Here is a 56964-nt window from a genome sequence, read left to right on the forward strand (position 1 = left end):
TCGCGGCGCATACTTGCGCCCGTAATGGAGTCGACGCTTTCACCACAGATCGGTGAAACACGTTGGCGCACATAACCACAAGGAGAACCGCCATGAACAGCGAGACCCTTACCCTGTCCGAGTTGTCGAGCGTCGAGCTCGAAAACCTGCTGGAGAACGCAACACCGGCACTGCGCAGGGCCGTGCTAAGGGGGCAGGGGGCCGGTGACGGCAACGACGTCGGCAGCTTCTGCTCTTTCATCGATGCCGATCTGGCCGAATAGTCGACGCACGGGAGAACGCCATGAACAACGAGACCCTTACCCTGTCCGAGTTGTCGAGCGTCGAGCTCGAAAACCTGCTGGAGAACGCAACACCGGCACTGCGCAGGGCCGTGCTAAGGGGGCAGGGCGCCGGTGACGGCAACGACGTCGGCAGCTTCTGCTCTTTCATCGATGCCGAGCTAGCCGAATAGTCGACGCCCACACCGATCGCGAAGGGATGGTTACCAATTGTCGAACTCCGCCTCATGGCCCGTCGGCACTCTTGATGTGCAAGCCCTTCGCGATCGCGGCTGGCAACCGCTGCCGTTTACCGAATTCGTCCTGAAAATACACAGTCGCTGTAATCTGGCGTGCGATTACTGCTACATGTACGAGATGGCCGACCAGAGCTGGCGCGAACAGCCGAAAGTCATCTCTCCGGACGTGATCGAAGCTACCTGCCACAACATCGCGGAGCACGTCGACGAGCACGCCATTCCACAGGTAAGTGTCGTGCTGCACGGTGGAGAACCATTACTCGCCGGGCATCGGGTGGTCGAGTCGGTGGCACGCCGACTGCATGAGCACCTGGCCGACAGCACAACATTGCGACTCGGCATCCAGACCAACGGCCTGCTCCTGGATCAGGAATTTCTGGATATCTTCCGGCGCTGGGGCATCCGGGTGGGCGTGAGCCTGGACGGGTCCGAAGCCGGGCACGACCGCCACCGCAGATATCGCAGTGGCGAGGGCAGCCACGCGCAGGTAGTCGAGAAGCTGAAGCTGCTCACCGAGCCGGAGAACCGAAGTCTCTACAGCGGCCTGCTCTGTGTGATCGATCTGGAGAACGACCCGATGGAGACTTATGCCGGGCTCACGGCCTGCGAGCCGCCCGCGATCGATTTCTTGATGCCGCACGGAAATTGGGATAAGCCGCCGCCCGGTCGGACAGCGAATCGCGACGACACCCCGTACGCGGATTGGCTCATTCCCCTCTTCGACCACTGGTACGAATCGATGCGGAACGAGCCGAGTGTTCGGATCTTCGAGGACATCATCGATATTTCCCTAGGTATCGGCCGCGCATCGGAAACCGTGGGATTAGCGCCAATGCAAGTAGTCGTCATTGAAACCGACGGGCAGATCGAGCAGGTCGACACGCTGAAATCAGCCTTCCCGGACGCGACGAAACTGGGCGAACATGTTTCGCGGAGCCCGCTGTCGAACGCCCTGTGGAACCCATCGATAGTGGCGCGACAGCTCGGCTTGGACGCGCTGAGCCCGGCATGCCTGAAGTGCCCGATACACAACATCTGCGGTGGCGGCCATTTCACACACCGGTATCAGTCGGGAACCGGATTCCTCAACCCCTCGGTGTACTGCCCGGATCTTTTCGCGTTGATCAGTCATGTCACCCAGCGCCTTCGCTCGGACCTCGGCGTATCCCGACGAAACGGCTCCGCGCGGTGAGCCGGGTCGACCTTCGTGGCCGTGCCGCCGAGTTGGGCTCGGGCTACGGTGGCGCGGACCTGATCGTCTCGTTGCGTGCCGGGCAGCTGGCGAAGCGGCTCGCGATGCTCGGCTTGCTCGTCCGAGAAAGTGGTCGATTGTGTCCCGCCGATGTCGAAAGGTCCGGCTTCGACGAAGCCTATAGCGCGCTGTCCGCACTGTATCGCACACAGCGAACGACGGTCGAGGGCCTACTGGCGTACCCGAACACCGGAGTATGGCTGGCATATTGCCTGCGACGCATCCGATCTGCGTCGGCCGAGCGCGCCGACATCTGGCCCGACCTCGGCTATCTGGGCTGGCTGACAGCCTCGGCACTGGTCGAACTGGGAACTCCGGCCGATCGGCCCGTGGTGGTGCGCGAGGGCCAAGTCATGCTGCCGGCCGTGGGCTCGGCACAGATCGCCGCGGCCGATGTGGACGGTGTGGGGCGACTGTACGTACGCGGGCTGGGCGCGATCACGATCGAATTCGACGGAACGAAGGTGGACATCCCGGACCTCACACGCCGAGACCAACCCGGCTGGCGGCCACTACAGCGGCTACGGGCGGGCGGCGGCAGCGATTTCGAGATCGTCATCGACGACCTCGACCCGTTCCGGGAATTCAACAACCTGTCCCGGTCCGCCCCGGCCGACAGCCGTCTGCCATCGCTCTCCGAAAACCAATTGAGCGACTGGCGTACGGCATTCTCGGCTGCATGGGTGTTGCTGGAACGAGATCATCCCGGTTACGCGCGGCCCATTTCGGTCGGTTTGCGCTGCTTCGTGCCACTCACCGCGGGACCGGTCTCGCCGAGTTCGAGCCGTACCTCCTACAACTCGTTCGGCTGCATCGCCGCGTCCTCGACGCGCAGTGCCAGTCAGCTGGCGCTCACCTTGATCCACGAATTCCAGCATGCCAAGTTGGGGGCATTGACCGATGTGGTCGAGCTATACGAAGACGACCCTCGGGAACGTTTCTATGCACCATGGCGGGATGATCCGCGTCCCATCGAATGGCTGATCCAAGGCATGTATGCGCATCTCGGCGTCACCGATTTCTGGCGTGCCGAGCGCCTACGCACGGAATCCGAGCTCGCGCACGTGGAATTCGCCCGCTGGCGGGCGCAGGTGCATCGGTCGATCGCCGAAATTCTCGGTTCCGGGGTACTGACCGCGGCAGGCGAGGAGTTCGTTCGCGCGGCGGCCGAGACGCTGCGGCCGTGGCTCGACGACCAGGTTACTGATTCGGCAGCCCGCGCCGCCGACGAAGCAGCCACCGGTCACTGGGTGGCGTGGTGTGTGCGAAACCTGCAGCTCGCCGATGATGCACTGGAGGATCTGTTCTCAGTCTGGAAGTCGGCCGGAACCCCAGCGCTGGAGCGGGTTGCGCCCGGCCTGCCCACGCGCCCGGACCGGAAGCGGCCGGAACTGCGAAGCCGGTTGCTACCGAGCTACCTTCGGCTACTGGAACAGACGACGCGGGGGAGTTTCGACAGCACACGAGACCTTGCGCCGGGTGATATCGCATACGGATCCGGCAACTACGCGGCGGCGGTAACGCACTACACGCGCGAGATCGAAGCGGGCCCACTGCGTCCCCAACCCTGGGCCGGTTTGGCACTCGCTCTGCAGCAGTCGTTACCCCGGCATGAGGTGTCGGCTCTGTTGGCACGAGCCGAAATCGTCGCGCAACTCTACGCCCACATCAGGACGTCCGGGCTCAACTGTGCCCCAACGGATCTGGTCCGTTGGTTGTCGCGCGAAAACACCGCAGCATGAACGACCGCGCCGCCACCACGCGTGCCGGTGAACTCCTGGCCGCCTATTCCGATCTCCGCAGCGCAGCCGGGCCGATCCATGCGCGAATCGTCGCCGACCTCGGCACTCGGCTGCTGTCCGGAACTCCATTGCCCTCCTATCAAGGAGTGACTCCGGGCTTGCTGCGGGCGCTGATTTCGCTCGACGCGCCGCACGTCCCCTACCTGGAGGATCCGCGACAGCTGGCCCCGCACAACCGCTCCGAACCGTGGAACTTCGTGTGCAACCAGCTGGACAGCTGGGACGATCTGTCCGGCCCGCAGCGCCTGCGCGTGGCCCAGGTCCTGACGAAACTGGGATTCTGGCAGCTCGTTATAGATCTCGTCTCCGCCCAACAGACCGGCACCGATCGGCCGCAGTCACGGCCGCTGGCCTTCCTGCATGCCACGGCGCTCTTCCGACTCAACGAGCGGGACCGGACCGGTGTCACCCGCATGCGCGACCTGTCCATCGCCAAGGCGATGGACGAGAGGCTGGCCACGTCGGCTCGCATCTCAGCCGCGCTGAATGTCGCTGTCCATTACGCGAGGACATCCGGAGGTATCGGTGACGCCAAGCACTGGCAGGGGATTGCCGAGTCATTCGTGTCGTCCCCATCGCTGGAGCGCCTGAACCCGCTGCTGCGCAGCGCATACTGGCGCGGCTTCGCCCTCATCCAGTTCGTGGAGGGCAACCATGCCGAGGTCACCCGGATGATGTTGCGCTCCGAAGACTGTGCGCGCCAGGCCATCGCCGAGGCTAGCGATTCCGAGTCACTGGCCGCGCTCGAGAACATGAACGCAGTGCTCGAGACGCGTGCCCGGGCGGCATGGACCTCCGGTGATCTGGACACCGCCGAGCGCCACTTCCGACACCACCTCGACCACGATCCGTGGGACCCGAAACCACATGTGCGCCTCGCAGATTTCCTGTTCGCAACGGGACGAATCGACGATGCGCGAGATCGATATCACCGCGCCGCCGCGCTGGGCGCGCCCTACTCGATATATGCCAGAGCCCGACTAGCACGATGCACCTCGATTCCGACGGCATCGACGGGCAATGGATAGTCGCGCCGCGAACCGGAACTTCCTGCTGCTGCGATCCGGGGATGTGGTTTCCGAAACCATCGCCGCCGCAACGGTCACCCAAGGCACTCCGGCCGGCCGATACCCGCCGGCCGCGGTCGGCACATGGGCCACCGGAGGGATTGTCGTCGTGGCGATGTCCGCTCCGGCGGTGGCCGATTCCCACCTGTCCCTATCCGTTCGCACGTAAGGAAAACGATATGGCCATCGAGGCAGGGCAACTGCGCGATCACATCGATTTGATGACTTCGGCACAGATCCTGGCGGATCCCACGTGCGCCCCGAAAGCGCTCGATGCATTTGAGAGTTTCCTGACGGACTATCACGGTGTCGACGGTGTCAACCAGTTGGATCGACGCCCGGAGACCGCAGCGATGCTTGTCCGCCAGGACCTGCGGCGCAGCATACAGCGTGTGGTGACGCATCGCGTCGCCGCAGTGCTGCTTCCCCTCGCGCTGGACCTGCTGGGCGATGATTCGGAGGCAATGGATCGCCTGGTGCGAGAACGGATCACCGAGGTCGACGAGTGGGAAGGCGCCCGGTATCGAGTATTCCGCGGTGACGAGGCGAAAATTGGTGCCGCATATGAGTATCTGTTCGTGGCGGCGGCCGAACAAGACTTGTTCTCATGTTTCACCCCGGAGCAGGCCGAGGCGCTGCGCCGGATCAACTACGACGCGACGGTCGCGGTGCGCGATGCGGCGTCCGCGACACGCGACGAAGAGTATGCGGAATCACCCGCGATCGATGTGCTCGCGGTCGAGCCCTATGTCACAGCCGGCGACGCCGCGCGGGCAACCATGCGCATGCGGACGGTCTCCTTCCTGAGTAACAACGCCGACCCGGTTAGGGCCAACAACGGCTTGCGGCCCGACATCCTCAGCCAACTGCAAACCAACGCGGTCGGTTTCGGTGAGTTCTACGGCTCCGCGGTCGGCAGGATCCTGCCGCATACCTTCAAATTGGATGGTTGCCCACGGAATGCCTGGTTGGAGACCGAGCTCGGCAGTATCGCACCGATCTCCGCGGTGGCGGCCCTCAAGGACGGGCCGGCCGGCACGTTGCTCTTTTCGGACCGCGGCAAGCGCGTCTACCGAGCCGCAGACAGCGACGGACGCTGGACCATTCGGGCGGTCAGGCAACCGCTCACCTCGATCGCTGAACGCGTGACCCGCGCGGAAGCCAAAGACCTGGGCCGAAAAGGTTTCCTGGGGCAGTGGGGACGCTGCCCCTCCAACCAGGGACTCGCGCCGAATCGAGCGGAAGCGGACCAACACGCCGAAATGGTGGATCGAATCGACCAGATCACCGGCGGGTATGCCCCCGAGCACCTACATGCGATCATCACCCCCGCCGACGTGTGCGCCATCGTGGCGGTGGGATTGGTAGCCGCGCTCGAACAGCACGGCATAGTTCAGCTCGATCCCGCATCCGTCGAACCCGTGCTGCGTCGCGAACCGATCGAACTCTAGAGTTGTTCGAGCACGCACCGTTGCCCGACCGAGGGCCCCGGCCACGCACCAGCCGAGGCCTCGCTGCTGCCCAGCGCGGACAGATCGCCTCAGCGCAGCAAGTCCAACAGGCGGATCACCGTTTCCATGGTGCTGTCATAGGAATCGGCGACGTACATCAGATCGACGAAGAAATCATCGAACGCAGTGTCATCGGCGACGCGGCGGATCGTCTCGGCGATCTGCTCGGTCGGCGTGCCCGCTCGAACATTGACCCGGAGGATCGTCTCGATGGTGGCCGGATCACGATCGGCCTGCTCCGCAGCCGTGTCGACGACTGTGCGCAGCTCACGCAGTCGCGAGCCCCACTCCGGTGGGCCCGGTACCGGCACGACCGGCAACCAGCCGTCGGCGCGGCGACCGACACGCTCCAGACTGGCCGGCGTGAAGCCTGCGAGATGAATCGGCGGCCGCGGACGCTGCACCGGCTTCAGTTCGGCGCGATGCTCCGGCACCGAGACCAGGCTGCCGGTGTAGCTCGCGGGATCGGTGGTCCAGATCGCCTCGAGCGCGTCGAGGGTCTCCTCGAGCCGAATTCCACGCTTGGTGAACGGCACACCGGCGGCGTCGTACTCCTCCGGTGACCACCCGATTCCGAAACCGGCCACCAGCCTGCCCCTGCTCGCCACGTCGATCGTGGTCAGCGAACGAGCAAGCAGCGCAGGGCGATACAGCGGCGCGATCAGCACATTGGTGCCCAACCGCACCCGCTCGGTCGTGGTGGCCGCCATGCCGAGCAGCAGGAACGGATCGAGCACCGAGTTGAACTCGTCCGGAATCGTGGGACCTCCGCCATAGCCGACCTTCGGATTCGTCGCCGCGATCAGCCGCTCACCGACCCACAGACTGTCCGCGCCGGCTCTCTCCATCTCCGCCGCGAACTCCGCCACCCGATAGCCCTCATGCGCATGCACGCCATGCTGCGGTATCGAAACACCAACCTTCATCCCTCCGTCCTACCAAATAACCCGCACCACTCGATCACCCCGCCATCAAAACCCGATCATCACGACGAACGGGACATGGCGGGGGCATCGGCCGAGAAGCCACTCCGTCATGTCCCGTTCGTGGTGCCTGCGGGTTATTCAGCTGGGATTGCCTGAAGTGGTGGTCGAGGCGGGAGGCCGTGTGCTTGTCAGGTTGCGGTCGCGGCTGTAGCGACGATGGGTAGTTCGCCGCTGTCGGCATCGGGGACTTCGGTGCCACGCAACGAGGTTCCTGCGGTTTCGCGCAGGTATGTCCAGGCCAACAGGCCGATCAGCGAGGCGCCGACCATGTATGCGGCGGGGAACAGCGACCAGCCGGTGGCCTCTATGGCAGCTTCGTTGACCAGCGGGGCAGTGCCGCCGAATACCGCGGTGGAGACGTTGTAGCCCAAGGCGAATCCCGCGTAGCGGACGTGGGTGGGGAAGATCGCGGGGAAGGTCGAGCTGATGGTCGAGAGCTGCGGCACGTACAGCAGACCGAGAACAATGAATCCCGCGATGGCCCAACCGGTTCCCTGTCCCATGAGCCAGTACATCGGGAGGGCGAACACGGCGAGACCGACCAACGAGAACAGCCACATCGGGCGACGGCCGACGCTGTCGGACAATCGGCCGAAGAACGGCAACACCGCCATCATCACGAGCTGACCGATCAGCATCATCGCCGTAGTGGCCGACTCCCCCATGCCGATGGTGTGCTGCAGATAGGTGGGCTGGTAGGTCAGCAGCGTGTAATTCACCACGTTGAGGGCGACGACGAGTCCCGCCAGGGTGAGCACCTCGCGCCGATAGGTGGTCACCAACTCGCGCAGGCCGCCCTTGGGGTGCGACTGCTCGGCGACCTCGGTGAACACCGGGGATTCGTCCAGGTGCGAGCGCAGATACCAGCCGATCAGGCCGAGCGGCACCGCGAGCAGGAACGGCACGCGCCAGCCCCAGTCGTGCATCGCATCCGAGCCGAGCACGAGCTGACAGGCCAGCACCACCGCGGAGCCGCCGACGAACCCGCCGAGGGTACCGAACTCCAGGAAGCTACCGAAGAAGCCCCGCCTCTTGTCGGTGCACGTTTCGGCCAGATACGTTGCCGCGCCGCCGTATTCGCCGCCGGTGGAGAAGCCCTGCACGACGCGCAGCGCGATGAGCAGGACCGGCGCAAACCAACCGACCTGCGCGTGCGTCGGCAGCAGGCCGATGGCGCCGGTCGCGGCAGCCATCAACAGAATGGTGGTGGCCAGCACCGCTTTTCGGCCGAGCCGGTCACCGAGCGGGCCCCAGACCATACCGCCCAGCGGACGCAGCACGAACGACACGGCGAATCCGAGCATGGTTCCCAGCGTGCCGAGGTCGCCGGGGAAGAACGCGTCGGTGAGATAGGTGGCCGTCGCGGCGTACACGCCGTAGTCGAACCATTCGGTGGCATTGCCCATGGCAGAGGCGGCGACGGAACGCCGTAACGGTACCGCCTCCGTTGCGCGATCGGTCATGTACGCCTCCTCTCCCGCCATCCCAGCGGACATCATTTCGTGACAGCCCACTCCGAATTTCAGAGTTTCAGCACGAAACCAACCGATACCCGCGTTTCCCGGAGGGCAAACCCGACCCCGCCGTGACCACCCGCCGACATGGCCGTTGCGACCTGCGCAAACAACGCCCATTGTGAGCGTCGTCACTATGACATGAATCGGGTCTCAGCTGCGCGGACACCTGATGGCAATCGAGACCGGCCACCGAGGGGCCGGGCCGGGGCCGCCACGCGGGCTACCGCGATCGCGAACGCCAGCACCGACAACCACCCGAACCAGTCGCCGAACCGCACGTAGATCGTGGAGCCGGAGTCCAGCGGAATCGACGCCGCCACCGAGCGCGTGATCGTGACATCCGTTTCCGCTGACGCGAGAACGTGACCGCGCGAATCGCTGGCGACCAATGCACCGAGTTGCGGCGCCCGTGCGATGCCGACGCCCGATTCGATGCCGCGGATCACCGCCATCCGACTGTGCAGCCAGTGGTCGTCGGTGAAGTCGAGCGCAGGCACCAGCAGCAAGGTGGCGCCCCGCCGCCGGTTCTCACGGACAAGGGATGGTCGATCCAGGTCGAAACACACTGCAAGTGCCCATGGTTCGCCGGGCACGCGCTGCCACTGGGTGCCCGGTCGCAGCTCGTCCTCCAGTCCGCGGATCAGGTAATGCTTGGCGTAGACGACACCGGACGGATAGTCGATCGCGGCGTTGACACTGGTGCCATCGGTGGTGAGGATCAATCCCGCGACGACGTGGATATTGCGACGAATGGCGACATCCGTCAGCGGGCCGGACAGCAGCGGCAGCGTCGATTCATCAGCACGCCAAGCCTTTTCGGGGAACACCACCGCTTGCACACCTTGATCGGCGAGCCGTTCGATCTCGATGACCGCGCGCGCCACCATGTCCCGGCCGTCCGGCGAGTCCACCGCGATGTAGTCCGGCGGCTGGGACAGGGCGACAAGACCGACTCGCACCTGGTCACGCTCCGGTGCAACGGCCAGATGCCAGCACCCGAATACGGCGACCGCGACGAGCACCACGGCGCTCGCACCGGCAGCGCGGAGTCGCTGCGCGTGCGTCACCGCGGGCGCGACGAGCACCGCGATGGTCGCGGGGACGAGCAGGATCAGGAACGTGATGCCCCACGGTCCGGTCAGCGCCGCCGATTGGACCAGCGGCAGCACGTCGGCCTGGGTGTAGGCGATGCTCCACCACGCACCGAACGGCCCGGTGAGCGCGAGTAGGAACTCGAAGCTCACCCAGCCCGCGGGCAGCGCAAGCAGCGCGAGGCCAGGACGGCCGCGTAGCAGCAACGCACGCATGATGACCACCACTGCGCCGGATACACCGGCGGTGGCAACCAGGAGCAGCACCGTGACCGAAACCGGCTGCTCCAAGGTCTCGGTGAAGTAGGGCCACAGCTGCAGTCCGCCACCCAGCCATGACAGGGCACCCGCGAGAAACGCCGCGACGACCGATACTCGCGCAGCGAGCAGCAGCACCGGCAGCGGCGCGAGAAATACCAAGCCGGGCAACGGATGTAGGCCGGTGCCGTAGCGCCACAGCACCGCGGACAACAGGACCGCCGCGGCCTGGGTCAGGAAACACTTCATCGAGGAACTCCACGGATCGTTGATCGGTTGCGATCCGATGCTCCTCGCGACGACCGGACCACCGCATCGCCGAGACGAGCGGTTTCCGGCTCACTCTGGGGTGCGACCAGGGATGACCAGGCCCGCCTCATAGGCGAAAACCACGGCCTGCACGCGGTCGCGCAACCGCAACTTCGTCAGCACCGAACTGACATGGGTCTTCACCGTGTGCTCGCTGACCACAAGCGCCGCGGCGAGTTCGGCATTGGACAACCCCGTGGCGAGCCGGCGCAAAATCTCGCGTTCGCGTTCGGTCAGGTCGTCGAGCTGTCTGACCAGCCCAGGGCGGGAATGGCCGCGGTGGACGAGATCGGCGATGAGTCGGCGGGTGACGGTGGGTGCGAGCAACGCCTCTCCCGCGGCGACCACACGAACGGCTTCGACCAATTCCTCGCGGCGCACGTCCTTGAGCAGAAAGCCGCTCGCACCGGCACGCAGCGCATCGTAGACGTATTCGTCGAGGTCGAACATGGTCAGCACCAACACTTTCGCGTCGGTCTCCGCGCAGATGCGCCGGGTCGCGCCGACTCCGTCCAGGCGCGGCATCCGCACGTCCATTACCACGACGTCCGGCGCCAAAGCGATGGTCTGCTCGATTGCCTCCAGCCCGTCGGCGGCCTCACCGACCACGGTGATGTCGGGCTGGGCGTCGAGGATCAGTCGGAAGCCGGCACGGAAGAGGTCCTGATCGTCGACAACGAGCACCCGCATGCTCAACGCTCCTGTGCGATGGGTAGTTCGGCGGCCACATCGAAGCCGCTGCCCGACGGTCCGTAGTCCAGTCTTCCACCGAAGCCGGTGACGCGCTCGCGCATACCGAGCAGGCCGTGCCCGTTCGTTCCAGGGCCCTTCCCACTCGGCCCGTCCGTGTCCGCATCACCCCTGCCGTCATCGGACACCCGGACCGTCAATCGATCCTCCGACCACCGCAGCGACACCCGCACGCAGGTGGCGTGCGCGTGCTTCCTGGTGTTCGTCAACGCCTCCTGAACCACCCGATACGCGGTGACCGCGACCTCGCCGGACACCGAACGGCGTGGCCCGTATTCCTCGAAAGAGGCGGCGAGCCCACTGCGCCGCGATATCTCGACCAGGTCGGCTATCGCATCGATGCCCGGTTGATGCGGCAGGTCGACCGCCTGGCCGCGCAATGCGCCGAGACTGTGCCGAAGTTGTTGTACCGCTTCGCGGCCCGTATCGGCGATGCCGGCGAAGGTCGCGTCGGCCCGTGCCGGATCGACCCTGGTCAGCAGCGGCCCTGTCTCGGCTTGCACGATCATCAGTCCGACCGAATGCGCGACGATGTCGTGCATATCGCGCGCTATCCGCAACCGTTCCCGGTCCACCGCGGCGACCCGCTCCTCGTCGAGCCGACGCGCGCGCTCCTGCAGCATCTCGATCTGCGCGCGCCTGGCCCGCACTCCGGTGCCCAGCGCCCACGCGGTGGCAAAGGACATGGCGGCGTAGCCATAGGAGTCAGGGCTCTCATTGGGGACGACCAGCGAGAAAAGGACGCCGACGCTCACGCCGACCAGTGCCGCGCGCCGTAGCCCGGTCGGACTGTAGGCGGCAATCGTGTACGCGCAGACGATGGTGCCGTAGGGCAGCGTCGGCATGGCGTGCAGGCACGCGAGCACGGTGATGGCCGGACCGACGACGAGCAGCACCAGAATGGGCGCGCGCCGACGCCACAGGACAGGGGCGGAGGCCAGCACCGAGAAGCCGACGATCCACCATGAGGCACCGTCGACCACGGCAGGCCCCACGGAGGCGATCGTCACCGCGGCGGCGATGACGGCATCGAGCAGACCCGGCGGGAAAGCCCGGACCCACTCGGTCACCCGCCGTGCCACCGTGTCGGTGGCACCGACCGCGCTCGAGACCGCACTCCGAATATCCATAGCGATCCAGTGTCTCCCGAGCGCCCCACGAGCGCCTCGGTCGTCCGGGTGATCCGACCCTCACCGGGACGGGTGAGCGCCGAGCTAGTCCGAATCGTCGCCCGGCTTCGTTCCCCAGCCCTGGCTGGTGAAGCCATAGAAGATGGCGACGACGAGGTAGAGGATCAGTGCGGCCACCGGCTGGATGAGGCCCACGCCGATGCAGATCGCGTAGGTCACGATGCCCGGGTAGGCACGCACGCTTTCACGCCGGGCGAATGCGGAATCGAAGCCGGGTTCGAACAGTTCGGGCCTGCTCACCAGCCGCCACCACAACGGCGCCCACGGCACTGTGATCATGACGCCTGCGATGCCGTACAACGCCGCGGCGGCCTTGGCGTCGCTGCCTGCGCCGTGTACGGCATGCTCCGCGAGAACCATGGTGGGGAACGGCAACACGGAGATGCCGAGCAGCAGCATCAGATTCCACCAGCGCAGCACGTGGTCGACATGGCGCAACCTGCTGAAGAACGCATGATGGTTCATCCAGAGCACGCCGATCGTCAGGAACGACGCCAGATAGGCCACGTACGAAGGCCAGAGATGGCCGAGCGCACCGAGCAGATGCCCCGGTTCGTACTCGGGCAGTTTGATCTCCAGAATCAGCAGCGTGATCGCGATCGCCATCACGCCGTCACTGAAGGCTTCTATTCGGGTGGTACTCGACAGCTGCCCACCTGGGACCAGCTCCTCATCATCCATTGGCGCAGCGTAACCCCTTGGCAGTCACGAATTTTCAGCGTTGCGCGAACATCGCGGCAAGGCCGGTGGTGACCTCGCACGCCAAGGCGGAGTCCACCGGCGCATGCCCGCTCAGTAGCCGATACCACATTGCGCCGAAGGCGAAATCGACGACGAGGTCCAGCGGCGCCGTCGCAACGAGTTCGCCGGAATCGATGCCACGCTGCAGTACCGCGCGCAGCGCCATGCGACGCGGTCCGATCACGGTGTCCTGCAATCGTTTCGACAGCACGGGATCGCGTTGCGCGTCGGCCATCAGTCCGACGAGCGCCTGTCCGGTGGTCTTGCGCGCGAGCTCGTAGGTGGTCCTCAGCAGCCGTTCGATATCACCGAGCACATCGGTGGATTCGACCGGGACCAGCGCCGCCTCGTGCTCACGTGCGAGGTCGACCAGTGCCTCCATGAGAATCGAGGCCTTGTCGGGCCACCAGCGGTACACGGTCTGCCGCCCGGCGCCTGCGGCATCGGCGATCGCTTTGATGGTCAGCTCCTGGTAGCCGTCGCGCTCGCACAGCTCGAGTGCGGCATGCAGGATCGCGCGCCTGGCTTCCTCGCTTCGGGGGCGTCCTCGGGTTCCTGTCATGCGGATCACTTTACAAGACACCGTGCCTCGTTTATATTTCGAGACACAGAGGTTCGTAATTCAGGAGGCTGTAATGAGCAAGAAAGTCGTCATCGTCGGCGGAACTTCGGGCATCGGGCTGGCAACCGCACGCCGACTTCTGAAAGACGGCATGAACGTGGTCATCGCCGGACGAAACGAGGAACGACTCGCCGCCGCACTGACCGAACTGGGCGCCGCAGCCACCGGGCAGCGGGTCGACGCCCGCGACGAGGCCGACCTCGCGCGCCTCTTCGCCGAGGTCGGGCCCATCGATCACCTGGTGGTGACGGTGACCGGCCCGTCGGGCACCACCCCGTTCCGCGACATCGACCGAGAGCAGCTGCAAGCGCACTACACCGGCAAACTGATGGCACACACCGCGACGGTGCAGGCCGCGCTCCCCCACCTGACCACGGGCGGCTCGGTCACCCTGGTGTCCGCGGCATCGGCCGGCGGGGCAATGCCGGCCACCGCAGCACTGGCCGCCGTCAACGCGGGCGTCGAAGCCATGGTCCCGGTCCTTGCGGTCGAGCTGGCGCCGCTGCGCGTGAACGCCGTCTCACCGGGCGTCATCGATACCGACTGGTGGAGCTTCCTGCCCGAGGACGCCCGCACCGGGGTCTTCGACTCCATCGCCGCCACCACCCCCGTCGGCCGGGTCGGCAGCGCCGACGACGTCGCCGACGCGATCGAATTCCTGGTCGGCAACACCTTCACCACCGGCATCGTGATTCGCGTCGACGGCGGCGCGCGCCTCGGCACACCGCGCTAGGTCGGCCGGCGGGACATGGCTGCGGCAGATGTCGAATACGGCCCACAACCATGTCCCACTCGCGGGAAGGCTGCTCATGCGGGTAGGAATGGATGGGTGAGTGGTGACGAGATTGATCCCGAGTTGATCCAGTTGGCGACGAAGGTGTTCGATCTGGCCCGTCAGGGTGCGGTCGAAGCTCTCGGCGGGTATGTGGATGCCGGGGTGCCGGTGAATCTCACCAATGATCGGGGCGACACGCTGCTGATGCTGGCCGCATATCACGGCCATCAGGAGGCTGTTGCGGCGTTGCTTGCGCGAGGAGCCGAGCCGGATCGTGCGAACGATAAGGGGCAGACTCCGTTGGCGGGGGCCGTTTTCAAAGGTGAAACCGAGATCGTGCGGGCCCTGCTCGCGGCGGGCGCGGATCCGGATGCCGGCACGCCATCGGCGCGGGCGGCGGCCACCATGTTCGGTAACACCGAACTGCTGGAGCTGTTCGGCGCATCCTGAGCGCCGAACAGCACAGCGGGCGTTACTTCAGATCATCCGCGGGCAGATACGCGCCCGGGCCCGAACCATCGGAGCGACTGAAGACCGGGCGGAAATCCGCGCCGTCGGCCTCCGCGACGGGAGATGTCTCCGCCAGGACCGCGTCGTGACTGAACAGTCCGGGTGCTTGCCCGTCTTCCTGACTCATTCCTGGAGCCTCCTCCGATCGGCGGCAAATAGCGAATTATGCCGTCCACGAACAACGGTCGATCCACAACGACGCAGGTAGCTGCGCCGAAGGCGAACAGTACATGGCGCACTCCGCTAGAGCGGAGTCACATAGGCGCCCGAGATGCCGCCGTCCACCAGGAACTGCGACGCGGTGATGAACGAGGCATCGTCGCTGGCCAGGAAGGCCACGGCCGCGGCAATTTCCTCAGGTTCGGCAAATCGCCCCGTCGGGATGTGCACCAGGCGACGCGCGGCGCGCTCGGGGTCCTTGGCGAACAGCTCCTGCAGCAGCGGCGTGTTGACCGGGCCGGGACACAGCGCATTGACCCGAATCCCGTTGCGGGCGAACTGGACACCGAGCTCCCTGCTCATCGCCAGAACTCCGCCTTTGGAGGCGGTGTAGGAGATCTGCGAGGTCGCCGCGCCCATCACTGCGACGAACGACGCGGTGTTGATCACCGAACCCTTGCCGCGCTCCAGCATGTGGCCGATGGCGTACTTGCTGCACAGGTACACCGAGGTCAGATTCACCTCCTGCACCCGCCGCCACGCCTCGATGCCGGTGGTGAGGATGGAGTCGTCCTCCGGCGGTGAAATTCCCGCATTGTTGAAGGCGATATCGAGGCCGCCGTAGGTGTCGAACGCGGTCTGGAACAACGACTCGACCTGGGCCTCGTCGGTGACGTCGGCCTTCACGTAGAGTCCGTCGACCGCCGCGGCCGCGGCCTCACCCGCGGTGGCGTCGATATCGGCGACGACAACCTTGGCGCCCTCCGCGGCAAAGCGGCGGACCGTGGCGAGGCCGATCCCGCTACCGCCGCCCGTAACGACGGCGACTCGATCTTGTAAGCGCTGCAACGTGTCTCCTCTTCGACGTGTGCTGACTCAGGTGGTTGCGATGAAGACGTTCTTGGTTTCGGTGAAGGCGAGCGCGGCATCGGGCCCCAGCTCACGACCGAGTCCCGATTGCTTGAAGCCGCCGAACGGGGTCCAGTACCGCACCGAGGAATGCGAGTTCACCGAGAGGTTCCCGGCCTCGACACCACGCGAAACCCGCAACGCACGGCCGACATCGCTGGTCCAGATGGACCCGGAAAGACCGTATTCGGTGTCGTTCGCAATCCGTAGGGCGTCGGCCTCGTCCTCGAAAGCCACCACCGCGACCACCGGGCCGAACACCTCCTCGGTGAGCACCCGATCGGTCGGCGCGCCGGGCAGCACAACCGTTGGCGGATACCAGAATCCGGGCCCGTCGGGCCGGTCACCGGTGAAGGCGACCTTGGTCGAAGGCTCGACGAACGCGGCGACCCGCGCCCGGTGGGCCGCCGAGATCAGCGGGCCCATCTCGGTGGTCTCGTCGGCAGGGTCGCCGACCCGCACGCCGCGCACGGCCGGTTCCAGTAGCCCGAGGAACCGATCGAAGACACTGCGCTGCACCAGGATCCGCGATCGGGCGCAGCAGTCCTGCCCGGCGTTGTCGAAGACACCGTAGGGCGCGGTCGCGGCGGCCCGCTCCAGATCGGCATCGGCGAACACGATATTCGCGCTCTTACCGCCCAATTCCAGAGTCACCCGTTTCACCTGCCGCGCGCAGCCGACCATGATCTGCTTGCCCACCTCGGTGGAACCGGTGAACACGACCTTGCGAACCGCGGGATGCGTGACGAACCGTTGCCCGACGACCGCCCCCTTGCCGGGCAGCACCTGGAATACACCGTCGGGCAAGCCCGCTTCGATCGCGAGTTCGCCGAGACGGATCGCCGTCAGCGGGGTCAGCTCGGCGGGTTTGAGCACCACGGTGTTCCCGGCGGCGAGCGCGGGCCCGAAACCCCACGCCGCGATCGGCATCGGGAAATTCCACGGCACAATGATCCCGACCACGCCGAGCGGCTCGTGGAAGGTGATGTCCACCCCGCCTGGCACCGGAATCTGGCTGCCGAGCAATCGTTCCGGCACGCCTGCGCAATAGTGCAGCACGTCGCGGACATTGCCCGCCTCCCAGCGGGCATTGCCGATGGTGTGCCCGGCGTTGGCGACCTCGAGTTGTGCCAGCTGTTCCAGATTCGCGTCGACGACGTCGGCGAATCGGCGCAGCAGCCGGGCCCGGTCGCCGGGCGCGACCTCGCGCCATTGCGCCGCGGCCCGGTGCGCGCGCTCGATGGCGGCATCGGTCTGCGCTTCGCTCGTCGCCTCGATCGTTGCCACAACCTGCTCAGTCGCAGGGTTGACCACGGTGGCCGTCGTCATCGAATCAGCTCCCTTCGGTAGGCCGTCATACTCACGATGCCGCCGCAGGCGTGGTTGCGTCGTGCGCTACGGCGTGCGGTGTCCATGATTGTCTCGCTGAGGCCCGCTCACGAGGCGCGCTCGCCGCGGTGTGCGGCCGCGGCCTCGACCAGGGCGCGCATCAGCCTGCGGTCGGTGGCGTTGGCCTCCGGATGCCACTGCACGCCGACCAGGAACGAACCGGCCCTCGCCTCGGCCGCTTCTATCGTGCCGTCGGACGCATGCGCGACCGCGACCAGGTCGGCGGCCAGCACGTCGATGGCCTGGTGGTGATGGCAGTGTGCCTTCAGCTCCGGCCCTGCGATGGCGGCGACCCGGCTGCCCGGCACCGTCGACACCCGCACGACGTTGAACACGCCGGGAGTGCGCGAATGGTCGGTATGCCCGAGCACGTCGGGCAGGTGCTGGATCAGGGTGCCGCCCAGCGCCACATTCACCAGTTGCAGCCCGCGGCAGACCGCGAGTGTCGGTATTCCGGCGGCACGGGCCAGTGCGAACAGTCCGAACTCGAAGTCGTCGCGGTCCGGACGGGTGTCGAGGGTCTGCGGATCCGGTGGCGCACCGTAGCGAGCCGGATCGATGTCGGCCCCACCGGTCAATACCAATCCGTCCAGCCCGGCGACGACTTCCTGTCGCGCGACGCCGGCGGGCGGCAGCAGCACCGGCACCCCGCCCGCTCGCTCCACCATATCGATATAACTGCGTGGCAGAACCGCGCTTTCGACATCCCACGGCCCGTAGCGAGCCGGCTCGCTGTAGGTCGACAGCCCGATTACCGGACGTGGCCCCGGGCCGCCGGCATCCTCATAGTCGTTCGAAACCACGGATTCGCTCCCAATCGGTGACGGCGGCGTCGAAGGCATCCAGCTCGACCTGTGCCGCATTCCGATAATGGTCCACCACGTCATCACCGAACGCCGAGCGCGCGACCTTGCTGTCACCGAACAGCTGTGCCGCCTCGCGCAGCGTGCGCGGCACCCGCGGACGCTGGGACCGATAAGCGTTGCCGTGGAACTCCGGTTCGAGCGGCAGTCGCCGTTCGATGCCGTGCAGACCAGCGGCGATCGACGCGGCCACCGCGAGGTAGGGATTGACGTCGCCGCCGGGAACCCGATTCTCCATGCGCAGCGACGGTCCGGCGCCCACCACGCGCAGCGCACATGTTCGGTTGTCCCGGCCCCAGGTCAGCGCGGTTGGTGCGAAGCTGCCCGGTACGAAACGCTTGTAGGAGTTGATGTTCGGCGCGAGGAAGTAGGTGAGCTCGCGCAGGCAGTCCAGCTGTCCCGCGATGAAATGCCGCATCAGGGCGGAGGTGCCGTCCGCGCCGTCACCGGCGAACACCGGCTCGCCCGATTCGCCGCGCAAACTGATGTGGATATGACACGAGTTGCCCTCGCGCTCATCGTATTTCGCCATGAAGGAGAGGCTGCGCCCTTCCTGTGCGGCGATCTCCTTGGCGCCGGTCTTGTAGATACTGTGGTTGTCACAGGTCACCAATGCCTCGTCATAGCGGAATGCGATCTCGTGCTGCCCGCGATGGCATTCCCCCTTCGCCGACTCGACATACATGCCCGCGCCGTCCATCTCGTTGCGAAGACGCCGCAGCAGCGGCTCGATCCGCGCGGTGCCGAGCAGCGAATAGTCGACGTTGTACTGATTGGCCGGTGTGAGACCGCGATAGCCCGCGTTCCACGCGGATTCGAAGGTCTCGTCGAAGACCAGGAACTCCAGTTCGGTCCCGACGAACGCCCGCAGCCCATGTTCGGCCAGCCGAGCCAACTGTGTCCGCAGCACCTGCCGCGGCGACGGCGCGATGGGCACACCCTTGGGCTGCACATTCTCCACATCGCACAGCACCAGCGCGGTGCCCGGCAGCCACGGCACGAGCCGCAGTGTGGTCAGGTCGGGCCGCAGCACCAGATCGCCGTATCCGGTGTCCCACGACGACATCGCATACCCGTCGACGGTGTTCATCTCCACATCCGTGGCGAGCAGATAGTCACAGACCTCGGTAGCGTGCACGATCACCTCGTCCAGGAAATACTGTGCCGCGCACCGCTTTCCCTGCAGCCTGCCCTGCATGTCGGTCATTGCGACGAGCACCGTGTCGAGGGTCCCCTCCTCGACGTGCTCGCGCAGCTCCACCAGCCCCAGCATCCCCTTACGCATCCACGACCCCTCTCGGCCTCAACCGTGCCCACGCTAGAGCAAAAAGAGACCATGTGTGACGGGACACACAAAACCGGCAGCGGTGTCGCAGACAACTCGAAGAACCATCGACACCCCGCCGTCACGCACTCGTCGCCAGTGGATCGGCGCACAATACTCGAGTTGCGGCGTCGCGGGTGAGTGCGGACCCGCGGTTGTATGCCTGCGCAAATTCCTCGGCGTCGAGCAGCTCTCTGGCGCGGTCGGCCGGGCGGAGGGGGTTGTCATAGCCGCGGCGGTCCTCGATGCCGATCAGCGCCGCGCCGAGACCGATCAGATATGCCGCCCGGCCGGGCGCACCGTCGTGCACGGCGATCGCGGCGTACATGTGCGTCACGATCGCCAGGTCCTCCGGTTGCGCAGTATCGGCGCAGGCGGCGACCGCTCGATCCAGCGTTCGACGGGCGGTGGCAGTGTCGCCGGCCTGCACCGCGACCAAGGCGCGCAGTCCGGCGCACACCATCCGCGCGCGGGCCCCGAGCGCGGCGCCGGCGAAACCGGCTTCTGCCCGATCGAGTTCACGCAGCGCGAGAGCACTGTGCCCCCGATGAATCTCGTACTCCGCCTCCGCCATTCGGACGTAGGCCAAGGTCCGCGGCTCCCCCGCCGCGGCCGCGTGATGACGCGACTCCCGCAAGGCGACGTGCGCTCGATCGAGTTCACCGGCACGCACGAGTGCCACGCCCAACTCCGCTCGGATCTCCGCACAGTCACCGACGATTCCGAGTTCCTCCATCACCTCCGCCGCCTGGGTGAGCTCGGCGATCCCGCGCGCGGAGTCACCGCGGCGAAGTCGATGGGCGGCGAGCATGCGCAGTGCGGAGGCCAGCCCGAAGCGCTCGCCGAGCATCTCGAATTCACGCCTGGCTTCGGCCAATTGGTCGAACACCAGGTCTGCGTTCGCGGGCGCCGCCATGGTCGTGAGCAGCAGCGTCATCGCCCGCTCCCACCCCGACAGCTCACGGAGCGAATCCGCCACCGCACGCGCACCTGCGCCGCCCTCGAGGAACGTCGGCGCGACCAACAACACCGTCTGCCCCGGCGCACCGGCCGAACCACCTGCGCGCCTGCCGAGTTCGATCCCCCGCGCCACGGCCCGCGCACCGACCTCGGCCGAGCCGGTCTCGTACTGCATCAGGCCGTCGAGGACGAAGAGCACGGCACGGTGGGTGTCGGGCACCGGCGAATGGGGTTCCTCCGCCGAGGTGAGGATGTCGGTCACGCCGGGGATATCGAGCACTGCCCGCGTCCATTGCAGCCGCTCGGTCTGGATGCCGCGCAGCCCCCAGTACCAGAACATCGACCCCAACAGCCGCACACCGAGGTCGATATCGGCGCTCTCGACGGCGAATCGTAGTGCGGTCATGATGTTTTCGCGTTCAGCGTCCAGCAGCGCCAAGGCCGTCAACTGGTCGGCGCCGCGCAGTTGCAGGTCGGCCGCTTCGACGAGGCGGAGGAAGTAGCGTGCGTGTTCGTCGCGCAGCAGCGGACCGCGACCGTCGTGCGCCAGCTGTTCGAGCGCATAGGAACGGATCGACTCGAGCATGCGGTAGCGGATGCCCGCGCGTTCCACCAGCGACTTGTCGACGAGGTCGGTCAATACGTCGATGTCATCGACGGCGTCCAGGCTCGCGCCGGAGGGGAATATCGCAAGCCGCATCGCCAACTCCCGCTCGGCAGGCGAAAGCAGCGCCCAACTCCACTCGATGACCCCGCGCAAAGTCCGATGCCGAGCCGGAGCCGTGCGGCTGCCACTACCGAGCAGCGCGAAACGATCGTCCAGCTTGGCGGCGATCTGCTGGACGCTCAGCGCGCGCATCCGAGCCGCGGCCAGCTCGATCGCCAGCGCAATACCGTCCAGCCTGCGACAGATCTCCACCACCGCACCGGAATTCGCCTCGTCGATGGCGAAGCCGGGGCGGACCGCACGCGCACGTTCGACGAACAATCGCACCGCCGGATACTCGGCTGGATCGTCCATCGAATCCGCGGGCCACGGCAGCGCGGCGAGGGGGTGCAGGTTCTCGCCGCCGATGGCGAGGGGCTCGCGGCTGGTGGCGAGGATGCGCAGTTGCGGACACGCGCCGAGTAGTCGATCGGCGAGCTCGGCGACGGCTTCGATCAGATGCTCGCAGTTGTCGAGTATCAGCAGGGCACGCTGGTGGGTGAAGAACTCGACGAGTCTGGCCGTCGCGTCGCCGGCAGGCTGGTCGAGCAGCCCTACCTCGCGGACACCGATCGCCGTGAGCACCGCGGTGGCCACCTCGACCGGGTCGGTCACCGCCGCCAGCTCGACCAACCAGATGCCGCCCGGTGCGTCGGCCTGCTCGGCCGCCTCGACGGCGAGTCGAGTCTTGCCCGCACCGCCCGGGCCGACCACGGTGACCAGCCGGGCCGTTGTCAGCGTTGCGGTAAGGCCGGCGAGGTCGTCCTCCCGCCCGACAAAGCTCGTCACCTGTGCGCGCAGATTCGTGCGTCGCCTGCGCGTCGGCAGGTCGGCGGCCTGGCGCAGAATCGCCAGGTGGAGGTCGGTCAGCTCAGCGGACGGGTCGATGCCCAGTTCGTCGGCCAGATGATCGCGGGTCCGGTCGTAGGCCTGCAGCGCCTCGGCCTGGCGGCCCGCGGCATATAGTGCGCGAATTCGTAAGCCCTGCAACCGTTCTGCCAGTGGATGCGCATCGGCCAGCGGCCGCAGTTCGTCGAGAATGTCATTGCCGGCAGCGATCTCGATCGCCAGCCGATCTTCGGTGGCCGCAAGCCGCAACTGGTCCAGCCGCGTCGCCGCGTCGGCGGCGAATTGCAATTCGAGCAGGTCACCCCATGCGGGCCCCCGCCACAGTGCCTCGGCCTCGCGCAACATCGTGAGCGCCTGTGCCGGATCGGACCCCGATGCCTGCCGCCCCACCGCAACCAACTGCTCGAACCGCACCGCGTCGACATCGCCGTCGTCGACAACCAGACGATATCCGGGCGGCCGCCCCTCCAGCCGGGCACTGCCGATCACCCTGCGCACCCGGGACGCCAAGGCCTGTAGCGCATTGGCCCCGTTCGCAGGCGGGCGGTCTCCCCAAATCGCCTCGGTCAACGCATCGGCGGACACCACCCGCCCCGGCTCCATCGCCAACCGCGCCACCAACGCCCGCACCTTGACACCGACCACTTCCACCGGCCGATCGTCATCCCCACGCACTTCGAACGACCCGAGCACCAACACACGCACCCACCCAGCTTGCCGCACTGCTCGACCCGAGCGGTAACTCTTCGGGAATCGGGCAGCCCATCAGCTAACTACTGGTGATCGAGCCGGCACCGGGCAGTCCGGGCTTCCAGGACGAATCGAACACATCGAACCAACCGGAGGTGTGGAATGAGCAGTATGAGCAAATCGGCAGTCATCCTGGCGGCGCTGACATTCTGCGCTGTGTCGGCGGTTGCGGCACCGACGGCGAGCGCGGCCCCCGTCTGTGCCGGGGCGGGACAACCCACGATCCAGGTCGGGTTCGTATCGGGGGCATTGGAGGGGTTGACCGTCGATGCGCACGGCCGGGCCTACACAACCGATCTGCTGAGCGGACGGGTGTATCGAATCGATGCGCCGGGGGCCGAGCCGGTACCCATTGCGACGGTTCCCAGTGGCGGCGCCGGCGCACTCGCCTGGACGGCGGATGAGAAGTTGCTGGTCGGCTATGGGGCCGACGCGCGGGTCGTGGCCGGCGATTTCCTGCGGCACGCGGGGATAGTGCAACTCGATCCGGACACCGGCGCTATGCGGCCCTTCGCGGCGGGACTCAGCGCGGCCAACGGCATGGACGTCGGCGCGGACGGCATCGTGTACACGACCAACGATTTCGGCAGCCACATCGGCCGGGTCTATCCGAACGGCGTCGTCCAGGCCGACTGGGCGAGCGTCCCCAGCGCCAACGGCGCAGTACTCGGCCGCAACGACGAATACCTCTATGTAGGGCGCACTTTCGTCGACCCCGGGGTGAGCCGGATACCCACCGCCGACCCCGGCGCACCCCAGTCGCTGCTCGACCTCGGCGGCAGCGAGGCGCTCGCAGCGCCGGACGGGCTGACGCTGGACTCCCGGGATCGACCCGTCGTCCCCCTCAACACCACCACTCGAATCATCCGCATCGACGCACCCGGTCGATACTGCATCCTCGGCAGCGGCAATCCATTGACCAGCGTCGTCACCTACGGCCGTAGCACCGAAGGCTTCTCCGCGGGCCGCCTTTTCGCCGCCACCTTCACTGGCGCCATCTACGAAATCCCCGGCGGATTCGACCCCGACGCCACTCCATAACGCCCGTCGGCAACGAGGAGTGGCATCTGACTGCGACAACCATCGAGAAGCGTTCTGCCATGTGCCACTCGTCGCGGCCACGGGTCACGTTTGGACCAGGTCGAATTTGAGAAGGTCGAAGCCGGCCGGGACGGTGTCGCTGGTGGAGATGAGGTTTCGGGCCCAGGAGCCGATCAGCGCCGGGTCACCGGTGGTGTGCGCGCCACGCAGGCAGCGGTCGTCGTCGGGAGTTTCGGCGGTGAGGACCGGCAGCGGGTGGATGCGGTAGCGGTCCTCGTTTTCGAGGACTGTTGCTTTGTCCACGTAGGAGTATTGGTCGTGGTTGAGCATGTACCGGCCGATGAAGCCGCGGCGAGGGCCGGTCAGTGGCGCGACGGAAACCACCGTTTCGTATAGGGTTTCGCCGATACGGGGGTAGGCGTGACGCCCGGCCCACACCACACGCGTCGGCATAGCCAACAGGCGTTCCACGCCCTGGACGAAGTCGTCGCCGATCCACGCGCGACCCACCGACTGCGCGCCGGGCTCCAGATACCCGATCAGTTTATGGCCGGCATCGAGTAGAACTGCTCTGCAGAATTGGCCCACAGGGGCGATTTCCTTTCTCCGATAAGGCCTTTCGCACATGCTCACATACCGGATGTGATCTGGCCGCTGCGCACGGTTACAACGGAGTTACCGTTGATGAAGATCATCTGAAGTGGCGCAACGGTCCCCGCGCGAACCGGTACCTACGCGGGCGACTCGTGGCGAGATTCGCAAAAGGACCCCGTCGAGGACGGTGTACGGGCGAAGATGAGTGCAGCCGAGATCCGGCCGGATGGGGACGAATCGGCTGGCGCAGTCGGAACAAGAAGTGGGGAAAAACGATGAAGGTCAATGCATTCGCCGCTACCGCCCTGCTCGCGATCGGGGCTACCGGACTCACCGCGGGAACTGTCAACGCGCAACCCGCGCCTGTCACCGAGACCGCGGTGCGCGGCATCGAGCAAGGGATCGAGTACACGGCAGCACCTGCCGCGGACGGCCGCGGGGTGATCACCACCGTTGCCGTGGGCAGCTTCGCGCTGACCGGCGACGCACAGGCCGTCACCCTGTCCGACAGCGCGGGCAATGTCGTCGTGACACTGCCGCTGGCCTTCCAGACGGTCGGCGCGAAGTTCGGTCTGACGCCTCAGATCAGCGATGCCGGACGCACCCTGACGCTGACACCCATCGGCGCGCAGGTCGACACCCAGCAGAACGCCCAATTCATCGACGAGGCAGACACTCTCGCGCGCAAGCAGTACAACGCCGGCATCGGCGCTCTCATCGGCGCCGGCATCGGCGCGGTGATCGGCTTCTTCCTCGGCGGCGTCGGCGCCCTCGTCACGATTCCGATCGGCGCGGGCATCGGCGCACTCATCGGCTTCGCCACACCGTGATCGGCTGAACGGGGCGCTGCGCCTGACGGAGGCAGCCGTCCAGGAAATCCGGGCCGTCACCATCGCGACCGTCAGCGCGGCCGCCGCGGCGGCGAGCTGAATCCGGGCGATGGTCCGGATGGAATTCGATTGTCCGCGTTCGGTGGTCAGGGACTCGTCACCGCCGCCCGGGCCGAACTGGTCCACCGGCAGCACAGAGCGTCACTCGCCGCGTTCGGAGAAACGACCACCCGCCAACATCTCCCGGCAAGGCCGGATCTGCCAGGTAACCCGGCGATACCGATTCGAGGGCCTTCGCACAGCTCCACCGCGCGCCACAGGTCGTGTTCTCAGCAACGACCAACCGACGCAGCTCTGCTACCGCGTCACAGAGATCCCCGATGAACGGTAGCTGCCGTGCCATATACCGATCGGTCCGTCCACTCGACGCTGAGCGGAACCGACGCGCCGTTCGTGCCGCGGGCCATGCGCCCGCGCACGTCTGGCCGTAGCGCTCAGCGCTGCCTGCTGGTACGGGCACGCCGCCGCTCGGCCTGCAGCTCGGCGAGCTCCTGCTCGAGGATCTCGGCGACGCGGAACTGGCCCGTGTCATAGATTTCCTGCGGGCGGGCGACATCGGAGTCGGCATCGGTTGCCGCGCTGTCGGACTTCGAGACGGCCGGGGTCTGCCGAACAATGGCGGTCGACGCGGATTCCGACTTTGTGTCGGCCTTGGCAGCGGTCTTGGCGCTCGCCGGTACGGTCGGCTTGCCGGCCGTTGCAGAGCTTGCCTTTACCTTCGTGCTGGAGCTGCTCACCGTCGCGACAGGCTTGCTGTCGACTTTGGTGGCCGCGGCGGGCTTTTCGGTCGACGGCCGCTTGCCGTTCGACGCGACGGTGGGCCTGGTCTTCGTGATCGACGAGGTGGCAGATTCTTTGGTGGCCATCGGCGCGGTGAGCCGATCGTTGCTCGACTCATCGTTGTCGGAGCTTCCGGACACCGTGCGACCGGAAGTGCTCGGTGCGCGCCGGGCCGCGGTCTTGACCGTAGCCACCGACGACGCCGGTCGTTCGTCCGGATCGACCATGGTGTCGATATCCATGACGAACGCCGAGGGCGCGACCTCGTCGTCCTCGGGCATGATTACTTCGAAGCTCTGATCTACGAACGCTTCGGTGGCACGCGGACGTGGTTCGGGCTCATCGTGCTGTTCGGCAGCGGCCAATGCCGCCACCGACGTCGGCGTATCCGCTCGGGCACTGGCGCGGTAGCTGGCAACTGTCGGCAGCCGGTGCCGAATCAGATCCGCTGGGTCGGGCAATTCCCGAACCTGCTCGGTGGCCTGTGCGATGGCGTGCCCGTAGCGGGTGCTCGCCGCGTCGTGGATAAGCAACGCGACACCGATCATGACCGGCGCGACCGCGTGCACGGCGGCGTCATACCACTTGCCGTCGCGCACGTACGGGTAGGTGTTGAGGGTGATCGTGAGTGCGAGCAGAGCGATTTCGGCGGCGGCGACCTGCCTGCGGTTGTCGAGGATGCCCCACTCGGCCACCTTGTTCGTACCGATCATGATGATGATCAGACACACGCTGATCATCGATTCGATCAGGTAGCTGAACCAGTACAGCGGGTCGCTCGGCCCGCTCGGCGCGATGTTCTGCTGGACATTGACAGCCGACCAGAGCATGCCCGCCGCAACGACACCGGCCAGCGCACGCAGCGACCACGACCGGTGCCGGTACAGCGACGCCAGCTTGGCATGCGGGCTGGACTCGCGCCGCTGCGCGGCAATTGCCTTGCGAGCTACCAATAGATCTCTGATGTCGGCCTTCTCGATCGCCTCGGTGGTATGCCTAGCGCGGTCGGCCGCGGCGGCGGCCGCCTGGACGTGCTTCCAACGCTGACCACGGTCCTGATCGCGAATCTTTTCGGCTAGCTGACGTTCGGCGAGCAGCTCGTCCTCGGACAGCGCCTCGGTCAGCGCAGGGTCGAATTGGTACGCAAGCCGACCACGGGCCTTCTCGACCCGCCTCGCGAGCTGCGTGACCTCGTCCTCAATGGGGTGCTCGATGGTCAATTCGACTCCCGAGGGGGGAGATTCGATGGCAGACAGGTGATCACGCATGGGAACGGCACATGCCATTCATAGTCGATGCACCGTCGCCAGCGAAACTGCAAAATTGCCGTGTTGCAAAAAACTCGGCGTGCCGCGCGCGACACACGCGGGTTCGGCGGGTTCCGCCGACGACGAGGACTTCTTATAGACGACCGACCAGTCGCCTACGATCAGCGCACCGTGACCGTGGTCGGCAGGCTGGCGAAGCCTCGATTGTTGGAAGAGTGGATGCGCCGCAGGCGCTCGGTGTCGACCTCGTAGTCGGCCACGGCCGCAACAATTTCCCGCAGAGCGACACGCAGTTCCAGCAGCGCCAGATTCGAACCGAGGCAGTGATGGCGGCCGCTGCCGAAGGCCAGCGACCTACTGGTGTCACGGTCCAGATCGAAGGTGTCGGGGTTGTCGAAGACCTCGGGGTCCCGGTTGGCCGAACCCGCGATCAGCAGCATGCGCGCATCGGCCGGAATCCGCACCCCGTGCAACTCGATCTGCTCGGTGGTCGTGCGCAACTGCGTCTGCGATGACGGGTCGTAGCGCATCGACTCGGCGATCCAGTCATCGATCCGGCCGTCGAAGGCCTTCCGGCGCTGTTGCGGATGCAGTGCCGCGGCATGCCAGGTGTTGCCGAGCGTCAGCATGGTGGTCTCGATACCCGCTCCGACCAACAGGATCAGAACGCCGACGATTTCCTCCGGGCTGAGCCGGTCTTCGCCGTCGGCGGCATCGAGTAGTCCGGAGAGCAGATCGTCGCTGCGCGTCTTGCTGCGCTCGATGGTCAACTCGGTGTAGTAGCCGACCAGGGCGCCGATAGCCTGCATTGCCTCGGGCCGCAGCTCGGTGGACTCCTCATCGGTGTACATGATCTCCATGCCGAGTTTGCGAACCATGTCGCGATCGGCCGCGGGCACGCCGACCAGTTCGGAGATCACCTCGGTCGGGAAAGGGCCCGCAAAATCGGCCATCAGATCGAAGCTGCCACGCTCGAGCAGCGGTTGCAGTAGCGTATTCGCGATCGACCGCAGTCGCGGCTCGAGCGACTGCACGCGACGCTGGGTGAACGCCCGCGTCACCAGCCCGCGCAAGCGCGTGTGCTCGGGCGGGTCCATGGCGACAAATGAAAAGAACCGTTCTGCCTGCGGGCCCCAGAAGGCAGGCTCCATCCGCAGACCGTTGGCGCTGGAGAAGCGGTCGGAGTCCCGCAACGCCGCCAGCACGTCCGCGTGCCGGGACAACGCCCAGAAATCGTCGGCGTCGTTACGGAACACGGGAGCCTGCTCACGGAGCCTGGCGTAGTAAGGGTATGGATCGCTGTGGACGTCGAAATCGTATGGGCTGTACCGCAATTGCATGACGAAGCCTTCCGGGGGCGGTGCGATATCACCATCGCTACCGGTGCACAACTCGAGCTGACATGATGACCGTAGCCGAGACGAATTGAGGGCGTGGTGGACTCGGAATCGACAGCGGCCAGGATCGACGTGACCAAGCCGCACCCGGCGCGCCGGTACGACTACTGGCTCGGCGGCAATGACAACTACCCGGCCGATCGAGAGTCGGCCGACGCGGTGGCCGAAGCCTTCCCGACCGTCCGCCTCGCCGCCCTGGAGAACCGCAATTTCCTGCGGCGCGCGGTCGGATACCTGGCCGAGGCCGGAATCCGGCAGTTCCTCGACATCGGCGCCGGCCTGCCCACCGCGGGCAACGTGCACGAGATCGCCCAGGGCATCGCCCCCGAATCGCGGATCGTCTACGTGGACAACGATCCGATCGTGCTCATGCACGCGAACACCCTGTTGAACAGCTCCCCCGAGGGCGCGACGGCCTACCTCGACGCGGATCTTCGCGACCCCGAGCGCATTCTCACCCACCCCGAGCTGACCAGGGTCCTGGACCTGAACAAACCGGTGGCGCTGATGCTGGTCGCCATCATGCATTTCATCACCGACGACAAAGGCCCCTACGACCTGGTGCGGCAGTTGTGCGACGCACTCCCCTCCGGCAGCTACCTGGTGATGACCCACGCCACCAGCGACCACCTCACCGCCGAGGACCTCGCCGAGACGAAAGAAGCCAATCAGCGCAGCGGCGTGCCCTTCCAACTGCGGTCCACAGCCGAATTCACCCGTTTCTTCACCGGATACGAGCTCGTCTCACCGGGCATCACCTCGGTGATGACGTGGCGCCCGGAAACCTGGCGCGCGCACCCGAGAGCCGAGGCCGTCTCCATGCTCTGCGGTATGGCCCGTATCCCCTGATCGGTGACCCGTATCGGCGGATCGGTGGCGCGCAGCCCGTACTCGCGCAACACTTGAGGCCGTGAATCGCGCGCCAAACCGACATTTCGACGGCCGGGACGGTCGGTCGTGACCGCGCTTGCCCGCGGCGAGAATCGGCCTGCACCCGCCGACCGGATGACGGTCACCGTCACCTGTTCCGCTCCTGTCGACGTATCGGCCCTACTACTGGACGCGAGCGGCCGGGTCAGGTCCGACGGCGACTTCGTGTTCTTCAACCAGCCGGTCGGGCCCGGTGTCGTCTATCGGCACGGCCGCGGGGCCGGCGACATGGTGGATGTGCAGACCTCCGCGCTGCCCGCCGACGTCGACAAGGTGGTCATCACCGCCAGCCTCGACGGCAGTGGACCTCCCACTTTCGCGGGCGCGAGCTCGCTGCTGGCAACGATCGGATCCGATTCGGGCACTGTCACTTTCCCGATGACCGGGCTCAGCACCGAGACCGCCGTGGTGTGCGTGGAGATCTACCGGCGCGGCGGCGGCTGGAAGGTGCGCGCGGTCGGTCAGGGCTACGACAACGGGCTGGCCGGAATCGCGACGGCGTTCGGCGTGAACATCGACGACGACTCCGCACCGCCGAGCCCGCCTGCTGCTGCGGGATCGGGGTACCAGCCGCAGGCGGTGACACCCCAACCCCCGGCCCCGCCCGGATACCAGATGCCAGCAGCACCGCCGCAATTCCCGCCCGCGTCCGGCTATCAAACCCCTACCGCCGCACCGCATTATCCGCCCGCTGCCGCGTCGCCGTCGTCGCCGCCCGGGTTCGCGCCGCAGTACGCGCCACCCGGACACCAGGCACCCCCCACCTACTCGCCGCCCGTCGCGGTGCCGCCGCCCCCACCGATGTCATCACCTCAGCAAGGAGCGCTGCCGATGCAGAGCGATCTCTTCAACCCGAGCCATGCGGAAGTCGCAGGCGTCGGCATCCAGAAGCAGGGCGGCAAGATGATCAAGGTCGCCGTCAACGGCGAGGTCATGGCGCGGGCCGGATCGATGGTCGCCTATCAGGGCGACCTGCATTTCCAAGCGCTCGGCTCCGGCGGCATCGGCAGGGCCATCCAGCAGCGGCTCACCGGCGAGGGCGTGCCGCTGATGAAGGTCACCGGCCGCGGCGATCTGTTCCTCGCCAATGCCGCCGCCGACGTGCACACCGTCGACCTCGACGGCACCGACGGTCTCACCATCAACGGCGCGAACGTGCTCGCCTTCGATCCGACGTTGTCCTACAACATCGGCAGGGTCCAGGGCGCCGCCGGGTTCGCCAGCAACGCCGGTCTGTTCAACTGTGTCTTCACCGGCCGCGGCCGGATCGCCATCACCACCCACGGCACACCGGTCGTGCTCAATGTCGACCAGCCGACCTACGCCGATCCGCAGGCCGCGGTGGCCTGGTCGTCGAGCCTGCAGAGCGGTATCAAACGCAACGACTCCTTCGGCCTCGGCAGGCTCATGGGCCGCAGCACCGGCGAGGGCCTGACCCTGTCGTTCTCCGGCCGCGGCTTCGTCATCGTGCAGCCCTCGGAACTGCCGCCCGGCGGATTCATCGGCGGCACCGGCGGCGGCCAGGAGGCCGGGCAGGGTGGCGGCGTGTTGGGCGGACTGTTCGGGTAGGGTGCGGCCGGCGATCGGATCCTCGCGAGCGGAACGGGATTCTGGCTCAGCGCCTATCGTGCGACAGAAAAGGAGTCGGACACCATGGGTACCTTCGACGAAGCGGTTGCGACCGCGGCCATTCACACGCTGGTCGCGGAGGCCGTGAAGTATCAGAACGATCCCGATCAGTTCCTGCCGCTGCATACCAGCACGGTGAACATCGTCAATTTCGGTGGACGTCGGGTGAGTGGGATCGGCGCGCTGTCCGCGGCGATGACGGCGGCACTGGCCTCCCCGCTGGCGGATGTGCGCACCGAGATCGTGGTCGACGACGTGCATTTCGTTCGCGACGACGTCGCGATCGTGGCCTGCGTCAAAAACGTCTTCGACGAGCGGGCGGACGCCGACGCGCTGCCCGCGTCGGCGGGACGGCTCACCTATGTGGTCGTCGAACAGGACGGCCGCTGGCTCATCGAGTCCGCGCAGACCACGCCGATCTTGTCGAGTTGATCCAGCGAGGGCGGGCAATCAATCGAATCCGGCAGATTGCCAGGTCCGGGATGCCGCTGAACAGCGCTGGGGCTCAGCAGAATCCGGCCGAGATCTGGTCGCGCCTGGATGCACCAACCGCCGCCGAGCGCCGGTGTCATGGATGGCCGGTAAAGTGAGATCGACCGTTATCCAGGCTGTACCAGGAGGCATTCGGTGAATGCGAAATCTTTCGTGAACGGCTTCAACACGGTGATGCTGACCTTGACGAATGCACCCGTGGTGGGGTCGCTCATGCGCAAGAGCTTCGTCGAGATCAGTTACGTAGGCCGCCGTTCGGGCAAAACCTTCAGCACGCCCGTGAACTACCGCCGTTCCGGCGATTCGATCGTCATCGGGGTCGCACTCCCGGATCGAAAGAGTTGGTGGCGCAACTTCACCGATGAAGGCGGCCCGATCACGCTGCACCTCGAGGGCGGCGACCGGCGTGGTCACGCGCTCGCACATCGTGATGAGCGCGGGCGGGTCACGGTGCGTGTTCGCCTGGACGATTCGACTGCAGCCCCGAGCACCGGCGTGGACGGCGACTGAGCGCCCGCAGCGCCGGGGCCGAGGGCGTGGACGGATTGTGTTCTGCGGCTGCCGAAGCCGTGTCGGCGGCGCAGGGGGATGTTGTGGCGTTGGTCGGCGCTCACGTCCGGAAACGCCCGGACCTCCTCGGCATCGTCGTCGGAGCAACGGAATGCCAGCTGTACAGCATCGGCAGCAACCGATCGCAGAGACCTCGGCGCCGCAGCACACATCAATCCGAATCCTCCTGCACTGGACCGTAACTGGCGAAGAACATCCACCAAGTGGTCAGTGCGGGGAGTCAAAATCACGGCGGATCCGCCACGTCACCGCCAAAAATTCCGAGACTCCGCCACGACTTCTTTCAGCGTTCGAGACTGTCTCATGGAGGCCCCGTCAGCTGGGTCCTCTCGGGCGGTTCATGTCAGCGTGCCCTGTCGGCGTTATTGCGTTGCCCCACATCGGATCAGCTGCCAACATCCGAAGATGAACACCGAGCGACCGGCCGCGCTTGCGCCAGGAATCGCGCCGCCTCAGCAGATCAACCTGGGCGACCTGCTGCTGCGTAGTTGGCAGCCCGAGGACTTGGTGCCACGATTCGACGCGATCACCGCCTCCTTCGACCACATCCATCCATGGATGGACTGGCTCGCCGAACCCCTGACGCTCGAGCGGCAACGCGCCTCGAGCGATGCGATGGCGAGGAGCTGGCCCAGCCCCGACGGAAGTTGCAACTACGGCATCTTCGACGTCGAGGGGGCCGTCCTCGGTGCGATCGGAATCCACGACCGCGTCGGCCCGCGCACGCTGGAAATCGGCTACTGGTGCCATGTCGCGCATACCGGCCGAGGAGTGATCACCCGCTCCGCCTCCGCGCTGACTCGAATCGCGTTAGCCCTACCTGGCATCGACCACGTTGAAATTCACTGCGACGAGGCCAACATTCGTAGCGCCGCGGTCCCCCGTCGACTCGGATACCGGCTCGACAGGGTCGAACCACGCGAGGTGCGCGCGCCTGCGGAGTCGGGCCGCGGCATGTTCTGGATCAAAGACGACCAAGGGCCAGAGGGCGTGTGAGTCTCATGAGGCACACGGATTCTGGAGAACACGACTTTTGACACCCTACAACCGGGCTTCGCCGGATTCAGGGGCGGTCGAACTCGCCGTCGTGAACGCGTGAGGTGAAGGCATCCCACTCGCTAGAAGTGAAGACGAGCGCCGGGCCGGTTGGGTGCTTGGAGTCCCGCACACCGACCATGCCCCCGTCCAGATGCGCGATCTCTACGCAATCCTTTGATGCGGTGCTCCGGCGGCTCTTGAACCACTTCGCGCCGGACAGGTCTACGTTCACGGGGCATACTCCTTCGCAATGTCGAGCACGAGGGCGCGGCTCGCATCCTCGTCTAACGCCAATCGCTCGATATCGGCGCAAGCTCCACGATAGTGGTCGACTTCCCCGGGTTTTTCCAGGTACAGGTCGCCAGTGAAGCCCTGTACGTACACCACGGGAGGCATGGTCAGGTCTGCCTTGGGATGCGGTGGAAACTCCAAGAGCACAAATGAGCCCACGATCAGACCGCGATAGGTGCCGACCGTCGATGGAACCACGCGGATGGACACGTTCGGCAACTGACCGACTTCGATAAGATGACGCATTTGAGAGGCCATTACCTCGGTGCTGCCGGTCATGCGGCGGAGGACGGACTCATCAACGAGCACGTTCAGCGTGATCCGGTTCTCCGGGCTTGTCAGACGTGCCTGCCGCTTCATACCGACATCCAGAAGCCGCTCGGTCTCATCGGAGGGCTTGTGTGGGAACTCCGTCCAGCTCAGCGCCCGTCGATACTCTCTCGTGTGCAACAGACCAGGCAAGAACGTGGTCTGGTACGAGGTCAGATGTGTGGCAGCGTCCTCCAGGCTGACGAACAGTCCGAAATCTTTCGGTATCTGGTCCGTGAACGAGTGCCACCAACCACGCGTTTTGGTTTCGTCGACGAGGCCGAGCAGTGCCTTGGTGGATTTGGGTGTAGCACCGTACAGCTGGCACAGGTGGTTCAGAAGGACCGGATTCAGCCGAACGGGCTGGCCGGTCTCGATCTTCCAAAGCGTTGACTTCCCTATGGAAATCGACGCGGCAGCGTCGGCCATGGTGGCCCGTCCCCAATGAATGAGACCGCTTGATATTAGAGTCCTGTTGGCCCTGGTGAGGGCTGGAAGGGACGATGAGTGACATGGCTGGTCGGAAGCGGCATTCCGCAGAGGACATCGTGCGCAAGCTGCGCCGCGCCGATGAGTTGGCCGCGGAAGGCAAGACCGGCGAACAGATCGCGGCCGAGTTGGGAGTGTCGGCGGCGACGCTGTACAACTGGCGCCGCCAGTTCGGTGGCATGGACACCGACGCCGCCAAGGAGCTCAAGGAGTTGCGGGAGCAGAACACGCGGTTGAAGCGGCTGCTGGCCGATGCGGAGTTGGAGAAGGACGCGTTGCGGGAGATTGCGAAGGGAAAATTCTAGGCCCGGCTGCCAAGCGCCGCGCCGTGGACATGCTCAGAGAAGTTCAGAGCCTGTCGGAACGGTTCGCGTGCAAGGTTGTTGGGCTCGCCCGAGCCACCTACCGGCGTATCCCGGTCGCGGCGACCCCGGCCGATCCGGACGCCGATCTGCGGGCCTGGCTGCGCGCCTATGCCACGAAACATCCCGGCCATGGGTTTCGCCGTGCCTGGGCCGCGCTGCGCCACGACGACGGCCGGGAGGTGAACAAGAAGAAGGTGCACCGGTTGTGGAAAGACGAGGGGCTGCAGGTGCGGGCGCACTCACCACGCAAGCGGGCCGGCGCCTCCTCGGCGCCCAGGATCGACGCCGACGCACCAAAAGTGGTGTGGGCGTTGGATTTCCAGTTCGATTCGACCGTCGACGGCAAGGCGGTAAAGATCGCGTCGATGATCGACGAGCACACCCGCGAGTCGGTGCTGCACCTCGTGGAACGCTCGATCACCGCCGAGAAGCTCGTGACCGAGCTGGAGAAGGTGTTCACCGCCCGAGGCGGCCCACCGCTGGTGCTGCGCATGGACAACGGGCCGGAGATGATTTCGGCAGCGCTGCAACAGTTCTGCGCCGACCGGGTGGGTATCTCCTATATCCCGCCCGGGACGCCGTGGAACAACGGCTACATCGAGTCGTTCAACCGACGGCTGCGCGCCGAGTGCCTCAACCGCAACCACTGGACGAGCCTGCTCGAGGCCCGGGTGGTCATCGGCGACTTCAAGACCGAGCACAACCTGCGGCACCGTCACTCGGCGCTGGGCTATCTCACCCCGGCCGAGTACGCTGCCCGCTGCAGCCACACCCACCACCCCGTGGCCTGCGACATCAACTGAACCTGGATCGAATACCACCCGGCTCTACTACCGGGCGGACTCGATATCGGGGACTCGCCAATGGTGATGCCTGACTTCTCCCGAAGCTCCTCCAGTTGTATGCCGAGCAGTCGCCGGGCAACGGTGGAATCGGTTGTCACTGAGTGCCGCCTTCCAGTTCGGTTTCAGTTGAAACCAGAATGCCGCCTGAACTAAAACTACGTACGTTTTTAGTGAAACGTTTCTGTTAGAACCTTGCGGACAGGCGTGTTGCTGCGGTGTTCTAGATGTGTCCGGCAGAGATGTTTCCTCCCTTCTCTCAGCTCTCTCTCGCGCCCAGCTAGGCATGGTGGCATCCAGGGGGCCGGGCTCACCTACAGCCGCAATCGATGCCCGGAGGTCGGCGGATGTTGAACAACCATCTCCCGCAACGAGTTCCACTCACCGGTCCACCTGTCACCTACGTCGGCGCAACAACCGACGTGATCGATCGCTTCACAACCGCGCTACGGGAATGGGCAGGCCCGCCCATCACCACAGATTCCAAGCCTGCGCCGGGCTTTCGAGTCCGTGGCACCAGGCGCACCTAACCCACTGTCGAACTGAGCAGAGGCCAAACCCGATGGACCACATACCGTTCGGTGATACCCCCATATCCCGCTGCGTCTTCTACAAGCGGGTATGCGATCTGCCCGCGACCATCGATCCGCCGAGCCTGGGCCGCATCATCATGAAAGCCACACACGTCGGAGGGCTCACGATGCCCGCACCACTGGGCCAGGCAGTCAAACACGACATGAGTCGACGCGGAGCCGCGATCGGTCCGATCCTGTCGCACCCACGATCGAACAGATGGACCTTCTTGATCCGACCCGACGTACCCGACGATGTGCCGCTGTTCGCTGATCTGTTCCGGCACAACATATCCGTCATCCGCGACGGCGGAACAGTGGCGCTACCGTCACCGACCACACAATCCGGAGCGATCAGGCAATGGATCGAACCACCACATGACACCTTCCGCCCCTCCGGCCTCCTCGTCATCGAATCGGTTCGCGCATGCGTAGGACCGGGCCGAGTACGGGCGGTATCACATGCCTGACAACGACTGTGGGCCATGGATCAACCTGTCTCATTGCGCTGGTTCAGAATTCGATCTCGACGGGGCGCTGATCAAGGTGAGCTGCCCTGAGCGCCTCTGTTTGAAATGGGTGTCACTGATCGACCACGGAATCGAGATGCATACGGGCGGTGATCGGCTGAAACGGTGCCCATGGACGGGTGTCCGGGTGGTCGATGACCGTCACGTATTGGGGATCACCTGGTCTGACAGCACTCACGTCGGCAAACCGGTCAGAGTGTAAACCGATGTCCGACCCGATTCTGTACCTGCCACCCGGCGAGATTGCCCCATCCGTACAGGCGCTGCTCGCGGTCTTCCACGAGGACACCGCACGCAAGCTCGAGCTAGCTCCCGCGGATAGTCGGCCGACCGTCTACATCACGGGCCAAGGATTCGCCGCCGTTGACGAAGACGGGTGGCCCGAGCTGAACGACAACCTCGACAAAACCGAAGCAATCCCGCTCAACCCGACCAGTGTTCGAGACGCGGAGACACCATGAGCGCCAACGTTTCCCCGAGGCCGGATGAGACGGACGTCCATCTGAGTGTGTTCCTACACGGTGTCCGGATGGACTTCGCCGCCTGCCTGACCGCTGCACTGAGATTCGCGGAAGACCATCGAGCACGCCACTACATGGATGCGGTGAACATGCTCCCCGGCGACACGGCGGGGTTGGCGAGGCTACCTAATGAGAGGCTGTTTCTGGAACCCTGAGCGCAAGCGTGTCGAAGAGCATGAACGCCAACTCGGCCTGAGATCGAATCGGACTAACTGCGCCGCGCGCGGGCGCGGCGCTTTCCTTCGTGCATCGCTTGAACTCTGGCAATCGGGATGGTGTGACCCTCCTCGATCAGATCCGCGGGCAACGCTTGCGGCGCAGGCATATTCGCTGCCCACGGGTCGCGATCGCCGAGCAGCTTGGGTGCGGTGTGGATGGTGAAATCACCCGGGGCGATGTCGCCGAGGTCCGCCCAGCCGAGCGGGAACGACACCGTCGTGCCCGGTCGTATCCGCGGGCTGTAGGCGGCGACAACGGTCGCGCCACCCGCGCGCGTCGAGTCGAGGAAAACCTTGCCTTCGCGGTCCTCACGAATGAACGCGGTGGTGGCCAGTATCGGATCGATGCGCTCGGCACGCGCGGCGATCGCGCGGGTCGCCGCGGCGACGTCCTCGATGGGTATGCCGGGCACGAGCGGGACGAACACATGCAAGCCCTTGGCGCCGCTGGTTTTCACCGCGCCCGCGAGCCCGTCGTTGTCCAGCGCCTGACGGATCAGCTCGGCGGCGAGCACGACCTGCCGGAACGGTTGGCCGGGCGGCGGGTCGAGGTCGAGAACGAGATGCGTCGGACCTTTCTCGTACTCCGCGAGCAGCAGCGTCGTGTGGTACTCCACCGCACGCTGGTTGCCGAACCACAGCAGTGTGCGCACGTCGTCGCACAGCGCATAGGTGACTTCGCGTTTGGAACTGTCGGCCCACATCGTCACGCGGTGCATCCAGTCCGGGGTGTATTTCGGCAGGTTCTTCTGCATGAAGGGTTCCTGCCCCGGCCGGATCCGCAGCACCGAAAGCGGCCGATCGTGCAGCTGTCCCACCAGCCGATCCCCGATTGCTTCCAGATAGTCGATCAGATCCCGCTTGGTCGCCTCCGCGCCGTCGAACAGCGGGGTGTCGAGATTGGTCAGCTTCACACCCGCACGGACCTCTTCGCCGCTCATCAGCCCACCATCCCCTGCGACAGCGCCATGGTCAATCCTCATGATGCGCTGCCCCTTCCCGCCCTCGTGTCTGCCATGCCGATACCTGGCAGCCCGGCGCTCAGTGGGTGTTCCGGTAGTAGTCGCCGAAAATCCAACGATGTTCGAGATGCCGCCTAGTCGAGGGTGTTTCGTGGACTCGCCGGCAGAAGAAGGTGTCATGAGCGGCAATCGCGCGATGACTATGCCCGTGGTGCGGCTCCGCTGATGATGCGGTGGATGGTGGAGGGGCCGCGTGGTCAGCACCACCTGCAGCCCGGTGACGGCGTCCTGCTCCCGAAGCTGTCCAACTCCAAAGAAGGAGTGGCTGTGATCTAGATCATGGTTGAGGTTGACCTTGGGTCAGGGTGGAAGCTCGTCGCAGCGGCACGACGCCGACCGGACAAAACAGATTTGAGGAGCAAACCACCATGTCCATCACCCTTTCCGACCAGGACAAGAGCACCCTGCGGACCGCCGCGTACGGCGCCGTGTCGCTGATGGCCGCCACCGCCGGCTCGCCCCACAAGGCCGCCACGAATGCCTCCATCGCCTTGACGTCGGCGACCGGTCTGGTCGGGCACGTACTCGCCGCGAAGACCAAGGACATCGAATTGAAAGGCAAAACCATCGCCGAACTCGCCGACCGGGTACTGCCGGCCCTGACCGCGGCCATGAACCTGCTCGGCAAGCAAGTTCCGGCAGAAGCCGACAACTTTCGCAGCACCATCATCCTTGCCCTCGAAGCCGCTCCCGTTCACCCGGACAAGCCCAGCACCACCACGGCCGAGATGGCCCGCAAGATCACCTCAGCCCTCGACGCCGCTTCGGCCTCGGACAGCGGGGCCGAGCCGATGCCCGCTGTCGGCCAGGATCACCCGGAACTTCAGAAGGCCATCGAAGACATCGTCGATTCCGGTTTCGTCGGGGTGTCGCTGCGCGTGCACGATGAGCGGGGCGAGTGGGTCGGCAGCGCAGGGGCGGCGGAGCTGGGCGGGACCGCGAAGCCTCCGGTAGACGGGCATATCCGGATCGGCAGCAACACCAAGACTTTCACTGCGACCCTGGTGCTGCAGCTGGTGGCCGAGGGCAAGATCGGGCTGGATACCCCGGTGACCGAGTACCTGCCCGAGTTCGGGCTGGACCGGCGGATCACGGTGCGAATGCTGTTGCAGCACACCAGCGGATTGTTCAACTTCACCGGCGAGGTTTACGACGACGGGACGATGGTGCTGGGAATCCCCATGCCCTACGGCCCCGCGGGCACGGAGTGGATGGACAACCGGTTGAAGACCTATCGGCCGCAGGAGCTGGTGGAGTTGGCGTTGTCCAAGCCGGCGCGGTTCGAGCCGGGGACGGGCTGGAGCTATTCCAACACCAACTACGTGTTGGCCCGGCTGCTGATCGAGAAGGTCACCGGCCGCTCGCTCGCCGAGGAGATGCAACGGCTGATCCTGGGCCCGCTCGGGTTGTCGGGCACCGTGGTGCCGGACGCCTCGCCGCAGCTCCCCGAGCCGCACGCCCACGCCTACTTCCGCTACGACGACGCCGGCGAGCAGAAGACGGTCGACATCACCCGCCAGAACCCCTCCTGGATCTCCACCGGTGGTGACATGATCTCAACCACCCAGGACCTGCACACGTTCATCTCCACGCTGATGAGCGGCAAGCTCCTGCCCGCCCCGCTGCTGGCCGAGATGTGCAGCCCGCACCCGACAGGCATCCCGAACATGGACTACGGCCTGGGAGTGTTCGTGGTGACCACGGACGGCGGCGGCACCGTCATCTCCCACAACGGCGCCGCCGTGGGCCACGCAGCGCTGATGTACAGCACACCTGACGGCAGCAAGACCCTGACCGCCGCGCTGAACTGCGTGGACGATGCCGAACTGTCCATCGCAACAGCATTCCAGAACGCCCAGCAGAGGCTCGTCAACGAGGTGTTCTGCGGTGAGCAGGCCGCGACGGACTGAACACCGGCGGAATCTCATCAGGCCCGTCCCTCGAGTTCTGCCCGGCTGGGTGGGCACTTTCCGATTCATTTCACGAACTGTTCGGCACCATCGCCGTTGCGCTGAACATCATCTAGTAGAGCGGCGGCTCGAACACACGGAAGGCTGAGCAGATGAGGAACGGAGTCACGATCGGGCAGGCGGCGGCATTCGTCGGCGTCACGGTCAAGACGGTGCGGCACTACCACAAGCTCGGCCTGGTCGAGGAGCCCGAACGCGACAACTCCGGATACCGGCGTTATGGATCGGCCGAGTTGTTGCGGTTGGTGCGGGTCCGGACGCTGGCCGCTGCCGGGGTGCCGCTGGCCGAGATCGGGTCCCTGGTCGACGTCGACGCCACACTGTTCGCCGCCGCACTCGCCGACGTCGAGCGGCAGCTCACCGAACGGATCGAGGAGTTGATCGCGCGACGTCACACGCTGCACCGGCTCGGCGACGGCGACCGGGCGCTACTGGGCGACCGCGCCGTAGCGCTGCTGGAGCGGATGGCCGACCTCGGCTTTCCTGCGGACGAGGTCGCGAACGCCCGGGAGGGCTGGGTGCTGGCCAAGGCCCTGGTCCCAGAAGGCTTCGACGACTACCTCACCCATCTCGAACACGCCCTCGACGACCCCCGGTACGTCGCCTTGATCAAGCGCGCCGCCGAGGCCGCGGCCTGGGAACCCGACGACCCCCGCATCGCCGAGCTCGCCACCGCCATGGCCGACCACTACCTCGCCAACCCCGCACACCTGAAAATCGTGACCGCCCTGCAAGCCCGCACCGACACCGCGACCCGGTACACGCTGATCGCCCGCCACGGCGAAGAGCAGACACCGGCCACGACGCGGGCGGCTGCGCTGTTCGAGACCAGACTCCGCGCCGCCGGCATCCATATCCCCAGACCGGACTCCCACTGACCTCGCCGTGCTCCGGTCTTTTCGGCTCGGCGACCGGCCGGGGTCTGCCCAGAGACACCGGCTGGAGCGGCTGTACGGCGTCACGCAGGGTGGTGCACTGGGGGTGCCCGCCCACGATCAGCACCGCGTCCGGGCCGCCTCGTGCATCGACCATGTTGCGCGCCAAGGCTTTCCGGCGGGCGCGCCGTCGCGCCGGTCGACCTCGGTTCAGGCGGCGTTGATCGCCACGATCAAGGTCCGGTTGGCGGCGGTGCGGGTGGTGATGATCTGGGTGAAGGTCTGCGGTTGCTGCCCGGGATGCTGCTGGGTCAGCTGGACCTCCCAGTGCGATTGGCCGTCGCCGACGCCGGTGGCCGTTCGAGTGATCAGCACGCAGTACAGGGTGCCGACGGGTATCTGGTTGATACCACGCTGGATTTGCTCGGCGAGCGGGACGGCGGCGTCATCGGCGACAACGGCGCGGGCCGCGGAGCCGGAGCGCTGCACGTAGTAGGCGCGTTCGAAGGCGAGGATCGCGGAGGGGCCGTCGCTGGTGCCGCCGGGGTCGGTGCCGGACACCACATCCGGGGTACGGCGCTCCTCACAACCAGGGGTCGCGAACGCGGGCGACCGGTCCCCGGGCACCGCGGTTGCCGAGGTACGCGTAACAGCACTCGACGCCGAAGTCGCCTTCGACACCGGACTTGTCGCCGCGACCGATGGCTGGTGCTTGCCGGAACTCTTGACCGCGATCAGCACGACCGCGGAGATCGCCACCACGATGCCGAACACGATCAATACCGCGAGCAGTCTGCTGCCGCCCGTTTGCTCCTGACGTCGCGGCGGGTGGCGCAGTCTGGGGCCGGGATTTCCGCCGGATCGGTCGACCAGCGTCGGCAACAGCTCACCGGGCTCGTCGTAGCGGTCGGATTCGGTGTCCGCGTCGTGGATCGGATATCCACCATGCTCGACCGCCGAATCCGGGAATTCCTCGGCAGGGCTCGGCGCGTCCAGCCAATGTTTCCAGTCGCCGGATAGCTCCGACGGACTCGGTGTCGGGCCGGGGTTCGGGTCCGGTCGCTGCTCGGGCACGTCCACCTCCGGGGTCAGCTCAGCGCCCGAAGAGCGACGAGCCGAGGGCCGACGCCGCTTCGTCGGTGGCTTGGCAGGCAGGCGCAACATGGGCAGGCCGGTATCGAATGGGTTGGCCTGTCCTTGATCGTTGCTCGAGTCGCCGGGATCAGAGCGTGTCATCGCCGAAATCGTCGAAGTCGCCGATAACGGCGGCCGGGACTGCTTCCGCGCCGGTCGGAACGGTTACGCCGAGCTGACCGTCACGAGGCTTGTGCTCCTGATCGCCGGATCCGGGCGGCGGCGGCAACGCCAACCCGCCCGTGACACCTGGCTGGCCAGCGGGCGCAGGGGGTTTCGGCAACGGCGCGTCCGTCGAGGGATTCGTCCCCTCCGCCGGCGCGGGAGCCGGTTTGGTGTCGGGTTTCCCGCTCGCGGCGGAACCGTTCTGCGCAGGCGGAATCACCGCGCCGGTCCCCGGTACCGGAGTCGGCTTCGGCGCTCCACCACCGAAATCGAACAGCGGTGTGCCGCTGGGAGTGGTCGAGGTGCCGCTGCCCGCAGTGCCGCCGCCGGTGGTGCTGCCGGGGTGGATGAGCTCGGGAATCGCCTTGTCGACCGATGTGGCCACGGTGTCCATGGCGTGGGTGCCGACCTCGACGATCTTGTCGATCAGGTGGGTGCCGATGTCGACTCCCGCGCTGATAGCCGCGGTGCCGAGTTGCACGCCCGCGGAGACCAACTGCTGCTGCAATTGCAGCTGCGCCGCTGCGGCCGGATCCAAGGGCTGCCCGGTCGCAGCCGGAGTGGTGGCGTCGGGCACCAGTTGTCCGGGGGCGGTGCTCTGGTTGGCCGCGACGCCCGCCGGTGTGGTGACCGTGAGCGGTCCCATTTCGTCCAGACGCCGGGTGTGGCCGTCCATTTCCGTCTGCGCGGCCGTGACCGTGGTGACGGCATCCCGCAGCGCCTGGGTCGCCCGCGCGATCACCGCATCGGTGTCCGGGGCCGAGGCCGCGTTGCCCATGATCACCCGGGCGTCCTTGCGGAAGTCCTCGATGATCTGGTCCACTCGCCGCGCGGCGCGGGAGCTGGTGACGTGCGCGTCACCGAGCACCGACAGGTATGCCGGTCCCCGGTCGGAGATTTCGCCGATCTCGGTTCTGGTGGTGCGCAGCGCGGGCACCGCGGCGTCGGCGCCGGTGGATTCCCACGACGATTCCAGCGCGTGCAGGCCTTCGCGTTGCGGGGCCTCGGTGTCGGCCACCTGGGTGGAGGCGGCGGCCAACGCACTGGTGATGGCCTTGTCGGGGATGGCGACACCGGTGCCGAGCGAGGCGCGCAACGACAGCAACGGCTGCACAAGCGCGGCCACGATCGGCGGATCGACATCCGGGTCCATGGTCGGCGTCGGAGTGGCTGCGGGCGTGCTGACCGGAGTCGTCGCCGCTCGCCTGCGCAAACCCATCAGGCTGCTCATGGTTCTCATGTCAGCGCCTCCCCTGCCTGGGAAATGGCACCCGCGGTGTCGGTATCGACGGTGTGCGTGTCCTTGTTGTAGTCACGCAGCACCTTCCCGTAGGCGGCAACCAGCTGGCCCGCGGTCGAGAGCGCCTGCGTGTGCTCGGCTACCGCTTCGTTGAATCGCGCTGCGAATCCGGCGCCGACCAGCCCGAGATCGGTGGCCAACTGCTCCGGATTCATCGCACCGGCCGCGGCCGCCGACGCGGACGCCAGCTGTTGCGAGACCGTATTCGCGATCGTGGTGTAGGCGGCAAGCACCGCCGGGTCGAGCTTCAGCGCGTCCACTGTTCCCCCTTACGGAAAACCAATCTTTCGCTGTCGCGACACAATTCGACACAGTGAGCCTACTTGGCTCGTGGGCAGCGCGCGCCCTATCTCGGCAGGCGGACTGTTCCGATCGAATCTTAGCCGGAGCGCGCCGCTCGGTCCGACGCTGGTTGCCGGACCGACTGCCGTTGCGCAGTCCGGCAATTCGATGGCGCCAGCGCGCAGGGATAGTCACACCGACGGTTCGGATCAAAAAGTCCCCTTACGCTTCTGCGGCAGAGTCGGGGTCGCAGGCATTCGGTACGCACACCTCGGCGGTCGCGCCCGGAACACCACGCGAAGCCGGCGCGGACCCACTAGCGTCCATTCGCATTCGGGCACATGCCCCACAGTCGCTGCAGACAAAGGACCTGACCAGGGATGACCACTGACGACATCACGCTCACGGCAGGCGATGTTCGGCTGACAGTGTCAGCGGGCACTGGCGGACGGATCAGCAGCTTCACCGTCGACGACGTCGAGCTGCTGCGGCAGGGCGCGACGTTCGGTTGCTTTCCCATGGCCCCGTGGTGTGGCCGAATCCGCGACGGGCGCTTCACCAACGGGTCGGTGGTCCACCAACTCCCGCTGAACGCCGCACCGCACGCCATCCACGGCACCGTCCGCGATCGACCCTGGAAGGTGACTCGAACCTCCGGCACCGAGGCCGTCCTGACCCAGGAGCTCGCGGCGCCATGGCCGTTCGCGGGCCGAGTGACGCAATCCTTCGCGCTCACACCGGACTCGGTTGCCTTGACTATGGGCATCACCGCAGATGCCGACGCCTTTCCGGCACAGGCCGGGTGGCATCCGTGGTTCAACCGCAACCCGGTGCCCGGCAGGACGGGCGTCGCCATCGAGTTTTCGCCGGACTGGCAGGAAGAGCGGGGATCGGACTATCTGCCGACGGGTCAGCGCATCGAACCGCGCCCCGGCCCTTGGGACGATTGCTTCGGCATGCCGAGCGGCGTCGACGTCACCCTGGTCTGGCCGGAGTTCCTGGAGCTGAACATCGCAAGCCCCGAGCAGTGGGTCGTCGTCTTCGACATGACGGACGAGGCCGTGTGCGTCGAACCGCAGTCGGGTCCGCCGAACGGCCTCGACACACTGCCGCGCCTTGTCACCCCCGACGCACCACTCGCGATCGAATCCAGCTGGCGCTTGCGACGTTTGTAATCGCTGTCACCCCACGTCTCGCTGACCGCCGCGATCGAATGGAGTGTCGCGCAACTCGGCGATGCGGACAAGGCACTGCTGTTGCGGCTGTGCCCTTTCGAGGGCGGTTTCACCTGGCAGGCCGCCGAGGCGGTGGCCGAATCCGATGCCGCGGCGCTCGCGAACCTGGCCGCGCTCGTCGACCGTTCGGTGGTGACCGTCGGATCATCTTCCGGGACAGCGCGATATCGCATATCGGAACGGTGCGCCACTACTGGCGACGCATGAAACAGCCACCGCCGCTGCATATTTCCGGCCACGACACCGCTGACCGGTGCGAACTGGCAGGCCCGGGCCGAGCTGCTCGCCGACATCGTGGCGCAGCTGCCGATCATTCGGTCACGATGACCGTCAGCGGCAGTCCGCAGTGCAATGGTCCTTCGGTACGCAACCGCGCGTCGATCGCGGATTCGAGCCGAGCCAATTCCTCGGAATCAATCGGTCGCCCTTCGGCATTACCGGCCGATCAGACGGCCCCGCTACCCCGTGATGCAATGATCTACCCGTGACTCCGTGGCTTCCGCTCCTCAGTTCGTTGGTCGTCGCCGGTGTGGCGCTTATCGGTGTGGTGATCAACAATCGCACCAATCGCGGCGCGATCGCCGCCGCAGACGAGCGGAACCAGGTGATACTCGCGGCCGCGCAGCGCACCGTCGAACTGACCAATACCGCCGCCGAACAGCGTGGACACGAAATGTGGCGGCGCGAAACGATTCTGACGACCGTCAGCTCCGTGCTGGCCGTCGCCACCGAGGTTCGACAGCAGCTGTCGGCCTGCCACCGCTGGAATGTCGGGGGCAGCGACGACATCGACAGAATCGGCGAGGACATCGAGCAGACGATCTGGGGACGCGGCGGGCTCATCAACAAACTTCGCGTGCTGTCGGATCGCGAGATCCCCAGTCGTTGCGAAGATCTGCTGCGCACCCTGACCGCCGCCCGGAATATCACGTTGCAGCGATTGAAGATCGAGATGGACGACGAGGCGACCGGCGAGGAAATGCAGGCCGTTCTCACCCTGTGGACGAAGGCGATCGCGCGGACCGTCGAGGAGGAACGCTCGGTCATCAACGCGACGCGCGCGGAACTCGGTATCGATGGCCTGAGCGACATTCCGGAGTTCGCGCCCGAGCCGTTGCCGGACCTGGCGCAGACCCCGGCTTAACCGGTCACCATTCGGCGAAGGAACCGTCCTTGCGGTGCCACACCGGATTTCGCCAGCGGTGGCCGTGCTCGGCGGCGCGGGCGACCGCCTGTTCGTCGATCCGGATGCCGAGGCCGGGCGCCTCGAGCAGGTCGACGTAGCCGTCCCGGTAGGCGAAAACGGCCGGGTCGAGGAGATAGTCGAGCAGGTCGGATCCGGTGTTGTAGTGAATGCCGAGGCTTTGTTCCTGGATGAGCAGGTTCGGGGTGGCGAAGCCGACCTGCAGGCAGGCCGCGAGCGCGATGGGGCCGAGTGGGCAGTGCGGGGCGAGGGCGATATCGCGGGTCTCGGCGCAGGCGGCGATTCGGCGGACTTCGGAGATGCCGCCTGCGTGCGAGAGGTCGGGTTGGATCACGGCGATGCCTTGGTCGAGCACGGTGTCGAAGTCCCACCGTGAATACAGTCGCTCGCCGGTGGCGATGGGAATGCTTGTGGCGCGGGTGATTTCGCCGATCTGGCTGCTCGCCTCCGGTACCAGCGGCTCTTCGACGAAGAAGGGCAGGTAGGGCTCGAGCAGCGGCAGCACGCGCCGTGCCATGGGGATGGAAACCCGGCCGTGGAAGTCGACGGCGATATCGAAGTCGTCGCCGGTCGCCTCCCGCACGGCGGCTACCCGCTCCACGATCGCCATGGTAGCCCGTGGCGTGTCGATCAACTCCAGTTCGGCCGATCCGTTCATCTTGATGGCGGTGAAGCCCTGTCGCTTTCGTTCCAGCGCGGCCTGTGCGACATCGTCGGGCCGGTCACCGCCGATCCAGCTGTACACCCGGATCCGGTCGCGGACCGCGCCGCCCAGCAGCTGCCACACCGGTACCCCGAGCGCCTTTCCCGTGATGTCCCACAGCGCTTGGTCGATCCCGGCGACCGCACTGGACAGGATCGGTCCACCGCGATAGAAGCCGCCTTTGGTGAGCACCTGCCAGTGCGCTTCGATGCGCATCGGGTCCTGGCCGATGAGGTAGTCGGCCAGTTCGTCGACCGCGGCGGCGACCGTGTGCGCGCGGCCCTCGATCACCGGCTCACCCCAACCGGTGATGCCCTCGTCGGTGTCGATGCGCAGGAAGCACCAGCGCGGCGCAACCAGGTAGGTGGTGAGTGCGGTGATTTTCACCGGGACTCCTTTCGTACGCTCCAGCCGCCGTCGACGACCAGGTTGGTTCCGGTGATGAAGGACGCGTCGTCCGAGGCGAGAAAGGCGACCGCGGCCGCGACCTCCTCCGGGGCGCCGAGCCGGTCCAGGACGGTAGCCTGTGCCGAGAGCCTGCGGCCCTCGGCGTCCACGTCATCCCACACGGGGGTGAGGACGGGTCCGGGGAGGATGGCGTTGACCCGCACTCGGGACGGTCCGTACTCGACAGCGAGTTGCCGGACCAGGGCGGTCAGCCCACCCTTGGCCGCGGCGTAGACCGGATAGCCGGGAAGCCCGAAGTGGGCATGCACGCTGGAGACGGCGACCACGTTGCCGCGCCGAGCGCGCAGATCGTCGATGAAGGTGCGCACACCGAGGAACAGCGGCGTCAGGTTGATCGCGAGACCCTCGTCCCACTGCTGCCGGGTCAGCTCGTGTGCGGGGACGGTGGCCTGCATGGATGCGTTGCTGCACAAGAAGTCCAGCGGCCCGAAGCGCTCGGTGACGCGTTCCCGGAGCTCGATCCACGACCTTTCGTCCGACACGTCGCACCCGACGAATTCGGCGCGTTGGCCTGCGGCGCGGATCTTCGCCGCGACTTCCTGTCCCGCGGGTTCGGCGATATCGGCGATGACGACAGCCGCGCCCTCGGCGGCGAGGCGCTGCGCGGTGGCCGCACCGATCCCCGACGCGGCCCCGGTGACGACCGCGACCCGGTCTGCCAGACGACTCAATGGTCTTCCTTTCGTGGTCATCGGTTGATGTCGGCCCCGGTGAGCAGACCGAGTTCGCGCCGCAGTGGCAGGCCTTGCCAGTCGCCCGGCACCGATACGGCGAAGGCGCCGCAGGTCGCGGCCAGGTCCAGGCGGTGCCGGACGGACCTGCCGTCGAGCACGCCTGCGAGGTAACCGGCGACGAACGCGTCGCCTGCCCCCACCGGATCGACGCTGGTGACGGCGATCGGTGGTTGCGTGATCAGCTCGCCGTCGTGCAGCGCGAGCGCGCCTTCGGCGCCGAGTTTGAGCACGACCTGCGAAGGACCTTGCGCAGCAAGGGCTTCAGCCATTTCCGCCGCGCTCGCCGCGGACACGAGCAGGGCCGCTTCCTCCGGTCCGGCGAACACGATGTCGGCAAGCGACACCAGCTCGGCCAGTTCCGCGGCGGCCTCCGACGGCGACCACAGCGCGCGGCGGTAGTTGATGTCCAGCGATACCGTCACACCGGAATCGACAGCGCAGTCCAACGCCGTGTGCACGGCCTCGCGCGCGGACGCGCTCAGTGCGGGCGTGATCCCGGTCAGGTGCAGCACCTGCGCCGCGGCGATCTGCGCACGGTCGATATCGTCCGCCGACAACCGCGACCCGGCCAGCCCCCTGCGGTAATAGGTGACGCCGATCCGATCGGCCGTCCGCCGCTCGCGCAGCATCAGTCCGCTCGGCAGCTCCGGATCGGTTCGACACCGCGAGACATCGACCCGCTCGGCCCGCAACCGATCCAGCACCATCCGGCCCACCGCGTCGTCCCCGACCGTGCCCACCCAGGCACTGTCGTGGCCGAGCCTGCTGACGCCGATGGCCACCGTCGCCTCCGCACCCGCGAAGTCCATCCGCATGGTCGCGCCGGGCGCCAACGGCCCCGGCTCGGTGGCGGCGACGACGCCGACAGCTTCGCCGAGAGTTACCAGATTGCCCCTCATGACAACTGGTCCCTCTCGACGGGCGCCCGGTCGCAGCACACGTCGAACTCGCCTCCGGCACAGGCGAGTTCGATGTGCGTCGCAACGGGCAAGTTGTCCCTCATCGACAACCTCCCCGCGGCGCGGTATACCCGATCCGGTGAATGCGCGAGGCTGACACCGGCACAGGCAAAACCGATGAACGCGCGACCGACACGCACCTTGCCGAGAGCTTCCCCAGGTCGACAGAACATCCGGAAGCGCGACCCACCGAGACCGCCCCCGGCACGCGCGGAACCGAGGTGCCCTCGACCGAGCGAATCGACGGTCATGACAACTGCTCCCGCACGACCGATACGCGTTCACGCAGCGCGTCGAGATCGCCACCGGCACAGGCATCGCCGATGAGCGGCGAACCCATCCCCAAGGCTGCGGCGCCCGCATCCAGGTATGCCTCGATATCGGTGAGACCGACGCCGCCGGTGGGGACCAAGGGGATGTCGGGCAGTGGCGCACGGATGGCTCGGAGGTATTCGGGCCCGCCCACCGAGGCGGGAAAGACCTTGACCATGGTGCTGCCTGCCGCTCGCGCGTAGTGAATCTCGGTGGGGGTGAATGCACCCGAGATCACCGGGACGCCGAGTCGGCGGCCCTCGGCGATGACCTCGGCACTGACGATCGGGGTGATCAGGTAGGCCGCACCCGCGTCGACCGCTCGGGCGGCGTCCCGGGCGCTCAGCACCGAGCCGACGCCGATGGGGTGGCCCGATCCCGCGCAGTCGCGCAGCGCATCGAGCGCGCCCGCGGAGGTGAGGGTGAATTCCACTGCCGTGATGCCGGATTCGTGCAATACGGCGGCGACTTCCGCGAACCGCGCGGCCGTGGGGGCACGCAGGATCGCGATGATCGGCGTGTCGAGATTCAAGGGGCTATCGGACATCGGATCTCACCAACCCCGCGTCGGCGTATGGGGTGGCGGGCAGACCGGTCACGCCAGGCGTGCAGACGAACAAACGACCGGCGTCGGGCTCGAGCGCGGCCGGTCCCTCGGCGGCGGTGGTGATCACCAGGACATCCAGATCCGGCCCCACGAAAGCACAGCTGGACACTTGCGACGGGCCGACGTCGATGACGGCACACTGCCGCCCGGAGGGGTCGAAAGCGCGAACCTGGCCGGCACCCCAGACCGCCACCCACACGCGACCGTCCGTGTCGACGGTCAGTCCGTCGGGATCGCCGTCGTCGAATCGGGCGAACGGCCGTCTGCCACCGAAAGTGCCTGTGGCAAGGTCATATTCGAATGCATCGATGCGCTGGGTCGGGCTGTCGGCGTAGTAGAGGATAGCGCCGTCCGGGCTCCAGCCGAGCCCGTTGGAGATCGTCACCCCGGCGCGCAGGATGCCGAGCGTGCCGTCCGGGTCCAGTCGGTAGAGAGTAGCGCTGCCCTCGACACCGTCCTCGGACATCGTGCCTGCGAGCAGTCTTCCCCTGGGGTCGACCTTCGCATCGTTCAGGCGCCGCCGAATCCCATCGTCCGGCAACGACAGTGCGGCGACTCGGTCGACGGTGCCGTCGGCCTCGATTCGGTAGAAGGTCGCGCCGGCGGTCACGAGCAGTCCACCGGATGCGCACGGCACCACCGCACTGACCGGAGGGTCCAGCCCGATCGTGGATCGGTGGGCGAGATCCGGACCGCTGTCACCGAGGGTCAGCCGCGCGCGGTGGACGTGGCCGCCGCGAATGTCCACCCACAGCACTTCTTCGGTGCGGCTGTCCCACACCGGACTTTCGCACAACCGCCCCGGCGGCGGGCCGCACGGATGCGCGCGCAACATGATCATGGTTTCGCTCCCGATATCTCGGTTGGCCGACGGCAACGGTGATCGCCACCGGTCGGCAGAACATGGCAAACGGTCAGGTCGGTAGTCCGACGGCGCGTTCGCCGCTGCGGCGCTGCTGGATGACGACCGCAGCCACCAACAGCGATCCCTGGGCGACGTTCTGCCAGAAGGTGTTGACACCAACGACATTCAGACCGTTGTCCAGCGCGCCGAGCAGCACGACCGCGAGCAGAGTGCCGCCAACCGTGCCCTTGCCGCCTTTGAGTGCACAGCCGCCGAGTGCCGCCGCGGTGATCGCCTTGAGCTCGAGTCCTTCACTGCCCGACACCGGCTGACCGGACCCGGTGCGCGCGGTCAGGATGATCCCGGCAATCGCGGCGACCACGCCCGCGAGTACGTACACCGCGATCAGATACTTATTGATGTTGATGCCGGAAAGTCTTGCGGCGGTGTCGTTTCCACCGATCGCATAGATATTGCGGCCGATGTCGGTGTACTTCAGCAGGACGTGCACCCCCAATGCGACGATCGCGAGGATGATCACCGGCACCGGCAGACCGAGGACCTTGCCCCTGGCGAGGAAGATGAACACGTCGTTGTCCAGCACGAAGCCCTGGGCCTTGCCGCCGGAAATCAATTGGGCGAGGCCCTTGTACGCGGCCAATGTCGCCAGCGTCGCGATCACCGGATTGACCCGTCCGTAAACAATGATCACGCCGTTGACCAAGCCGAGCACCAGCCCGACGCCGATCGCGGCGAGCACACCCAGTAACGCGTTGCTCGCAGTCGCGGTGAACGCCATCGCGCTGATCACCGAGGCGACACCGGCCTGCGAACCGACCGAGATGTCCAGCGCACCGCAGATGATCACGACGGTCTGCACCACGGCGAGCAGACCGAAAACCGTCACCGCATCACCGATTCCGGCCAGGTTCGCCGGATCGAGATACCCATCGTTGAGCCAGCCGAAGATCGCGACGATCACCACGAGCGCACCGATCAGGCTGAGGTTGCCGGTCCCGACCGCGCGCACCAGGTTTCGTGGCGTGAGCGCGGCGGTATAGCGGAGCGTCGGTGGTCGAGTGTCGGTGGCCGCGGGTTCCGCGGCGAGTGCGAGTTGTTGTTCGGTCATCGGTTTCCTCGAGATGTGTGCGACGTCAGGTCTTCGGCCATGGCCAGCGCGAGGATCGCTTCCTCGCTGGCCTCGCTGCGGTCGAGTTCGCCGGTGACGCGGCCATGCTGCATGACGACGATCCGGTCGGCGAGACCGAGTACTTCGGGTAGCTCCGAGGAGATCACCAGCACCGCAACCCCGGACTCGGCCAGTTCCTCGATGACGTGGTAGATCTCGACCTTGGCGCCGACATCGACGCCCCGCGTCGGCTCGTCCAAGATCAGAACCGCCGGCTTGCGGGCCAGCCAGCGGGCCAGCACCACCTTCTGCTGGTTACCACCGGACAGCTTGCGCACTTCCTGCTCGATCGAGGGCGTCCGCACCCGCAGCGAGTGCACGTATTGCTCGGCGAGGCGCCGCTCGGCGCCGCGCCGGATGAACCGCCAGCGCCGCAAGCGGTCGAGCATCGCCAGCGAAATGTTGTCGCGCACACCGCGATGCAGCAGCAGGGCTTGGGCCTTGCGCTCCTCCGGCGCGTAACCCAACCCGGCCCGCACCGCATCGCGCGGCTGGCGCAGCCGCAGTGGTTTGCCGTCCACCCGGACCTCGCCGGAGCGGATCGGCAGATCTCCGGCCAGCGCCCCGGCCAGCTCGGACCGGCCTGCGCCGACCAGCCCGGCCAGCGCGACCACCTCACCGGCCCGCACCTGCAGGCTGACCTCCCGCACGTCGTCGGTGGTCACCGCGTCGGCTTCGAGCACGACCGGGCCCGGCGCGTGGCGCTTGCGGGTGAACAGCGTGGACAGGTCGCGGCCGACCATCAGCCTGACAATCTCCCGGTCGGTGGTCTCACGGGTCGACCGCACGCCCGCGACCGCACCGTCACGCAGTACCGCCACCCGATCGGCGAGCCGGAAGATCTCCTGCATCCGGTGCGATACGTAGATCACCGCGAGGCCGCGTTCCCGCAACCGGCCGATCAGCGCGAACAGTGACTCGGTCTCGTGCTCGGACAGCGACGAGGTCGGCTCGTCGAACGCGATCACCTTGGCGTCGGTGGTCAATGCCCGCATGATCTCTACCAGCTGACGCTGCGCGGCGGTCAGCTTCGAACCGAGGGCACCGGGATCGAGGTCGCGGTCGAAGCCGAGCCTGGCCAGGTCGGCGCGCACCCGCTCACGCAACGCCGCCCGGTCGACAAGGCGGCCCGCACGGCGCGGCAGCGATCCGAGATAGACATTCTCGGCGACCGAGACGTGCGGCACGATCTCCGGCTCCTGGGCGATCACCCGGATCCCGGCCGCCCGCGCGGCGGCCGGGGTGGCCGGTTCGAACAGCGCGCCATCGAGTTCGAGCGTGCCGCTGTCCGGTCGGTGATCGCCGCCGAGAATTCGGATGAGGGTGGACTTGCCCGCGCCGTTCTCCCCCATCAGGGCCGTCACCGCGCCTGCCGGAAAGTCCAGGCTCACCTCGCGCAGGGCGGGGACCCCGGCGAAGCTTTTGCCGACCCCGGTCACACGCAATCCCGTCAGCTGCATGTGACGCCCGCCTGTTGCCAGTTGCTCGAATCCACCATCGTGGTCGGCGCGAACGCCTCGGCAGGCATCGGCTTGCCGTTCTTCAGGTAGTCGTAGATCGTCTGCACCGCAAGCGCACCCACGTCTTTGCCATTGATGAACAGTGCAGCCTTGAAGCCGGTCGGCTTGCCACCGCGCCATTCCTTGCACGCCAGATACGCGCCGAGGCCGACACCGAGCACATTGTCCGCGACGTATCCGGAGTTCTGGATGGCGGCGACACCACCACTGACGTTCTCGTCATTGCAGCCCATGACGATCCAGTTCTTGACCGACCTGTTGCCCGCGACCGTCGCGGAGATCTTGTTCTGCGCGTCCGACGGAGTGTTGTCGGTGCCGACCTCGATCACCCGGACGTCGACGCCCGCCGCATCCCGGAATGCCTTCTGGTTGGCGTTTACCCGGTCGGTGCAGACGGTCACGTCCTGTTTCCAGGCGTCGATGATCGCGGTCTCTTCCGGCTTCCATCCGGCCTTCTTGAAGTCCTGACCGGCCCTCGTCCCGACCGCGGCGCCCATCTGGGCGCCGCTGAAGCCGACCCGGGGCACGAGCTGATCCTTGGCACACTTCGACGGGTCCGGTCCGCTGGTGCAGACCTGGTCGTCGGAGGTCAGCAGCGCGACGCCGCCCGCTTTGGTCAGCTGCGCGACCTGCGGCCCGACCGAGGGATCGGGGACGACGACGATCACGCCGCTCGCCTTCTGGTTGACCGCATTGTTGACCTCGGTGACCGCCTTGTTCGCGTCGTTGCCAAGGTTGACCACCTTCAGCTCGACACCGAGTTCGGCGGCCTTGGCCTTGGCGCCCTCCGCCTCGCCGATGAAGTACTCCTGGTCGCCCTGCTTCTGGGCGTACACCAGGCTGATCGTGCCCGTGTTGTGCTGTGGCCCGCTCGTCTGTGAGCCGGTCTCCTTGCCCGATGAGCAGGCGGTCGCTGCCAGTGCCAGCGCCACCCCGCACAGCACGGCGCTGGCCCAAGGGCGTCGGTGAGTCGAGGACATGAGCACTCCTACGTGATCTGACGCACAGCGGCGTCGCATAGTGATGCGGGTTACAGTAGGACTTCGGATAACTGTTGTAAATACTGTTGGCCGAAGTAGTCCGGTATGTTTGCCACATCATCGGAAGGAGTGGGCCCGACCGTGTACCAGCTGACCGCGCGCGACATCAGACGCCGTAACAGGTTCTGCGTACTACAGGCGGTCTATGCCGCCGACGGCCATACCAGCCGGCAGGAGATCGCACAGGCCACCGGACTGTCGTTCGCCACGGTCGGCAACATGATCGCCGAGCTGCTCGACGTCGGCGTGCTCGCCGAACTCGGCTACGACGCTCCCGGCATCGGCCGACCGCGGGCCCGTCTTGCGATCAATCCCGTGCGCGGCACTCTCATCGGTGTCGACATCGCGGAAACCAGCGTCCATTTCGACCTGTTCGACCTGGCCATGTCGGTGCTGCGCTCGGTCGAGATCCCCGTCGATCCCGCGGCCACCCGGCCCGACGACGTCGCCGAACTGATCATCCGCGGTATCGGCGAGCTGACCGCGGGCGATGCCGACCGGGTGCTCGGCATCGGCTTGAGCGTGCCGGGGCTCGTCGAACCCGAGGGCGGAGTCTCGGTGTTCTCGCCATATTGGCACTGGCACAACGTCCCACTCAAGGAACTGCTCGAACGGCGGCTGCCACACCCGCTCTACCTGGACAACCCACTCAAGGCCAGCACCGCGGCACAGCTGTGGTTCGGCGCGGGCCGCGACGTCGACGACCTGATCGTCGTGACGCTGCGCGCCGGTGTCGGCATCGGTGTCGTCATCGACGGAATGCTCTACCGCGGCGTCACCAACAGCGCGGGCGAATGGGGCCACACCAACCTCGTGCTCGACGGACGCGCATGCTCCTGCGGCCGCAACGGCTGCGTCGAGGCATACGTGAGCGCACCGGGCATCGTGCAAACCCTGCGCGAACTCGCCCCATCCAGCCCGCTGATCAGCGGCGACGATGCACGTACCATCGCGGCCATCGCCGCGGCCGCGGCGCGCGGCGACAGCGTGGCACTCGAGGTCATCGACAAGACAGGCCAGTACCTCGGCGTCGCCGTGGCCAATCTGGTGAACCTCTTCAACCCGCGCACCATGGTCTTCGGCGACCTCGTCGCCAACCACCTCGGCACGCCGCTGCTCGAGGTGACCCGCCGCGTCGCCGCACACCACGCGATGTCCGACCCCTTCGAGGCGGTGACGCTGCAACTGTGCACGCTCCGGCACAACCCGGCCAGCCTCGGCGCCGCGACCTTCGCTCTGGAGGGCTTCCTCGCCGACCGCGAAACCTTCGGCTCGATCGCGGCTCGCCGCGCCCTGCGCGCCTCGTCGACGTAGGACCCGGAGCAGGCAGCAGCGCGGATTGACAAGGGATTTAGTAAGCGCGCATATTATTTTCATGACCACGATCGCCACCGCGCACGGCACCACGACCGCCCTCCCCGCCGCCTTCTTCGACAAATGGGCCGACATGGCGACCTGGCCCGAATGGAACACCGACACCGAATGGGTTCACCTCGACGGCGAATTCCGCCAGGGCGCAACCGGCAAGCTCAAGCCCAAGGGCGGTCCCACCGTGCCCTTCCTCGTCGAAAGCCTCGTCCAGGACCGCGAATTCGTGGATGTCTCGAAGCTGATCGGCGCACGACTGACCTTCGCCCATTTCCTGACCCGCGCCGACGGCATCACCACCCTCGACGTCGAGATCAGCATCACCGGTCCGCTGAGCTGGTTGTGGATTCGCCTGATGGGCAAGAGCCTTGCCGCCTCCGCACAACCGGACCTCGACAACCTCATCGCGGCAATCGCCGCGGTCCAGGTGTGATCGACCCGACGCCACGAACCCGCA

At 66.5% G+C, this 56964-nt stretch carries 54 protein-coding genes; 24 read left to right on the top strand and 30 right to left on the bottom strand.

The window, feature by feature from the left end; translation table 11 throughout:
- The first annotated feature begins 92 nt into the window (after positions 1–92).
- The 6 genes from OHQ90_RS33935 to OHQ90_RS33960 all read left to right on the top strand — a co-directional run bounded on the left by OHQ90_RS33935 (position 93) and on the right by OHQ90_RS33960 (position 6092).
- Complete coding sequence (locus OHQ90_RS33935; RefSeq protein ID WP_328404557.1) at positions 93–263, top strand: hypothetical protein; 171 nt, start codon at positions 93–95, stop codon at positions 261–263.
- Between the two features lie 20 nt (positions 264–283).
- Positions 284–454: a hypothetical protein gene (locus tag OHQ90_RS33940; protein WP_328404559.1), complete on the top strand. Its 171-nt coding sequence runs from the start codon at positions 284–286 to the stop codon at positions 452–454.
- Between the two features lie 175 nt (positions 455–629).
- Positions 630–1712 (top strand): FxsB family cyclophane-forming radical SAM/SPASM peptide maturase, encoded by a 1083-nt coding sequence (locus tag OHQ90_RS33945; protein WP_328404560.1) that lies wholly within the window; start codon positions 630–632, stop codon positions 1710–1712.
- On the top strand, positions 1709–3514 hold the full coding sequence (locus OHQ90_RS33950) for an HEXXH motif domain-containing protein (RefSeq protein WP_328404562.1): 1806 nt from the start codon (positions 1709–1711) through the stop codon (positions 3512–3514). The genes OHQ90_RS33945 and OHQ90_RS33950 overlap by 4 nt, the downstream gene beginning before the upstream one ends.
- Positions 3511–4602 carry a tetratricopeptide repeat protein gene (locus OHQ90_RS33955; RefSeq protein WP_328404564.1) on the top strand — a complete coding sequence of 364 codons (1092 nt, stop codon included), beginning with the start codon at positions 3511–3513 and terminating at the stop codon, positions 4600–4602. Before OHQ90_RS33950 ends, OHQ90_RS33955 begins: the two co-directional genes overlap by 4 nt.
- A gap of 218 nt (positions 4603–4820) precedes the next feature.
- A complete protein-coding gene (locus tag OHQ90_RS33960) occupies positions 4821–6092 on the top strand; it encodes a hypothetical protein (protein ID WP_328404567.1) in 1272 nt (423 codons plus the stop codon).
- Between the two features lie 89 nt (positions 6093–6181).
- On the opposite strand, the gene OHQ90_RS33965 is transcribed toward OHQ90_RS33960, so the two are convergent.
- The 7 genes from OHQ90_RS33965 to OHQ90_RS33995 all read right to left on the bottom strand — a co-directional run bounded on the left by OHQ90_RS33965 (position 6182) and on the right by OHQ90_RS33995 (position 13556).
- Positions 6182–7078 (bottom strand): TIGR03619 family F420-dependent LLM class oxidoreductase, encoded by an 897-nt coding sequence (locus tag OHQ90_RS33965; RefSeq protein WP_328404569.1) that lies wholly within the window; start codon positions 7076–7078, stop codon positions 6182–6184.
- 188 nt (positions 7079–7266) lie between these two features.
- Positions 7267–8601, bottom strand: coding sequence for an MFS transporter (locus OHQ90_RS33970; protein WP_328404572.1), 1335 nt, complete (start codon positions 8599–8601; stop codon positions 7267–7269).
- Positions 8602–8786: 185 nt separating this feature from the next.
- Entirely contained in the window at positions 8787–10253 is a 1467-nt protein-coding gene (locus OHQ90_RS33975; RefSeq protein WP_328404574.1) for a hypothetical protein, read from the bottom strand.
- A 90-nt stretch (positions 10254–10343) separates the two neighbouring features.
- Positions 10344–11003, bottom strand: coding sequence for a response regulator transcription factor (locus OHQ90_RS33980; protein ID WP_328404576.1), 660 nt, complete (start codon positions 11001–11003; stop codon positions 10344–10346).
- Between the two features lie 2 nt (positions 11004–11005).
- Positions 11006–12193 (bottom strand): sensor histidine kinase, encoded by a 1188-nt coding sequence (locus OHQ90_RS33985; protein ID WP_328404578.1) that lies wholly within the window; start codon positions 12191–12193, stop codon positions 11006–11008.
- An 84-nt stretch (positions 12194–12277) separates the two neighbouring features.
- Positions 12278–12934 (bottom strand): TMEM175 family protein, encoded by a 657-nt coding sequence (locus OHQ90_RS33990; RefSeq protein WP_328404580.1) that lies wholly within the window; start codon positions 12932–12934, stop codon positions 12278–12280.
- A 34-nt stretch (positions 12935–12968) separates the two neighbouring features.
- A complete protein-coding gene (locus OHQ90_RS33995) occupies positions 12969–13556 on the bottom strand; it encodes a TetR/AcrR family transcriptional regulator (protein WP_328404582.1) in 588 nt (195 codons plus the stop codon).
- 73 nt (positions 13557–13629) lie between these two features.
- Here OHQ90_RS33995 and OHQ90_RS34000 point away from each other — a divergent pair, with 73 nt between their 5' ends.
- Together OHQ90_RS34000 and OHQ90_RS34005 are read left to right on the top strand one after the other, a co-directional pair.
- Positions 13630–14349, top strand: a complete 720-nt coding sequence (locus OHQ90_RS34000; protein WP_328404584.1) for an SDR family oxidoreductase — start codon at positions 13630–13632, stop codon at positions 14347–14349.
- 15 nt (positions 14350–14364) lie between these two features.
- A complete protein-coding gene (locus tag OHQ90_RS34005) occupies positions 14365–14841 on the top strand; it encodes an ankyrin repeat domain-containing protein (protein WP_442941239.1) in 477 nt (158 codons plus the stop codon).
- Between the two features lie 22 nt (positions 14842–14863).
- Here OHQ90_RS34005 and OHQ90_RS34010 read toward each other — a convergent pair whose 3' ends face one another.
- From OHQ90_RS34010 to OHQ90_RS34035, 6 genes are all read right to left on the bottom strand, one after another.
- Positions 14864–15028 carry a hypothetical protein gene (locus OHQ90_RS34010; protein WP_328404588.1) on the bottom strand — a complete coding sequence of 55 codons (165 nt, stop codon included), beginning with the start codon at positions 15026–15028 and terminating at the stop codon, positions 14864–14866.
- A gap of 116 nt (positions 15029–15144) precedes the next feature.
- Positions 15145–15909, bottom strand: coding sequence for a 3-oxoacyl-ACP reductase (locus OHQ90_RS34015; protein WP_328404590.1), 765 nt, complete (start codon positions 15907–15909; stop codon positions 15145–15147).
- Between the two features lie 27 nt (positions 15910–15936).
- Positions 15937–17298, bottom strand: a complete 1362-nt coding sequence (locus tag OHQ90_RS34020) for an aldehyde dehydrogenase family protein (protein WP_328404592.1) — start codon at positions 17296–17298, stop codon at positions 15937–15939.
- Between the two features lie 107 nt (positions 17299–17405).
- Positions 17406–18161 (bottom strand): gamma-glutamyl-gamma-aminobutyrate hydrolase family protein, encoded by a 756-nt coding sequence (locus tag OHQ90_RS34025; protein ID WP_328404594.1) that lies wholly within the window; start codon positions 18159–18161, stop codon positions 17406–17408.
- Complete coding sequence (locus OHQ90_RS34030; protein ID WP_328404596.1) at positions 18142–19506, bottom strand: glutamine synthetase family protein; 1365 nt, start codon at positions 19504–19506, stop codon at positions 18142–18144. Before OHQ90_RS34030 ends, OHQ90_RS34025 begins: the two co-directional genes overlap by 20 nt.
- 121 nt (positions 19507–19627) lie before the next feature.
- Positions 19628–22765, bottom strand: a complete 3138-nt coding sequence (locus OHQ90_RS34035; protein ID WP_328404598.1) for a BTAD domain-containing putative transcriptional regulator — start codon at positions 22763–22765, stop codon at positions 19628–19630.
- Between the two features lie 156 nt (positions 22766–22921).
- Between OHQ90_RS34035 and OHQ90_RS34040 the strand changes: the two genes are divergently transcribed.
- Positions 22922–23851, top strand: a complete 930-nt coding sequence (locus tag OHQ90_RS34040; RefSeq protein ID WP_442941240.1) for an SMP-30/gluconolactonase/LRE family protein — start codon at positions 22922–22924, stop codon at positions 23849–23851.
- Positions 23852–23935: 84 nt separating this feature from the next.
- Here the strand turns inward: OHQ90_RS34040 and OHQ90_RS34045 are convergent, their stop codons facing one another.
- The gene (locus OHQ90_RS34045) at positions 23936–24439 is read right to left on the bottom strand and encodes a hypothetical protein (protein ID WP_328404601.1); all 504 of its coding nucleotides are present in this window, start codon (positions 24437–24439) and stop codon (positions 23936–23938) included.
- A gap of 281 nt (positions 24440–24720) precedes the next feature.
- Between OHQ90_RS34045 and OHQ90_RS34050 the strand changes: the two genes are divergently transcribed.
- A complete protein-coding gene (locus OHQ90_RS34050) occupies positions 24721–25275 on the top strand; it encodes a hypothetical protein (RefSeq protein ID WP_328404603.1) in 555 nt (184 codons plus the stop codon).
- Positions 25276–25769: 494 nt separating this feature from the next.
- On the opposite strand, the gene OHQ90_RS34055 is transcribed toward OHQ90_RS34050, so the two are convergent.
- Together OHQ90_RS34055 and OHQ90_RS34060 are read right to left on the bottom strand one after the other, a co-directional pair.
- A complete protein-coding gene (locus OHQ90_RS34055) occupies positions 25770–27335 on the bottom strand; it encodes a hypothetical protein (RefSeq protein WP_328404605.1) in 1566 nt (521 codons plus the stop codon).
- Positions 27336–27544: 209 nt separating this feature from the next.
- A complete protein-coding gene (locus OHQ90_RS34060) occupies positions 27545–28723 on the bottom strand; it encodes a cytochrome P450 (protein WP_328404607.1) in 1179 nt (392 codons plus the stop codon).
- 96 nt (positions 28724–28819) lie between these two features.
- On the opposite strand from OHQ90_RS34060, the gene OHQ90_RS34065 reads away from it, so the two are divergent.
- The 5 genes from OHQ90_RS34065 (at position 28820) to OHQ90_RS34085 (ending at position 33397) form a co-directional block, all read left to right on the top strand.
- Positions 28820–29629, top strand: coding sequence for an SAM-dependent methyltransferase (locus OHQ90_RS34065; RefSeq protein WP_328404609.1), 810 nt, complete (start codon positions 28820–28822; stop codon positions 29627–29629).
- A gap of 156 nt (positions 29630–29785) precedes the next feature.
- A complete protein-coding gene (locus tag OHQ90_RS34070) occupies positions 29786–31279 on the top strand; it encodes an AIM24 family protein (RefSeq protein WP_328413299.1) in 1494 nt (497 codons plus the stop codon).
- A gap of 84 nt (positions 31280–31363) precedes the next feature.
- Positions 31364–31771: an SgcJ/EcaC family oxidoreductase gene (locus OHQ90_RS34075; RefSeq protein WP_328404611.1), complete on the top strand. Its 408-nt coding sequence runs from the start codon at positions 31364–31366 to the stop codon at positions 31769–31771.
- Between the two features lie 195 nt (positions 31772–31966).
- Positions 31967–32341: a hypothetical protein gene (locus tag OHQ90_RS34080; RefSeq protein ID WP_442941242.1), complete on the top strand. Its 375-nt coding sequence runs from the start codon at positions 31967–31969 to the stop codon at positions 32339–32341.
- Positions 32342–32806: 465 nt separating this feature from the next.
- Positions 32807–33397 carry a GNAT family N-acetyltransferase gene (locus tag OHQ90_RS34085; protein WP_328404613.1) on the top strand — a complete coding sequence of 197 codons (591 nt, stop codon included), beginning with the start codon at positions 32807–32809 and terminating at the stop codon, positions 33395–33397.
- A 67-nt stretch (positions 33398–33464) separates the two neighbouring features.
- On the opposite strand, the gene OHQ90_RS34090 is transcribed toward OHQ90_RS34085, so the two are convergent.
- Together OHQ90_RS34090 and OHQ90_RS34095 are read right to left on the bottom strand one after the other, a co-directional pair.
- The gene (locus OHQ90_RS34090; RefSeq protein ID WP_328404615.1) at positions 33465–33671 is read right to left on the bottom strand and encodes a DUF397 domain-containing protein; all 207 of its coding nucleotides are present in this window, start codon (positions 33669–33671) and stop codon (positions 33465–33467) included.
- On the bottom strand, positions 33668–34468 hold the full coding sequence (locus OHQ90_RS34095) for a helix-turn-helix domain-containing protein (RefSeq protein WP_328404618.1): 801 nt from the start codon (positions 34466–34468) through the stop codon (positions 33668–33670). The genes OHQ90_RS34090 and OHQ90_RS34095 overlap by 4 nt, the downstream gene beginning before the upstream one ends.
- 83 nt (positions 34469–34551) lie before the next feature.
- On the opposite strand from OHQ90_RS34095, the gene OHQ90_RS34100 reads away from it, so the two are divergent.
- A protein-coding gene (locus tag OHQ90_RS34100) for an IS3 family transposase (RefSeq protein ID WP_442941243.1) occupies positions 34552–35696 on the top strand; the annotation gives its coding sequence in 2 pieces (ribosomal slippage) (positions 34552–34819 and positions 34819–35696; 1146 coding nt in all).
- Between the two features lie 1347 nt (positions 35697–37043).
- A complete protein-coding gene (locus OHQ90_RS34105; RefSeq protein ID WP_328404624.1) occupies positions 37044–37298 on the top strand; it encodes a hypothetical protein in 255 nt (84 codons plus the stop codon).
- 268 nt (positions 37299–37566) lie between these two features.
- Here OHQ90_RS34105 and OHQ90_RS34110 read toward each other — a convergent pair whose 3' ends face one another.
- Complete coding sequence (locus tag OHQ90_RS34110; RefSeq protein WP_328413303.1) at positions 37567–38517, bottom strand: DNA polymerase domain-containing protein; 951 nt, start codon at positions 38515–38517, stop codon at positions 37567–37569.
- 449 nt (positions 38518–38966) lie between these two features.
- Here OHQ90_RS34110 and OHQ90_RS34115 point away from each other — a divergent pair, with 449 nt between their 5' ends.
- Positions 38967–40508, top strand: a complete 1542-nt coding sequence (locus OHQ90_RS34115; protein WP_328404626.1) for a serine hydrolase domain-containing protein — start codon at positions 38967–38969, stop codon at positions 40506–40508.
- Positions 40509–40660: 152 nt separating this feature from the next.
- A complete protein-coding gene (locus OHQ90_RS34120) occupies positions 40661–41446 on the top strand; it encodes a MerR family transcriptional regulator (protein ID WP_328404628.1) in 786 nt (261 codons plus the stop codon).
- A gap of 207 nt (positions 41447–41653) precedes the next feature.
- Here the strand turns inward: OHQ90_RS34120 and OHQ90_RS34125 are convergent, their stop codons facing one another.
- The 3 genes from OHQ90_RS34125 to OHQ90_RS34135 are packed head-to-tail and all read right to left on the bottom strand — an operon-like array spanning position 41654 to position 44302.
- On the bottom strand, positions 41654–42679 hold the full coding sequence (locus OHQ90_RS34125; RefSeq protein WP_328404630.1) for a hypothetical protein: 1026 nt from the start codon (positions 42677–42679) through the stop codon (positions 41654–41656).
- Positions 42666–43982 carry a hypothetical protein gene (locus OHQ90_RS34130; protein WP_328404632.1) on the bottom strand — a complete coding sequence of 439 codons (1317 nt, stop codon included), beginning with the start codon at positions 43980–43982 and terminating at the stop codon, positions 42666–42668. The genes OHQ90_RS34125 and OHQ90_RS34130 overlap by 14 nt, the downstream gene beginning before the upstream one ends.
- Positions 43979–44302 (bottom strand): hypothetical protein, encoded by a 324-nt coding sequence (locus OHQ90_RS34135; RefSeq protein WP_328404634.1) that lies wholly within the window; start codon positions 44300–44302, stop codon positions 43979–43981. The genes OHQ90_RS34130 and OHQ90_RS34135 overlap by 4 nt, the downstream gene beginning before the upstream one ends.
- 402 nt (positions 44303–44704) lie before the next feature.
- Between OHQ90_RS34135 and OHQ90_RS34140 the strand changes: the two genes are divergently transcribed.
- From OHQ90_RS34140 to OHQ90_RS34150, 3 genes are all read left to right on the top strand, one after another.
- Positions 44705–45499, top strand: coding sequence for an aldose epimerase family protein (locus tag OHQ90_RS34140; RefSeq protein WP_328404636.1), 795 nt, complete (start codon positions 44705–44707; stop codon positions 45497–45499).
- 81 nt (positions 45500–45580) lie between these two features.
- Positions 45581–45766 carry a hypothetical protein gene (locus tag OHQ90_RS34145; RefSeq protein WP_328404638.1) on the top strand — a complete coding sequence of 62 codons (186 nt, stop codon included), beginning with the start codon at positions 45581–45583 and terminating at the stop codon, positions 45764–45766.
- A gap of 277 nt (positions 45767–46043) precedes the next feature.
- Complete coding sequence (locus OHQ90_RS34150) at positions 46044–46703, top strand: hypothetical protein (RefSeq protein WP_328404640.1); 660 nt, start codon at positions 46044–46046, stop codon at positions 46701–46703.
- A gap of 4 nt (positions 46704–46707) precedes the next feature.
- Here the strand turns inward: OHQ90_RS34150 and dgoD are convergent, their stop codons facing one another.
- From dgoD to OHQ90_RS34190, 8 genes are all read right to left on the bottom strand, one after another.
- The gene (dgoD, locus tag OHQ90_RS34155; RefSeq protein ID WP_328404642.1) at positions 46708–47853 is read right to left on the bottom strand and encodes a galactonate dehydratase; all 1146 of its coding nucleotides are present in this window, start codon (positions 47851–47853) and stop codon (positions 46708–46710) included.
- On the bottom strand, positions 47850–48605 hold the full coding sequence (locus OHQ90_RS34160) for an SDR family NAD(P)-dependent oxidoreductase (protein WP_328404644.1): 756 nt from the start codon (positions 48603–48605) through the stop codon (positions 47850–47852). The genes dgoD and OHQ90_RS34160 overlap by 4 nt, the downstream gene beginning before the upstream one ends.
- A 17-nt stretch (positions 48606–48622) precedes the next feature.
- Entirely contained in the window at positions 48623–49567 is a 945-nt protein-coding gene (locus tag OHQ90_RS34165; protein WP_328404646.1) for a sugar kinase, read from the bottom strand.
- Between the two features lie 307 nt (positions 49568–49874).
- A complete protein-coding gene (locus tag OHQ90_RS34170) occupies positions 49875–50486 on the bottom strand; it encodes a bifunctional 4-hydroxy-2-oxoglutarate aldolase/2-dehydro-3-deoxy-phosphogluconate aldolase (RefSeq protein WP_328404648.1) in 612 nt (203 codons plus the stop codon).
- Complete coding sequence (locus OHQ90_RS34175; protein ID WP_328404650.1) at positions 50476–51387, bottom strand: SMP-30/gluconolactonase/LRE family protein; 912 nt, start codon at positions 51385–51387, stop codon at positions 50476–50478. Before OHQ90_RS34175 ends, OHQ90_RS34170 begins: the two co-directional genes overlap by 11 nt.
- A 73-nt stretch (positions 51388–51460) precedes the next feature.
- On the bottom strand, positions 51461–52519 hold the full coding sequence (locus OHQ90_RS34180; RefSeq protein ID WP_328404652.1) for an ABC transporter permease: 1059 nt from the start codon (positions 52517–52519) through the stop codon (positions 51461–51463).
- On the bottom strand, positions 52516–54039 hold the full coding sequence (locus OHQ90_RS34185; protein WP_328404654.1) for a sugar ABC transporter ATP-binding protein: 1524 nt from the start codon (positions 54037–54039) through the stop codon (positions 52516–52518). The genes OHQ90_RS34180 and OHQ90_RS34185 overlap by 4 nt, the downstream gene beginning before the upstream one ends.
- Positions 54030–55079 carry a substrate-binding domain-containing protein gene (locus OHQ90_RS34190; RefSeq protein WP_328404656.1) on the bottom strand — a complete coding sequence of 350 codons (1050 nt, stop codon included), beginning with the start codon at positions 55077–55079 and terminating at the stop codon, positions 54030–54032. The genes OHQ90_RS34185 and OHQ90_RS34190 overlap by 10 nt, the downstream gene beginning before the upstream one ends.
- 141 nt (positions 55080–55220) lie before the next feature.
- On the opposite strand from OHQ90_RS34190, the gene OHQ90_RS34195 reads away from it, so the two are divergent.
- Positions 55221–56453, top strand: a complete 1233-nt coding sequence (locus OHQ90_RS34195; RefSeq protein WP_328404658.1) for an ROK family protein — start codon at positions 55221–55223, stop codon at positions 56451–56453.
- Between the two features lie 61 nt (positions 56454–56514).
- Entirely contained in the window at positions 56515–56940 is a 426-nt protein-coding gene (locus tag OHQ90_RS34200; RefSeq protein ID WP_328404660.1) for a hypothetical protein, read from the top strand.
- Positions 56941–56964 lie beyond the last annotated feature (24 nt).

The sequence above is a fragment of the Nocardia sp. NBC_00403 genome (assembly GCF_036046055.1).
Classification (GTDB): domain Bacteria; phylum Actinomycetota; class Actinomycetes; order Mycobacteriales; family Mycobacteriaceae; genus Nocardia.

What these genes read in the sequence shown, in the direction of transcription:
- OHQ90_RS33935 (WP_328404557.1), top strand. Translation starts at nt 93, where the DNA reads ATGAACAGCGAGACCCTTACCCTGTCCGAGTTGTCGAGCGTCGAGCTC.
- OHQ90_RS33940 (WP_328404559.1), top strand. Translation starts at nt 284, where the DNA reads ATGAACAACGAGACCCTTACCCTGTCCGAGTTGTCGAGCGTCGAGCTC.
- OHQ90_RS33945 (WP_328404560.1), top strand. Translation starts at nt 630, where the DNA reads ATGTACGAGATGGCCGACCAGAGCTGGCGCGAACAGCCGAAAGTCATC.
- OHQ90_RS33955 (WP_328404564.1), top strand. Translation starts at nt 3,511, where the DNA reads ATGAACGACCGCGCCGCCACCACGCGTGCCGGTGAACTCCTGGCCGCC.
- OHQ90_RS33960 (WP_328404567.1), top strand. Translation starts at nt 4,821, where the DNA reads ATGGCCATCGAGGCAGGGCAACTGCGCGATCACATCGATTTGATGACT.
- OHQ90_RS33965 (WP_328404569.1), bottom strand. Translation starts at nt 7,078, where the DNA reads ATGAAGGTTGGTGTTTCGATACCGCAGCATGGCGTGCATGCGCATGAG.
- OHQ90_RS33970 (WP_328404572.1), bottom strand. Translation starts at nt 8,601, where the DNA reads ATGACCGATCGCGCAACGGAGGCGGTACCGTTACGGCGTTCCGTCGCC.
- OHQ90_RS33975 (WP_328404574.1), bottom strand. Translation starts at nt 10,253, where the DNA reads ATGAAGTGTTTCCTGACCCAGGCCGCGGCGGTCCTGTTGTCCGCGGTG.
- OHQ90_RS33980 (WP_328404576.1), bottom strand. Translation starts at nt 11,003, where the DNA reads ATGCGGGTGCTCGTTGTCGACGATCAGGACCTCTTCCGTGCCGGCTTC.
- OHQ90_RS33985 (WP_328404578.1), bottom strand. Translation starts at nt 12,193, where the DNA reads ATGGATATTCGGAGTGCGGTCTCGAGCGCGGTCGGTGCCACCGACACG.
- OHQ90_RS33990 (WP_328404580.1), bottom strand. Translation starts at nt 12,934, where the DNA reads ATGGATGATGAGGAGCTGGTCCCAGGTGGGCAGCTGTCGAGTACCACC.
- OHQ90_RS33995 (WP_328404582.1), bottom strand. Translation starts at nt 13,556, where the DNA reads ATGACAGGAACCCGAGGACGCCCCCGAAGCGAGGAAGCCAGGCGCGCG.
- OHQ90_RS34000 (WP_328404584.1), top strand. Translation starts at nt 13,630, where the DNA reads ATGAGCAAGAAAGTCGTCATCGTCGGCGGAACTTCGGGCATCGGGCTG.
- OHQ90_RS34005 (WP_442941239.1), top strand. Translation starts at nt 14,365, where the DNA reads ATGGCTGCGGCAGATGTCGAATACGGCCCACAACCATGTCCCACTCGC.
- OHQ90_RS34010 (WP_328404588.1), bottom strand. Translation starts at nt 15,028, where the DNA reads ATGAGTCAGGAAGACGGGCAAGCACCCGGACTGTTCAGTCACGACGCG.
- OHQ90_RS34020 (WP_328404592.1), bottom strand. Translation starts at nt 17,298, where the DNA reads ATGACGACGGCCACCGTGGTCAACCCTGCGACTGAGCAGGTTGTGGCA.
- OHQ90_RS34030 (WP_328404596.1), bottom strand. Translation starts at nt 19,506, where the DNA reads ATGCGTAAGGGGATGCTGGGGCTGGTGGAGCTGCGCGAGCACGTCGAG.
- OHQ90_RS34040 (WP_442941240.1), top strand. Translation starts at nt 22,922, where the DNA reads ATGAGCAAATCGGCAGTCATCCTGGCGGCGCTGACATTCTGCGCTGTG.
- OHQ90_RS34050 (WP_328404603.1), top strand. Translation starts at nt 24,721, where the DNA reads ATGAAGGTCAATGCATTCGCCGCTACCGCCCTGCTCGCGATCGGGGCT.
- OHQ90_RS34060 (WP_328404607.1), bottom strand. Translation starts at nt 28,723, where the DNA reads ATGCAATTGCGGTACAGCCCATACGATTTCGACGTCCACAGCGATCCA.
- OHQ90_RS34070 (WP_328413299.1), top strand. Translation starts at nt 29,786, where the DNA reads ATGACGGTCACCGTCACCTGTTCCGCTCCTGTCGACGTATCGGCCCTA.
- OHQ90_RS34075 (WP_328404611.1), top strand. Translation starts at nt 31,364, where the DNA reads ATGGGTACCTTCGACGAAGCGGTTGCGACCGCGGCCATTCACACGCTG.
- OHQ90_RS34085 (WP_328404613.1), top strand. Translation starts at nt 32,807, where the DNA reads ATGAACACCGAGCGACCGGCCGCGCTTGCGCCAGGAATCGCGCCGCCT.
- OHQ90_RS34095 (WP_328404618.1), bottom strand. Translation starts at nt 34,468, where the DNA reads ATGGCCGACGCTGCCGCGTCGATTTCCATAGGGAAGTCAACGCTTTGG.
- OHQ90_RS34105 (WP_328404624.1), top strand. Translation starts at nt 37,044, where the DNA reads ATGTCCGACCCGATTCTGTACCTGCCACCCGGCGAGATTGCCCCATCC.
- OHQ90_RS34110 (WP_328413303.1), bottom strand. Translation starts at nt 38,517, where the DNA reads ATGAGCGGCGAAGAGGTCCGTGCGGGTGTGAAGCTGACCAATCTCGAC.
- OHQ90_RS34115 (WP_328404626.1), top strand. Translation starts at nt 38,967, where the DNA reads ATGTCCATCACCCTTTCCGACCAGGACAAGAGCACCCTGCGGACCGCC.
- OHQ90_RS34120 (WP_328404628.1), top strand. Translation starts at nt 40,661, where the DNA reads ATGAGGAACGGAGTCACGATCGGGCAGGCGGCGGCATTCGTCGGCGTC.
- OHQ90_RS34125 (WP_328404630.1), bottom strand. Translation starts at nt 42,679, where the DNA reads ATGACACGCTCTGATCCCGGCGACTCGAGCAACGATCAAGGACAGGCC.
- OHQ90_RS34130 (WP_328404632.1), bottom strand. Translation starts at nt 43,982, where the DNA reads ATGAGAACCATGAGCAGCCTGATGGGTTTGCGCAGGCGAGCGGCGACG.
- OHQ90_RS34140 (WP_328404636.1), top strand. Translation starts at nt 44,705, where the DNA reads ATGACCACTGACGACATCACGCTCACGGCAGGCGATGTTCGGCTGACA.
- OHQ90_RS34165 (WP_328404646.1), bottom strand. Translation starts at nt 49,567, where the DNA reads ATGAGGGGCAATCTGGTAACTCTCGGCGAAGCTGTCGGCGTCGTCGCC.
- OHQ90_RS34170 (WP_328404648.1), bottom strand. Translation starts at nt 50,486, where the DNA reads ATGTCCGATAGCCCCTTGAATCTCGACACGCCGATCATCGCGATCCTG.
- OHQ90_RS34175 (WP_328404650.1), bottom strand. Translation starts at nt 51,387, where the DNA reads ATGATCATGTTGCGCGCGCATCCGTGCGGCCCGCCGCCGGGGCGGTTG.
- OHQ90_RS34180 (WP_328404652.1), bottom strand. Translation starts at nt 52,519, where the DNA reads ATGACCGAACAACAACTCGCACTCGCCGCGGAACCCGCGGCCACCGAC.
- OHQ90_RS34185 (WP_328404654.1), bottom strand. Translation starts at nt 54,039, where the DNA reads ATGCAGCTGACGGGATTGCGTGTGACCGGGGTCGGCAAAAGCTTCGCC.
- OHQ90_RS34190 (WP_328404656.1), bottom strand. Translation starts at nt 55,079, where the DNA reads ATGTCCTCGACTCACCGACGCCCTTGGGCCAGCGCCGTGCTGTGCGGG.
- OHQ90_RS34200 (WP_328404660.1), top strand. Translation starts at nt 56,515, where the DNA reads ATGACCACGATCGCCACCGCGCACGGCACCACGACCGCCCTCCCCGCC.